The organism is Bifidobacterium sp. ESL1118 (assembly GCF_058505595.1).
Genome location: NZ_CP196371.1, coordinates 748,218 through 805,888 on the forward strand (window position 1 = coordinate 748,218; position 57,671 = coordinate 805,888).

Below are 57,671 nucleotides of genomic sequence, written 5' to 3' on the forward strand. Positions count from 1 at the left end.
AAGATGGTGAGCAGGACTCATCCAAGCGGCCTGAACTTCGCGTCGTTAGGGGCGGCAGGAAATCCAGCGCTCGCAACACCCGGGGGTGGAACGGCTTTTTGGAGTGGACTCGTGGGCGTGGCGCCATGGTTGTTTGCGCAGCGATAGCTGTGACGTTCCTCGTTGCTTCGTTGTTCTGTTCCCTGTTGTTGAGGGTTCAGATGGAGCAGGACTCATTCAGTCAGGCCAAAAGCTCACAACATATTTCCGTGTTGTCTCAGGATGTTCAGGATGATCAGGCCCAGCTCGATGCCTTGGAATCGACGCTGCCTCAAAAGGCACAGGAAATGGGCATGGTGCCTCAGCAGGGATCTCTTTCGATTGACCTTCAAGGCTACCAGCCCCCTAAGGAAGCTCAGTGATGGGAAGTACACAGGCTAGTCATAAATCCAAGAGTTTCGCGAACAAATGCGTGGCGATCATGGTCGTGCTCCTGCTTGCGGCGCTTTCCTGCTTTTGGCAGCTGACGAACGTGCAGCTGTTCAATGGAAGGGCCACGGCCAACGCCGCCACCGAAGGGCGTTTGCATAAATTCATCATCTCCAGCAAGCGGGGGAAAATTCTCGACACGAATGGGGCGGTTCTGGCACAAAGCGTGGAGCGCTACACCATTGTCGGTGACCCCGAACGGGCTCAGAATTTTAAACCGGTTACCTGCACGAAAGACAACGACACCACCTGCAATGCGGTCGACGGTAAACCTGTTGGCGTCAATGGCGTTACGGCTGTGGCCAGGATTCTGGGCCCCACCCTTGGCATGAGTCCCATGGAGTTAGGATCAAAACTCAGCGTCACAGGTCATTACCAGGTGTTGAAAACGAATGTGGACCCAAAGGTCAAGCGAGCGATTGACAAGCTGAATCTCGGTGACAGCGTCTATGCCGTACTCACCGCCGATAGGGTGTATAGCGACGGAACGTTGATGGGGTCGCTCCTGGGCGGCATGAAAACCGATGACAAAGGGAAAACCGTTGGTGCTGCGGGCATCGAGCAGATGAAGAACAGCGAGCTTTCCGGTCAAGACGGGTACACGGTCAATCAGTATGGGGAAGGCGGCCAGGAGATTCCCGGCACTGCAGGAGATTCGAAGACGCCGAAGAACGGCAGCGATGTGAAGCTCACCATCGACGCCGATGTTGATTGGTTCGTCAAGAAGGTGCTGACGGAAGGCAAGGCCCAGTACCATGCTGATTGGGCGTTGGCGTGCGTGGAGGACACACAGACCCATGAGATCATAGCGCTGGATGATTCCGACGATATTCAGGCCGGCTCTGCAGATGCGAAGCTCAACGCTTCCCGAGCTGTCAGTGAAACCTTCGAGCCTGGGTCCATAGGGAAGGTGTTTTCCGTGGCTGGAATGCTGCAAGACGGGGTTCACCAGCCCACCGATAAATTCTCTGTTCCGTATCAGATCGAAAAGAATGGTCAGACATTTCATGATGCGCTTTCACACGCGGTCTCGAATTGGACGCTGGCCGGCATTCTCAAAAATTCCTCGAATGTGGGAATGGTGATGGCAGGTCAGAACTATACCGCCCAGCAGCGTTATGACAATCTTGTGAAGTTCGGTATCGGCCAGTCCGGCGGCCTCAATCTGCCTGGGGAGTCACAAGGCACACTCAGCTCGCCAGATGCATGGGACGGTCGTACAAAAGACACCATTCTATTCGGGCAGGGCTATGCCACCAACGTACTGCAGCTCACCAATGCCATAACTACCGTAGCCAATGGTGGTGTGGCGCACAATCAGTCGATGTTCAAATCCATCATCGATGAGAATGGACATGTTACCTCCGAGCAGCCGGACCAGGGCAGGAGGGTGATCGACCAGCAGGTTGCCGCCCAGACCATGAACGCCATGGAGTCAGCAACAGATGAATATGCACGGTATGTGGCGATTAACGGCTATCGCATCGCATCCAAAACGGGCACCGCAGAGGTCAGCGGTGGCAACGGTGGTCTGGGATCCATCGTGGCCAGCCTATCAGGCGTCATTCCTGCCGACAATCCAAGATTTGTGATTACCACGGTCATCAAAAATCCCGATGGAAGCTATGGTGAGTCGACTGCCGGCCCCATGTTCAAGAGAATCGCGGAATTCCTTATGCAGAAGTATCAGGTTCCATTTTCGGCACCCCGTACGGATGCCATCCCTGTAAACTGGTGACGGTGGATTCCATGCGTGAGGAAGGGGCAAGCTGATGAGCGTGGTGAACGAGGCCATCTCTAAGCGGATGACGTTGGGAGGCATTGCAAGTCGATACGGGTTTGAGCTTGATCCGCCGTTTGCGCGTGCTGTAAGCGTGACGTCCCTTGCCGACGATCCGAAGGATGTTAAGCCGGGTGCTTTGTATGTGCCGAGGGGCGATTTCGACACCGCAAAGTTCGGGCAGGCGCAATTCGCCGGCGCATATGCCGCATTGGTTCCTTCACGGTTCCAGGGCCATCAGTGGGACATCCCTGTGCTGTTGGCTGATCCCAGTGCAGCTCAGATAGGTATGCTCGCCGGTGAGATGGCAGGAGAGCCTGGGTCCGTTCTGGCGGTATTCGTGGTGTGCGGCGAGGCGCCCGATGAGTCCCAGGCTCAGGCTGTTCGTCTCGCAGGATTCCTTCACACATTGGGCAATCCTGTGGGCCGTCTCAATGCTTCTGGGTCGTTTTCATTGGAGCGTCCTTTGGACCTTTCCTACCCGCTCGGCATCTTTGACGTGCAGCGTGCATTGTCGATATGCCTGGAAGACGGGGTGAACGCGGTGGTCATCTCCGCTGACGACAAGACGCTGAGCGCCGATGCCCTGCAGTCGGTGAACGTGGACGTGTTGGGTTGCGGTCGGGTGCTCAGTGACAGCGAGGCGGCTCGGGTCCGTGAATCGGCAAAGGCACGGTATGGATTCACGGCTAAGGACGATCTTAAATTGACAACTGTGAGTGCCAACATCAGCTGGCTGGCATCATCGATGCCTAACGGGCATGCCGTAGTCAACCCCAGTGCAGAGCGTCGTCTGGCCTTTGCGGTTTCCATGGCATCTGCCGCTGGGGTAAAGCGTAGCGCATTGCACAACGCCTTGCGTGTGGAGCAAGGAATCGTGTAGTGCAGTTGACTCCGGGCTCAAGAAGGGGCGAATTTGTTTTGCCTATTGCTTGGAGCCCAAATGGTTGGTCTGAACTGCTGAGTTTGTGGAAAGGAAACCGAACATGTTGCCTATGACCGTAGAGGAAGTGGCACATAGCGTTGCAGGGTCCGTTGTGCCGCCTCAAGGAGGGTGCGTTCCTGAGGGGGCTGTGGCCACATCGGTGGTCAGCGATTCTCGTCGTATTGTCGAAGGCACGGTATTCGTGGCCATTGCCGGGGAGAAAACCGATGGACACAACTATGTCAGTGATGCCGGCTCGCACGGTGCGGTCGCGGCCATAGTCGACCATGTGGTCGATCATGCGGATGTGACGCAGATCGTCGTGGATGGGGGCTTAGGGCCAAAAGTCCCCACGGATGGCATGGAGGCTCCAGGGACGGTCAAGGCGTTGGGTCTGCTGGCCAAGCACAATATCGAGCTTCGGCGGGCATTAGGCGACGATTTTTCCGTCGTGGGCATCACCGGTTCCGTTGGGAAGACCACCACCAAGGACCTGCTCAAGGCACTGCTTTCGACAATGGGCTCCACGGTGGCTCCGGTTGGTTCCTTCAACAACAATATCGGTTTGCCGCTCACGGTGCTTAAGGTCGATGCAGGCACCCGCTACCTCATAGCTGAAATGGGGGCCAACCACATAGGTGAAATCGCCCAGCTCACCAAAATCGTGCCGCCCGACCTTGCAGTGGTGCTTAAGGTCGGCACGGCTCATTTGGGTGAGTTCGGCTCGGTGGAAGGCATTGCACAAGCCAAGAGCGAGATCGTGAAAGGATTGGCGCCGGGGGGAGTGGCCGTGCTCAACGCAGCTGACTCGCGGGTGAGCGCTATGAGCAGATTGGCGCCGGGCAAGGTCCTCTGGTTTGCCGGCCAGGGCCATCCGGGGCAGTTGCAAGCCAGTGATATTGCAATCGATGGTTCCGACAGATCCTCGTTCACACTTGCAGATGAGTCTTCGTGGGCGCATGTGCAGCTGGGCATTCCTGGCGCTCATAACGTCGTGAACGCTCTCGCGGCGGCCACTGTTGCCCGTTACTACGGCATGTCCCTGCCTCAAATCGCCTCAGTGCTCTCTGATGTGAAGAGCATCAGTCCGCACCGCATGGCCATCAGTGAGGTGCACCGTGGCAATTCGACGTTCACGTTGATTGACGATTCGTTCAATGCAAACCCTGATTCGCTCAAGGCCGGGTTGGATGCGCTTAGCGGTTGGAGGCAAAATGCTCGGCGCAAGCCTTGGCGTGTGGCCGTCGTGGGAGCCATGTTGGAGCTTGGCCATGAGGAGACTAGGTTGCATCGCGAGCTTGGCCAGTACGCGGCCGGCTGCAGAATAGATGCGATCATAGCCGTGGGCAGCAGGGGCAATGCTCATCTGGAAAGCCTGGCTTCCAGCTTTGCCGAAGGTGCACGGCACGCCGCCTCCCATATGGTCGAGCGGCTCGATGGATCCGCGCGTACCCCTGTTGTGGTGAAATTGGTTCATGATATAGAAGAGACAGACCGATTGGTGACGGATATGGCGGCTGAACATTCAGACGCTGTGGTGTTGCTCAAGGGCTCTCACGCTTCCGGCCTGAGTGGTTTGGCTGAGTTGTGGGTCAACAACAGTCGGTGATGTGTTCGGATTCGTTTTTGGGTCCGTATGGAAGAATGGAGTTAGGCGTTGATTTCCTTGATCCTTGGCGTAGTGGTTTCGCTGGTGGTGGTCATCGTTGGCACGCCGTTGCTGATACGACTGGTGCACCGGCTGCATTATGGCCAGTACATCCGTAAGGACGGGCCCAAATCGCATCAGGTCAAGCGTGGCACGGCCACGATGGGCGGTTTGGTCATTATTCTGGCTGTGTTGTTGGGTTGGGGTGCTTCGGCGCTCTACCGTTACCTGACCCGTGGCACGTTGCCCTCCTGGTCGGCTGTCCTGGTGCTGTACGCCATGGTCTCGATGGGTCTGCTCGGCTTCATCGACGACTTCGCCAAGGTGCGTAAGAAGCAGAACCTCGGTCTCTCGGTGCATGCGAAGTTTATCGGTCAATTCATCTTTGCCACCATCTATGCGGTTTTGGCCCTAATTGTCCCCACCAAGTCTGGTTTTCCAAGTGCCCAGGCGGGTATGAGCTTTATCGAAAAGCCGTTCCTCAGCTTCGAATTTGCCGGGAGAACGGTGGCCATCATCATTTTCGTGGTCTGGGTCAATTTTCTGATGACCGCGTGGACGAATGCAGTCAACCTTACCGATGGGCTGGACGGTCTGGCAAGCGGATCCTCGATGATTTCCCTGGCGGGCTATGCCCTGATAGCGTTCTGGCAGACCTACCATGTCAAGGGTTCGGGCCACCCAGGCCTTTCATACGCCGTCTCCGATCCGATGGATCTGACCATCATCGCCGCCTGCGCTGCTGTGGCGTGCTTCGGCTTCCTTTGGTATAACTCCAACCCTGCCACAATCTTCATGGGAGATACGGGATCCTTGGCGTTGGGAGGCCTGTTTGCGGCGCTTTCCATAGCCACTCACACCGAGTTCCTCGCCGTCATTCTTGGTGGTCTTTATGTGGTTGAGGCAGCCAGCGACATCATTCAGGTCGGTTGCTTCAAACTCACCCACAGGCGTGTGTTCAAAATGGCGCCGATTCACCATCATTTCGAGCTTTTGGGCTGGGGCGAGTCCAAGGTGGTGGTTCGTTTCTGGATGATCGAGTTTCTCTTCATGCTTACGGCTGTGGTGATTTTTTACGGTAACTGGATCTTGAAGTCAGGTCCGCTGTTTTAGTGCAATCTCGGTTTTGCTCAGGCGGTGTGAGGCGCGTGGCAAGAAAGTTATGAGACTCTTGGAAACAAGTGAATCAAAGGTAGGAATATGGATCGTTCTGGATTGACGGCGGTGGTCGCAGGTCTTGGTGTCTCCGGTAAGGGGGCGGCAAGCGTGCTTGCCTCGGGTGTGGTGAGCCGAGTCGTCACTGTGGACGAGCGCAACCCCGAGGCCGATTGCTCCTCATTCGACGACGTTGATTGGGGGCATGTCGATTTTGTAGTGGTGTCGCCGGTCTTCAACCCTCGCACCCCGTTCATCGTTACAGCGCGGCGGCTCGGCATACCCGTCATCAGCGAGGTTGAGCTGGCATGGCGTCTGCGTGCCGCCAATCTTCGCACAGGTGTGCCGGCGCCGTGGATTGGCATCACCGGCACCAACGGCAAGACATCCACCACGCAGATGGTCTCCTCCATGCTCATGGCCTGTGGTCTGGACGCGCCTGCTGTGGGCAACATCGGCAGGTCCGTGAGTGTGGCGGCTAGCGAAGGCAGCCATGATGCGCTGTGCGTGGAGCTCAGCAGTTTCCAGATGCATTTCACCGATTCACTTGAATTGGATTGCGCGGCCATCACCAACATCGCCGCCGATCACCTCGACTGGCACGGTGGCATGGAGCGCTATGCGGCAGACAAGGCCAAGGTGTTCCATGGGGTGAAGAAGGCGTTGGTCTACAATGCGGACGATGTGCGTGTCTCACGTCTGGCGGGTGAGGCACAGGTGAAGCCGGCCTGTAGGAAGGTGGGCTTTACCCTTCGTGAACCGTTAAGCGGCCAGATTGGGGTCATCGATGGGGCGATTGTGGATATGAGCGGCTTGGCCGGCGCAGAGCCGGGGGAGCCGCTCGTTGTGGCGCAGGTTGCTGATTTTCCCCATCTGTGTGAGCCGGACGGCACACCGTATCCGCATCTGCTCGCTGATGCCATCACGGCTTTGGCGCTGGTGCTTGGACTGGGTGCGGATCTGCAGACATGCCTCAAGGCGCTACAGGAATTCAAACCCGGTGGTCATCGCATCGAAACCGTGGCGGTGGCGCAGGTCAGGCCACAGCCCATCCGTTTCGTGGATGATTCCAAGGCAACCAACGCCAGCGCCACTGGGGCTTCGATTTCCAGTTTCCCCGACCACAAGGTGATTTGGATAGCGGGTGGGCTGGCCAAAGGCGCCACATTTGAGGAACTGGTCAGGTCGCAGGCGCGCAAGATCAAGGCCGCTGTAATCATCGGTGTGGACGCGGAACCGATGTCGCAGGCGTTTGCGGCCAGTGCCCCTGAGATTCCCTTGACCCGCATCGATCCGGCGGACAACTCGAGCGTCATGCAACGAGCCGTCGAGGCTGCCGGAAGGTATGCTCAGGCAGGCGATGTGGTGCTTATGGCGCCGGCCTGCGCATCGATGGACCAGTTCAGGTCGTATGCCGACAGGGGTAGCCAGTTCGCCCAGTGTGCCCGGCGTTGGGCGGCCGAACATGCGTAAATATAGCGTCGGAGATTCGGGCAAGGATTCATCCTCGCACTCGGGGCGAAGAACGAAAAACCGTAAGCCAAACAGCCAAAGGGGCGTCAAAGCCTGGCTCGGGGGCGCGGGAAGGCGCAGAAGCGTTGCTTCAGGCGGCAATCGCGCGTCACAAGGCAAGGATGATTCTGCAAAAAACACCGTCAAGAGCACCCAGTACTCAGGCGTTTCAGGGTTCAGGGAGGCTCTTTCAAGCCCTATCTGGTGTTATTACGGCTTTATTCTTGCAGTCATGCTGCTCACAGGCATCGGCCTTGTCATGGTCTTTTCAAGTTCGTCCGTCAAAATGATCTCAAATGGGCAGTCTCCTTGGTCTCAGGCGGTTTCCCAGATGCTGTTTTGCCTTGTGGGTCTGGTGGCGTTTGCGGTGGCGAGCCATATTCATGTGTGGATATATGAGAAGTTCGGCTTTCTGTTGTGCTGGTGCGCCATTGGGCTTCAGTTGTTGACGTTTTCTCCTATCGGTTTGGAGGTCAATGGCAACAGAAGCTGGATCCACCTTGGTTCGTTCACGCTTCAGCCGGCCGAAGTCGTCAAACTTGCCTTGTGCATATGGCTTCCTTTCGGCCTCAACCGTGCCAGGCAACGCCTGGATGACAACGATTTCGCGCCGAGCTCGTTCTTCGATGGGTTGGACGAGAGGCTTTCGGGTTTTGGTGGCGATGCGCTCAACGCCGGTCTGCACAATGTGGTTCGTGGTGCCAGAGCCTATTTCTGGCCGATCTTCATGTTCCTCGTGCCGCTGTTGTTGGTGCTCAAAGGTGATGATTTGGGCACTGCCATGATCATCATCCTCATTGCCGGTGTGGCATTCTTCATCGGTGGGTTCCCCACCAAGACATGGGTGAGCGCGGCATTGATGATGCTTGCTGTGGTGGTGTATTTCGTGGTGAGCAAGAAAAACAGGTTGGACCGCGTTCTGGCTGCCTACAAGCCATGCAAAGTGGGGGACACCACCTGCTATCAGTCGTTGCATTCGAAGTATGCGATTGCGTCAGGTGGGCTGTTCGGCGTGGGGCTGGGCAACTCGCGTGAGAAATGGAACTACTTGCCCGAGGCCCATAATGATTTCATCTTTGCGATCATTTGTGAGGAGCTTGGTTTCGTAGGGGCCGTTTTGGTTATCGTGCTCTTCGTCGCCATCGCCTGGTGCCTCATCGTTGTGGCGTTGCATAACCAAAACCACTATGCCTCCATCGTTCTGGTGTGTGCGGCGGTGTGGATCGTCGGGCAGGCGCTTATCAACATCATGGTGGTGCTGGGATTGCTGCCGGTCATGGGTGTGCCATTGCCGTTCGTGTCGGCGGGGGGCTCGTCATTGGTGATGTGTCTGGCTCTTGCGGGGGTCGCCGTGAGCATGATGCGCACCCAGGTGCAGGTGGCTGCGAGCATTTCGTCCAAGAACGCCTAGATTCGCGGGTCCGTTGCAAACGGGAGTTGGCCTATGAATGGAAGATGTCGTTGTTGATCCGTTCGTCCTGCGTCTGCTCATCGACTGTCTCCGGTTGTTCAGGCGTAGGGAGCGTGGCGGTGGGTGGCAAGGGGCCGTGCGCTTCAGTTGGCTCAGACTGGTGTTCAAACGCTGCTGCGTTGTCGGCGTTCTTTGGCATGTGTTCATATTGTTTCAAAGTGTCGGTAAGCGAGTCCAGGAATGTGTCCACCTCGTTCATATTGTAGCCTTCACTGAAGTGGGTCATGTTAAAACCAGCATCATGGACCTCGCCTGCTGTCAGTGTCCTTTCGTCATTGGTGGGTGGCTCGATGTGGTTGGCAAGGCTCAGTTCGTACGCCTTGATTGTATATTGCGCACGGTCTAGAAAGTTGTCCACGTCTTTCTCGTTATAGCCTTTTGTGAATCGGACCTTGCCGAATTCGTGGTTTCCGATCTCCTTTGCACTGAGCAGTGGCATGACACATCCTCTCCTTGTAAGCCTGCATCTACAAGTATATTTAACACAGGGAAACAGCACGCAGGTGCGGTGGATGGGCGTACGTCGTGTTGTATCATAGAAAACCGTTGGATGTGGGCAAATGCCGGAAGGACATGATGAAGCATATTGTATTGGCCGGCGGTGGCACGGCCGGACATGTAAACCCGTTGTTGAGCGTTGGCACGGCCATCAGACGCATCGATTCCTCTGCGCAGGTCAGCGTCATCGGCACCTCAGTGGGTTTGGAGCATGACCTGGTGCCACAGGCCGGGTTTGAATTGGATGCCATCGAGAAGCTTCCCTTTCCCCGCCGGATCAATGCTGCGGCGTTCAGATTCCCTTTCAATTGGCACCGAGAGCAGACGCATGTACGCACGATTCTGCAAGAGCGTCAGGCTCAGGTGGTGGTCGGCTTCGGCGGCTACGCTTCGGCACCGGTTTACTCCGTAGCTCACAAGATGGGCATTCCCATCGTGATTCATGAGCAGAACGCCCGGGCTGGCATGGCCAACAAACTGGGTGCCCGCTGGGCTCAGTTCATTGGCACGGCCTATGACAATGAGGAATTGAGGGTGCGCGCCGGTGCGCACAGGAGGCGTGTGGGGCTCCCCCTGCGGCCCGCAATTGCGGATCTATGTGATTCGCTGGAACATGATTCGAAGGAAACCAGGGTGGCTGCTGCATCAGCGTTGGGCATTGACCCCGATAGGCCTGTGATCCTGGTCACCGGTGGCTCCTTGGGTGCCGTGAGCCTGAACGAAGCGGTTTCCAATGCCGCTGTTGAATTACTCAAGGTTTCGCAGGTGATTCATCTCACCGGCCGGGGAAAATCAGTGGACGTTCGCAAAGCGGTTGTGCAGCAGGCAGGCGAAGATGTATTGAACGACCTTGACCCTTCCCGTGTGGGAGCGGGAGACTATCACGTGGCGCAATACCTGGAACGTATTGACCTGGCGTTCGCCTGCGCCGACCTAGTGATATGCAGGGCCGGTGCCGGTTCCGTCAGCGAGCTTGCGGCCATAGGCTTGCCTGCGGTCTACGTGCCGCTGCCAATCGGGAACGGTGAGCAGCGGTTCAATGCCAAGCCGGTGGTGGATGCCGGCGGCGGTCTCATGGTTTCCGACAGTGATTTCACAGCAGATTGGGTGCGGCAGAACGTTCCTCAATTGCTTGCGGACACAGACCGCCTCAAGGAGATGGGCCACAAGGCCTATGCCTACGGCATTCGGGACGCTGCACAGACCATGGCCCAAGTCGTGCTGAGTATGGCCCGGTAGACACAGTCGGTTCGATGGCTCCAAGCTAAGCCGATGGTTGTGACGAAGGTAACGGTATGTGACTGTTGGGAAACAGGGTTCCAGACTTCTTTTTTCGATGTACGCCGGGAATTTGGCATGCTCACCTCCATTGCTTGCGGTACCGTTGACGGGTAAGGTTACTTGCGAGGAGAATACGCGATGCATGTTGATAATCGGCCCAGAGAGGCCTCCAAAGTGACGCTTGACCCACAACGAGCCGCGTTCGGCAACAGTGATTCGCTTGAAGCTTTGGGAAGAACGCATTTCATCGGCATCGGTGGGGCGGGCATGAGCGTGCTGGCCGAGATGCTGCACGAAAGCGGCGTTGAGGTCGATGGTTCCGATCGTGAGCCGAGTGTCAAAACCGATAGGCTTGTGGCATTGGGAATCGATGTGCAATTCGGGCAAAAGGCCGAAAACGTGGTCGGTGCGAAGACCGTGGTCTATTCCAGCGCCATCAAGCCGGACAATCCCGAAATCGTGGAAGCTGTGCGGCTTGGCCTGCGCATTGTGCATCGCAGTGACATTCTGGCGTTGCTGATGAGGACCAAGACTTCCGTCAGCGTGGCCGGTGCGCACGGAAAGACCACCACCAGCTCGTTGCTTGCGCATATCCTCGTCCATGCCGGCACAGGCGCATTGTCCGATCCGAGCTATGCCATCGGCGGCTCGATACAGAGTCCGCAGGGTGAGCCGCTCGACGGAGGGCATTCGGGCCGAGGGGAAGTGCTTGTGGCCGAGGCCGACGAATCGGACGGCAGCTTTGGCAAGTACCGGCCGCAGATCTGCATGATCGTCAATGCCGAGGCGGATCACCTTGACCATTACGGCGATGCCAGGCACTATCAGCAGGCGTTTGTGGAGTACGCCAGGCACGCCCAGGGCATTGTGGTGATGTCCGCCGACGACGAGGGGTCGAGGGCCATTCTTGCTGCGTTGCCGCAGGGTGTGGCCGCGCGAACCATCACCTATACCACCGATGCTTCGCTGACGGCAGGGGATCTGCGGGCTGGTGCTTTGGGTGATAATGCTGCCGCACGCAAGGTTGCCGATGGCACCATCGTTCCTGACGGTGCTGAAGGCGGGCAGGGTGCTACGCCGGGATTGCACGTGGTGCACATTCTTTCGGAGCATGAAGGCGCTGGCACTGGCGACGAAGGGTTCACCATCGACTTTTGCGCCAACGGTGCAGGCGGCCTTCATGCTGCCAACGACCGCGGCCACGGCCTTAAGATTCCAGTCCATCTGCAGATTCCCGGCGTTCACAATGCCCGCAATGCCACCGCTGCCATCATCTGCGCCGCGGCGCTCGGCGTCGATTCCACCCGCGCCGCCGAGGCTGCTTCCAGTTTCCTTGGCGCCTCCCGGCGTTTTGAAGTCAAAGGCAGTGTTTGTGGCGTGACCGTCGTGGACGATTATGCTCACCACCCCACGGAAATCACGGCCCTACTGAATGCTGCCAGAAGGCGATACCCCAAGGCGAAGTTGCATGTGTTGTTTCAGCCGCATCTGTTCTCGCGCACCAAATTCTTTATGAGGGATTTCGCCCAAGCGCTCTCACTGGCTGATGATGTCATCGTTACTTCGATTTATCCTGCCAGGGAGAAACAAAGCGACTTTCCGGGCATCACGGCGCAGGGCATCGTGGATGAGGCAAAACAGCTTGACCATATGCAGTCGGGTGAGCCTACCAATGGGCACGAGAGGGAACGTACATGGATACAAACGGTGCCGGACATGCGTGAAGCCGCCAAGATGCTGGCATTGCGGGCCGAACCCGGAGACGCCTTATTCACGGTCGGAGCCGGGGACGTCACTCAGATGGGAGGCGTTATGCTTGCCGCCGTTCAGGCAACGCTGAACAGTGCGGAGCAGCATGACGCCGCCAATGTTCGGCAGCATTCATCAAGCCCTAGCTCTGGGGCGGGTACTGGGTCTGGAGCCAGGTGATGGCGCGCAGAATCGTTGGCTCTTCAGGTGGCAATGCTGGCAGAGGAAAGAGGTCCATATCGTCTTCTCCGCATGATGGAGCAGGCAGGGCATCCACAAAACCAGGCACCGACGGCGGCAGCAGGGCAAAGAACGGTGGCGGGGCGAAAAGCAAGGATTCGAATCGTTTTGCCATCCATATGCCCGGAAGGTTGGGGGCTTCTGGTGGCACAGGTCGTGCCGGCAAACGGCGTAAATCCGGACGTGGCAACGCCAAGCCTCGTACCGTAGCCTCTTCACAGGTTGCGCAGAGTCGTAATTCGTTGAATTATTCAGGTTCCGAGCGATCGATAGACGTGCGTAAGCTCAGGAGCGAAGATTACGTGGCGCAGACGTTGGGGCAGACCACCAGCCCGTCGGGAGTGGCCTCAAGACCCAAGGTTGTTGATTTCAGCGCCAGGGTGAAAGAGCGCAGGCAGGCGGGGCGCAGGACGTTCGTTATACGGGCTTCGGTGGTGTTGGCCGGCATTGCTGCTGTTGCGGCACTTGTCTGGTTCCTTCTGTTTTCGCAGGTCTTCATATTGGACAATCAGCGAATCAGCGTCTCGGGCCAGAACGCCTGGGTGAGCCGTGAGACGGTGATGGGTATAGCCGGGCAGCAGAGCGGGAAATCACTGTTTTTGGTTTCTTCCGGGGAGATAAGGCAAAAGCTTGATAATATCCCCGGTGTTACAGAGTCGAAAGTGGAGAAGAAGTTTCCCAACAATCTGAATGTGACGGTGCATGCCCAAGAGCCGGCGGCCATGCTCAAGACGGCTGACGGCAAGCTTACGGCGGTCGATGGTAAGGGGCGCAAGCTCAATTCCGTTCATGGCGTTTCGGTGGAGGGGATTCCGGTCATCGAAGTGGACAACGTGGATGCCGCGCTTAGTGACAGGGCCGTGCAGCAGGCGTTGATCATCATGGACCATCTGCCAAAAGTCTTGAGGTCCAGGGTGTCCAAAGTGACGTCGAAAACGCAGGACTCGGTCACCTGTGAGCTTGACAAGGGCAATTACACTGTCATTTGGGGTGATTCATCGCAGCTCAAGCTGAAGGTGGCTGAGGTCGATAAAATTATCAACGATCCAAACGTCATAGGGGACAAACATCAGGTCGACGTATCGGCGCCTATGCGACCCATCATCAAATAATCGTTTGAGGGCAAACTGCCGCGAGTCAATTTCGTGCTTCTGCCGCGGGTTGTCGGAACGGGGTGTTTTGAGGCAGGAATCGTCACATTCTCCCGGCTGTTTTGCACCTGGCTGGCCAAGCCTGGTTCCGGTTGCACAGTGGAAGCACGTGCGATATAATGATAATTCGGCGCAGTTGAGGCGGGCTGTTTAGTTTCGGCTTCGTCGGGCTTGATAATTCAAGATTGGGGCTGATCGGTTTCGACGGTGACCTGTTCGTCGCAGGGAAGCGTGCCGAGGATGTAGAGTCCGCTCGTGATGATCTCTACAAAAAATCAAGTGCTAAATCTAATCGCACTGAGCTTGTACTCGCTGCCTGAACTTTAGTCAGGATTAACCAGCGAGCTACTGCTCCGCCCGCTCCCTTTCGTCTTCGGGGGGATGCCGGACGTCATAAGGAGAATTGCCCGAGTTGCCGCACCGCGGGGCGGCTCGGGGACTTTAACTGCGGATATGCTCGCCGTCCATTGTTCGCGAAACGGATGGGGGCAGAAAAACTGCCATACGGCCAGCGAACTACGCACGTAGAATTCTGAGGGTTCGGCCATCGGACCGGGGTTCAATCCCCCGCAGCTCCACTGATACATAGACGCCACTCCGGCAAGGGGTGGCGTTTTTCGTTGGTGCTGCAACGGTTTCGGATGAAAGTTCGGAGCCCTTTTTTCATGCCGTTTTCCGTTTCGATGGTGCGGTTTGAAGGTTTCCGTCTAGATTCCTATACTCAGTCTCAGCAGTCGTGCAGAAGTTGGTTACATTATTCGTGTGGGAGTGAGTATTTTTATGAAAATCGGTATGAGGAAGCCGAGTGTGCGCCGTTCCATCAGCGCCCGTACCGTGGGCAGGGCCAAGCGTGCCGTGAAGAAGGCTCTGATTCCCCGGCTATGGGAAGAAGGGGATGGGCTGGATTCGCAATCCCAAGAAGGCTTTATACAATAAGGTCTGCCGCAAGACCACATTCGGTTTTCGCGATCTGTTCAAGTGACTCCGGCGTTCGAGCTGCTTGCTTCTGGCGCTGTTGTGATATGCATCAATGACGAAAATCCTCAGCATGTATTATGTCTGACATGTCAAAGGCTATACGGTGTGGTGTGCCCTCGGTATCGTTGCTTGGCATTATCTGAAGTAATTCCAATGTAGGAATATTATTCGCACTGTATATGTGAAGCCTTGTATAAGTGGGAATGTATTAAAATTGGCAAACGGTAGGCATAAATTTTTCCTCGTATGGTTGAAACGGCCCATTTGGGGTGCAGAACTGCCGAGATTCCTCTTGTAATATAAAAATGATTGTTGGGCTCTTGTCGTAAAGAATGTATAAAATGATATATGTTGTATGACATTATTATGATTCTATGTAAGGGTACAATATGTTGACGAAGATTAAGAAGAGGAAAAATATATCTGGCTTCGCTCAAGGCGCATCTGCGGCCATCTCGCTGATGGCAATGATTCTCGGTTTGATCGCTTTGCCCTTTCAGGCCAGTGCTGATCAGGTGTCGGCAGCGGAGCAGACAGTCGTTGGGCAATCGGCATCGAACGGTATGGGCTCCGCTCGGACATCTATTGCCAAGAAGGCGCCTGTGGCGCTTGCGGCTCGAAACTCGGCGCCGGTGACCAGCGAGGCGGATCTCAACGCTGTCATAGCTGCTGCTGGCACCGCTCCAACACAAGTGGCGCTTGGTGACATGCCGTTGACAGGCGTTGTGGATATTCCCGCTTCAGCCGATATCACGTTGACAGGCACTGGCAAGGTGGCATTGGCCGCGTCCGCGGGATTGCGCGTGGCGGCTGGAGCCAAGCTGACGCTTGACGGCCCTACATTCGATGGCGGCAATCTGGTCCACAGCAGGCCGATGATTGCTTCCTCCGGCGATCTGACCATGAAGTCCGGTGTGGTCGAGAACTACAAGGCAGGTTCCAGTGAGAACTGGGAATGGGCCGGTGGCTCAGGTGCCGCCATTGGCATCATCGGTGGGGGCTTCACCGTCGATGGCGGTACCATCGAGCATAACGTCGGCCAAATGTTCGGCGGAGGAGTGCTGTGCGCAAACTTGGTTTTTAATGAATCTGGCACATATGTGACGATGACGATGAACGGCGGCGCAATAACCGATAATTCGGTGCCGAACGATGGTGGCATCGGTGGCGGTATCTCATTGGTGGGTGGTGTGGATTTAACCGTCAACGCTGGAACCATTGCTGATAACTCTGCCGGAGTGTCTTCTTCGCTCAGTGGGTCTGGAGGCGGCATCGGTGGATGGGGCTGGGGAAATCTCCCCGCAAAGGTCACCATGCATGGTGGTACGATCAGTGGCAACAACGTCATGGGTGGTGAAAATACGCCTGAGGGTACTGTGGCTAGCGTAGGCGGCGGTGGCATTGGTCTTGAGGGCATTACAGGTTTGGCCCAGCTCACGGTTGATGGTGGAAATATCGTCAATAACGAAAGTGCTGGTGTCGGTGGGGGGATTTGGACATCGAACACCGACGGGCCGACTCTTGCTGAGCCGAGTCGCATCTACAACGCCATCATTACCGACAACACCGCTTCCAATCTTGGAGGCGGTCTGTGGACCACAGTTGGAAGCTCCACTCAGACTCACGCCACCAACGGCGCTGCGATATTCGGCAACAAGGCTGTGTCTGCTGTCGGTTCAGCGGCAGGTGATGACGTGGTGGCCCATCAATCAGATAATCTGAGGCTTCAACTGGCAGGGCGACTTCTTGGAGGTGGGCAGAATAACTGGTACCGTGACGGCGGAATTCAGCCCAATGTTTTTTCTTCAGACACGCACCGCTACATTCCCAACCCGATTCCTGACCCCAATGTGCCTAGGTACGATGCTGCAAAAGATACTCCGATCGGATCGAGCGTAGACACCGCGGATCCCATTGCGCTGAAGAACGTCGTTAGTTCTGGAGAGGCGAGCATCGCCAAATCGTTTGCCAAGGCTGTGATCTCAGGAAACAAGGCCCGAACCGGCGGCGGCGTTGCAAGCTCCGGGCAGCTGGTGCTCGGCGGCCCGCTTGGAGGCAGCAATCCGGGAGGCGGTAATCCGGGCGGCAGCAATCAGGGCGATGTCAGTCTTTCGGTGCAGAAGCAATGGGCGTCGTCGGTGCCCAGCAGCAAGCAACAAGGTGTGACGGCCAGTCTGCGCGTCCAAGGCACATTGGCGGACCATACCGCCGTCGATCAGGAAATTGGATCGGCTACGCTTGACAAGTCCGATGGCTGGAAGGCCGATTTCACCGATTTGCCTTCTCCGGAGAGTCTGCTGCAAGGTGGCAACAACCTGACATACAAGGTCGTTGAGCCAAATGCGGCGGCTGATGGGTACGAGGTTTCCGGGGGTGAACTTTCGAAGGTGGACGACACCCACTACACGGCAACGCTGACCAACGCACTTGCCCAGGCCAAGCCCGCACCGGTGATTAGGCCCGTCATTCCAAGCAAGCCCGGTGGGCCTGTCGAGCCAAACGTTCCGGCCAAGCCCGGCCAGCCAGGCAAGCCTGTTGGCCAGAACCAGCCGAAAGCCACTGAGCTCGCCAAGACGGGTGGCAATACCGAGGTGTTGGCCTTATCCGCGTTTGCGTTTGCGTTGTTGGCGGTTTCGCTCATGCTGGCACGGGCCCGCAGGCAGCAAATGAATGAGTGCTGAGCCGGTTTGTCCGTAGTCTTCGAAAGTTCAGCAGTAATTCCGGTGGGCCTCCGTATGTTTTCTTCATCTTGGAAGGAGCGTGTGGAGGCCCGCTTTTTGTTACTTAACCCTTGTTGGATATGATGGAAGAAATGTGCTTTATGACTGGTTCATTTCAGACGTTTCTATGGCCTAGTGATTGCCGATTTATCTTTGTCTGAAGTATAGGCTGTCCTCGCCGTCGTCACACGCTCCAGGAACGCGTGGTCAGCTGGGTGGCGTGGGGTCTTGTCGGGTTCCGTGCGGCCGTTGTGCTCAACGCGCACACGGCGCATTTCCAATGCTGGTTTCCTGCGGCGGTTAGCCCTTTCCGCGCATGGGCTCTCTGCATGCCGGGTACAGCCTCGCCTTCGACGATTTCCTCTTGACCATAACGGCAAGGAACCACAGACACGGAACCCATGGAAGTCAAGTGAATCCCTGCGAACGGCTCGAATTAACGGCAAGACCATTAATCACACCACAGCACGCCCACTCGCACAAGGCCAAACCCCCAGCATAAAGCCTACGTTTTGCTATTTAACCCCGTTTTTCGTGGGTGAGGATTCCGATTTTCCCATATATCCTTGTTCTTGATTTCTATGCGCATGATGCGTATCATGAGACTATGAGGTTCAAGGATGTCGAGAAGAGGCTGCTGGCAGACGGGTGGCGGTTGTATGCGCAGGCGGGGAGCCACTGCCAATATGTGCACCCGACGAAGCCTGGCAAGGTGACCGTGCCCAAGCACAACGGCGACCTCGCGCCGTTCACGGTCAGGTCCATCTGGCGGCAGGCCGGCATCGATGAAAGGAGAATCAAATGAGGCTTGTATATCCCATCGTGCTCTATCCCTCCGGCAATCCAGGAGGCTACACCGTGCTCGCGCCGGATATGCCGGGGCTGGTCACCGAGGGTTCCGATCTGGCGGACGCGCTCACCATGGCGCAGGACGCGGCGAGCGGTTGGGTGCTCACTGAGCTTGAGGCTGGGCGTCCCGCGCCCAAGGCCACCGATGTGCATGAGGTCAGGCCGGAGGAGGCCGACGGCATCATCACGCTCGTCACCCTCGACATGGATGCGTACGCCGCGAAGTATGGTAAGAGAGCCGTACGCAAGAACGTCACTATCCCCGCCTGGCTCGACACCTATGCAGAGAAAAAGGGTATCAATTACTCGCAGGTGTTGCGCGACGGTCTCGAGTCCGATTATCGTCGCGAGCTGCAGGACGCATAGGAGGTCATTATGAAGTTTGGAATGAGGAAGCCGAGCGTGAAGCGCTCGATCAAGGCGCGCACCACCGGCAGAGCCAAGCGCGCGATAAAGAGGGCGCTGATACTTGGATATGGCAAGAAGGGCATGGGCTGGATTCGCAATCCCAAAAAGGCCGCGTACAACAAGGTCTACCACAAGACCACCTTCGGCCTGGGCGACCTGTTCAAGTGACTTGCGAGTGCAAGCTTGGTCAGTTTCATCGGGTGTGGAGCTTATTCTAAGTGGACAGATAAGTGGACAATGAATTTTAGAAAAACAGAATTGGACTTTACGCTAAGGAGAAGAGCAATATGAAGAGATACGAAGTCTTGCAAGTAGTGCTCAAGGAGAGGTTCTTGGGTGCAGATTCCAAGAACCTTAATGAGCTTGAAGATGTGCTCAATGGAGAAGCCGCCAAGGGATGGCGTCTACATACAATTTCCACAACGAGCGGTGGAAGCAAAGGTTTTGGCGGAGGCGATCGCATCCAAGCCACAATGGTCTTCGAACGGGATGAATAAGGATTTTCTGCACGGTTGCAGAGTTGGAATGGGGATGAAATAGCATTGCGACAACCTTTTAAATATATCGTCTAGAATGGCTTCATTCTGACCGGCAAGCTGGTTGAGCGTCTGGCATGGGAGACTCTTTGTGGTTTCCCGAACAGCAGCCTGAAGCTGGTTGAAGGCAGACAAGGGAAGTCTAGGGAAGAACCGAGGAGCCCTACGTCAGCCATGCCATCCACATGTCTGACTCCCAGTAGGTCCTCATTAAACGGGACAATGACCGGCAGAATGTTGGTTACCACTGGTTGGGCGTGGCGGATTTTCTCCAGTGTGCTAGTCAAATAGAAGATCATCATGAAGTTCGGAATGAGGAAGCCCAGTGTGCGCCGTTCCATCAGTGCTCGCACTACGGGCAGGGCCAAGCGCACGGTGAAGAGGGCGTTAATTTCCGGCTATGGGAAGATGAGCATGGGCTGGATTCGAAACCCTAAGAAGGCGTTATACAACAAGGTCTACCACAAAACCACATTTGGGCTTCGCAATCTGTTCAAGTAGCTGCGAGTTCCGTGCACATGGTTTTACCATTGGCTTTGTCTGCAAGATTGCGCGTCCAAAGCACATTGACGAACTACACCACCGTCGATCAGGAGATAGGATCGGCGATTTTGAACAAGTCAGATGGTTGGAAGGCCGATTTCGCCGACTTGCCTTCGCCTGAGAGCCTCAAGCAGAACGGCAACGATCTGACATACAAGGTCATCGAGCCCAACGCAGCAGCCGATGGATACGAGGTCTCCGGTGGCGAACTGTCGAAGGTGGACGATACCCACTACACGGCAACACTGACCAATGCCCTTGCTCCGGCCAAGCCTGCACCGGTGAAGCCCAGCATTCCTGCCGTGCCGGGGAAATCGGCCAAGTCGGTCAGTCAGCCGCAGCCTCAGCCGAAAGCCCCTGATCTGGCGGAGACAGGTGCTGATACTGAAGTGGTGGCTATATCGGCATTGACGCTGGCGCTGCTGGCGGCATCGCTGATTCTGGCACGGACACGCAGGCAGCGGATGAATGAGCGCTAAGCCGGTTCGTTCGTAGTCTTCGAAGTTCCAGTAATCCAGTGGGCCTCCGTACGTTTCCTTCATCTTGGAAGGGTGTGCGGAGGCCCACTGTTTGTGTGTGTAACTGAACATATTGTTTAGCGATTCGGTTATTAAAAGATAGGTTTGGTAAATCTTTGAATTTGTATAATGGTGATTTGTTTCAATTGACGCCAAATGGAATGATAAAAATAACGCGTATTCCGCAAGACAATGTTTTCTTAAGCGTATATGCAAAGGATGATGGGGCTAAGTTTACTCGACAAATTTGCTTTGATTTGAATGATGTGAGAGATACAGCAGCTTTAAATCTAAAAAAGCTAGACTATTTTGATCGTTTTCTTGGAAAACTGAAAAGAAAGAATTCTTGATACTCATGACGAATTTAGGTCGACAGCCATCTTTATTACGCTTGGGAGCAGCGTAAGTTATCGGATTATCTGTCTTTATTGAAAGATGGAACTCATGCTAGTCATAAAGAATCCGATGGACCTTATCTTTTAAGTGCGAAGAACATAAAACATAATACTATAATCATAGAATCCGATGAACGTCACATCTCAGAGATGGAATATAGGCAGATTTTTAAAAACTACGCATTAAAAGATGGAGATGTGCTCTTAACAATCGTTGGCTCAATTGGTCAAACAGCGCAATTCTCCCTATATCGGGGGAAACCCCCTATTATGGTGCAAATGGAATTCAAGATTACATCAAAGGATATACGCATAAGGGAGAATTTGTCTTAATTGCAGAAGATGGCGCATCCGATCTTTATAATTATCCTACCTTTTTTGTTGCCGGAACTATTTGGGTCAATAACCACGCACATGTTCTACAAGGTAGAGACAAAATTTTAAATAACCAGTATCTCGCTTATGCGCTAGAACAGTATAACTTTATTCCACTGTTAACTGGAGGTACTCGAGTAAAGCTCAACGCAAAGACTCTATTAGGAATTACTTTGTTGTTCCCCTCTTATGAGGAACAACAGCAAATCAGCAAATTACTCGTTTACTCTGATAATCTTATTACTTCGCAGCAAAAACAATTGAATCTGCTCAAACAAACTAAGCAATATTATCTTCAGCAACTCTTTGTCTGACGAGTTCCCGTATCCTTCGCTACGATATTGTTCGACAAAGGAACGAAGGACATAATGAACAAAAATCAAACATTTTCCGCCTACTTCCATGAGTGGATGGAGCTCTATAAACTCGGCGCAGTGCGAGATGTGACGTATCAAAAGTATGAACTCGCGTACCACAATCTGAAACGAATCTGCCCAAAACAACGGCTGTCAGGATTAACAAGGCTCAGATATCAGGAAATCATCAACGAATACGCCTGCAACCATGAACGTCAAACAGTGCTGGACTTTCACCATCTGCTCAAAGGGGCAATAGTCGATGCTGTTGAGGAAGGTATGATAGCCCATGATCCGACTCGAAAAGTTGTCATTAAAGGCGTAAAGACGCGCAGGCACAAACCAAAATATCTTAACGAGAACGAACTACGGATTTTGTTGAGTCACCTTGCGCTCGGTATGGAACCGAGTGTTGATTGGCTCTTGCTTTTGATCGCTAAAACGGGATTACGCTTTGCTGAAGCTCTGGGGGTAACTCCAGCCGATTTTGATTTCGAACGGCAGACTCTATCAATTTCAAAGACCTGGGATTATAAAACACCAAATGGAGAATTCGCTCCGACTAAGAATCCGTCATCGGTCAGGACAATAGCCATTGATTGGAAACTTGCCATGCAGTTTAGTCAATTGGTTCAGGGAAAGGACGAATCAATTCCGATTTTTGTCGGACCAAAGAAAATCTACAACGCTACAGTCAACAATCGATTGGAGAAGCTTTGCAAAGACAATGACTTACCGACAATTTCGGTGCACGGCCTCCGCCACACTCATGCCTCGCTTCTGTTATACACAGGAGTATCCATTGCTTCTGTCGCCAAACGACTTGGACATTCTAACATGTCCACAACGCAGAGCACGTACTTGCATATCATCAGAGAGCTTGAAGACAAGGACAATGATAAGGTGATGCAGGCGCTCTGCGTGCTGTGATTTTAAATAAACAATTCTTGAAGGTAGAACTGTTTTTTCTGTGACAGCAGGTTAAGTTCTGTTTTCTCTAGATTGATTGATCGCGTTAATAATTCACAAAAATCAGCAATGCTTTGTTGTTCTGATGCTTGGCCAGGGATATGCACTAATGTTTCACTAACCGATTTCCAACTAGAACGTGGCATCTTTGTGCCTGATGTAGTTAAAGCAGGTGCTAGAAAAATAGGTGATTGTATTAGTGCATACCCAAAGTTCTGTTCAATGTTACATGTTTGCAATGCCCATATCTCCCCAGATTTGACACCATCGCATGTGGCAAACCACCACTTTTTCAAGTATGGACGCAAACGTCCAAAGAGAATATCACCTTTACAAAATACGGAGATAGAAGAGCTATGTTGATGAATATCGCCTATTAATTGGCCTGTGTTTGATTCCAGATTTTCTAGTTCTATGTCAACTGAATACCGTTTAGATGCACTTTGGTTTCGGACAGTAAAAATATTGCCTAATTTTGTTTCCAGCCATGGTTCTGTGAAGCTTTTGAACCTGAGTTTCTGGGTGAAAACCTGTTGCAGATAGTAGGTTTTCTTCTGTTTAATGAGGTCGAGTTTACGCTCATGGGCAGCGATAAGGTCGTCTAGAGTCTTAAAGAACTCTAACTTACGCTGCTCCCAATTTCCAGTGAAGCCTTTGAACCTTAGTGCTGGAACGAGTTTCTTGTTATTGCTTTTCTCGGAATCACTCATTGTTCGGGTCCGTTTCTACGAGGTCAGCAACCATGCTGTCGAATTTGGCTTGGAGGTCTTCGATTTCTTTGTCGACTTCAGCGAGCTGGCGGTTCACTTTGTCGATGTCGACAGGTTCCTCTTCCTCGAATGTGTCTACGTATCGGGGGATGTTGAGGTTGTATTCGTTCTCTTTGATTTCGTCGAGCGAGGCGACGTGTGCGTATTTGTCGACATCGATACGTTGCTTGTAGGTCGAAATGATCTTGTCGATGTCCTCGTCTCGCAGGTGGTTCTGATTCTTGCCTTTCTCGAAGTCTTTGGAGGCGTCGATGAAGAGGATGTCGTTGCGTTTGCGTTGCTTGCTGAACACCAATATCACGGTTGGAATCGAGGTGGAGAAGAAGAGGTTCGCCGGCATGCCGATAACGGCATCAAGGTAGTTCTTGTCGATGATGGCTTTGCGGATGGTGCCTTCAGCGGCACCGCGGAAGAGTACGCCGTGGGGGAGAACGATTGCCATTCTTCCGGTGGGGTTCAAATGGTAGAGGCAATGCTCCACGAAGGCGAAGTCCGCTTTGGACTTAGGCGCGAGTTTTCCATAATCCTTGAAACGGGCATCCTTAAGTTTCGAATCGTTGTTGTCCCAATGCTGCGAGTATGGCGGATTGGCTACAACTGCATCGAACGAACGTGGGTGGTCAATGCCGTTGGCATCGGGGCCATCGGGCCAGTCGGATTCCAAAGTGTCGGCATTCCGCAGGTGCATATGATGGAACGGAACTCCGTGCATCATGAGATTCATGCGAGCCAGGTTGTAGGTGGTGCGGTTAAGTTCCTGGCCGTAGTATTGAATTCCGCCGAGATCGCGTCGTGTGGGAAGCTCATGGCCCACGGTGAGTAGTAGGGAACCGGAGCCCATGGTTGGGTCGTAGACTGAAAACTCATGTGCCTCATTATTATTGTGGTGCTTGTGGGCTTTGGTGCCGTCTTCATTCGCTTCCTTCAGTGTGACGAGTTTTGCCAGCACTTTGGATACCTCATGTGGTGTATAGAATTCTCCGGCCTTCTTACCTGAATTGCTGGCGAATTCAGAGATAAGATATTCGTATACGTCTCCCAGCAGATCGTGACCTGATTCGTCGATGAAATCCACTGAATCTATCTTCTCTGCGATGTTGGCTAGGCTCTTGGCTCGTGCGGCTGTTGAGTTTCCAAGGCTGGAATCGGAAAGGTTCATATCTGAGAAAATGTCTCGGAAGTCCTTTTCCGCATCTTGGTTGCCATTGTTCGAGGCAAGTTCTGCATTCTCCTTGAAGCTGTCGAACATTGCTTGGAAGTAATCGGGGCGAAGCGTGTTGTCATGAATTTTGGCGATAAGCATTGTCCAGGTGTAGTCCGGGTCGATGGCATAGCCAAGATATGAGGAAATGTCCTTGCGGTACTCCTCGATGCCGTCTTCCGCGGTCTGCCGTTTATATGCGGCATCGATGGTCTCGCCGGCTTGGATGTCGAGCAGGTTCTGGTTGCTGAGATATCGTTCCTGGCGTTCCGAAAGATAACGGTAAAAGATAAACCCTAGGATGTAATCGCGGAACTCGTCCGCAGACATCTTGCCGCGCAAATCGTTGGCCATCGACCAGAGTTGGCTGGTCAATTGTTTGGCTTCGGTTGTTTCACTCATTTTGTCTTCCTTTAGTAATTGGTGACGATGAAGTCTGCGAACTTGCGTAAGGCATCCCTAAACTGATTTCTGTACTTAACGGGGGTAAGATTTCGGATATTTTCGTCCTTTGCATCCTGTCTGTAGAGTCGATTCTTTACAGCATCGTTCATTAGCTCCGCAAGTTCGTCGCAGTCGTTCAAGTCATCGGCGTCCTTCGTGTGGCGGTCGATAAGGCGATCGATGAGAAGGCTTGCAGTTGCAATGTCGATAAGTCCCCACTTCTCCTTGAACCTGAGAATCTGTTTACGGCGTGTACTCTGCGCATGGTTCTGGACGATAGCGGCTACATCTCCTGCCTGTACCGGGTATTTATCTGTAATCGGTATGCCTTGCCGGGCATCGTCAGCTGTATTGCGCATCTGTGTGGCGAGATGGCGATCGTCAAGTTGGCCAACGGCATGGGAGAAATCTGAATAGGTGTCCTTCGTGTCTTTGCCTTGGTAGGCTTCGTTGAGTAGCTTGGCGAGCAGTTCGTCGATGTAGTCATAGTTGATGTGCACCTCGGCGATATGCTCCACCTCGAAATCAAGCATGGAAAGATCGAGATTGTTTTGTTTGTTGGTTTCGGACCAGCGCTGCAACTCATATCTGGCTGCATTGATCCACTGTTCCTGACCATTGGTGATGCCGAGCTCATTTCGTAGTTTTTCCGGTTGATCGTAGTCGTACTCAGTGCATTGCTTGAGCTCCGCTATTTTCCCGTTGAACCGGCTGATAAGGCCAGCCATCTCCTGTTTGGAGTTCTCACCGTCAGGAAGTTTGGAGAACGAGTCGGAGAATCTGCTGATTTGTTCGACGATTTCGTGGGTGTCCTCAACCATTTCCACGTAGGGCTTGGCAAGGATGTCATCGTCCACTAGATCATTGAATGGCTCTTGGGTGATGGCTGAATCCTTGTTTGCATAGACACTGAGTGCGTTGTCCATAAGTTTCTTTGAGGTCTCTGGCCAGCGGTAGTTGACGATGCGTCCCCAAGGCTTGCTGCGATTGTCCTCGATGCGGTTGGTTCGTGAATACGCCTGAATAAGGTTCGCCCCCGCCAGAGTCCTATCGACATACAATGTATTGAGTCGTGGTGCGTCGTAGCCGGTGAGCAGCTGGTCGATGACGATGACCAGATCAAGTTTCGGTCCTTCTGTTTCTCCTTTTAGCCGTTCCGTCACATCGTCGAAATATTCGTCAACGGTTGTGTCATCAAATGATGTGCCGAAAGTGTGATTGTATGCGTCTATGGCACGGCGCAATCCTTTGTTTTTAGCGAGTTGCCCTTCTGAGTTGTCAGTTGCCTGCGAGAAGGTGACGGCCACGTTCAATGGTTGCTTTCCTTCGGCTTCCAGCAAGTTGTTCTTACGTTGAAACTCATCGAAATATTGCAATGCCATGGGAGCGGAAGGCTTGCCTCCCCCTACATGTGTCGTGAGGATGGCGCTATACCGTCCTTCCTTGGAACGGTTGCGCCAATGGTCTGTGATGTCGTTGACTACTGCCTTGACATGTTCTGCATTATCATCATATATGCCAGAGTCAATGTAGCTGTCTGCCTCCTTTGGCTCCATACGCGCTATCTTTTGTTCGATGGTGTCATCGTTCCAATTCGGATGCCTCTGCTTAAGCAGTTCAGGCAGCAGGCGCTCCTTGATTTCGTCGTCCTTGAGTGTGTGCTCGAAATCGACCTTGAATCCAAGTACCGTTCCATCGGCAATGGCTTCGCGGATGGTGTAGGCATGAAGCAGGTTCCCGAACGCTTGTTGGGTGAGATCTCCATCGAAGACTGGGGTACCGGTGTAGCCCACCCAACCTGAGAAGGGAAATGCCTTTTTGATGCGTTTGAGCATATCGCCGTTCGTCGAGCGGTGGGCTTCGTCCACAATGAACAGGATGTTGCGTTTCGGTGCATTGAAACTTCTACGGCTGCAGAGTCTGTCGAGCTTCTGAATTGAGGTGACTACGATGGAGTCATTTTGGCTCGTGCTTGCAATTTTTCTCGCGAGTACGCCGGTGTTGGCTGTGTTGGAGACAATGCCGTTGTTGTTGTTCTCATCGCTGTTTGGATCATAGGCGGCGTACTTTTCGTAGGTCTGCTTGGTCAAAGCCTTACGATCTACGACGAACACCACTTTGTCGACGTTGGGGAGTCTCGAGGCAAGCCAAGCGGTTTTGAAGCTGCTGATAGTCTTACCTGAACCCGTGGTATGCCATACGTACCCGATTTCCTGTGAGTCCGTGCCGAAGACATGCTTGCGTACAGCCTCGATAACCCTTCGAGTGGCATATACCTGGTGTGGACGCATGACGATAAGATTCTTGTGTTTCGGTTCTCCATCGAGAATCATATAGCTTGTCGACATTTGGTGAGCCATCGGTATGGAAAGCATGAGGTTTGCGAATTCGCGCCAGTCCCATACTGGTTTGTTGTCATCCTCATGTTGCCAGTGGAACGCAAAATCTGTGTTGAATGACTGAGAATCTGTGTTCGCCATGTAGAGAGCTTGATGCGGTGTGATGCCGACTAGGATTTGCACCGTGGAGTAGATGCCGGTGAATGCACCTTCATCGATGTATTGGTGGATCTGATTAAGTGCTTCGCGGGCATCATGCTTATTGAATTTTTCCTCGATGTGGATTATCGGTAATCCATTGATAAGGAGCGTGGTGTCGAAGCGACGGTTTTTGTGCCCTGGCAGGACGTGCGGTCGTTCGATTTGGTTGACGATCTGATATACGGTGTTACCTGCGCCGACATTCGACTGGTCAAACACTGTCAAGTAAATGTGCTCACCAGCGCTACCATCCGGATTGTCGTCTCGATTGACCTCGACTTGAGTCACACCGTTCATGCCGTATATCCATCGTCCTGCCTCATATGGTGAGCTGAGGTTGGATATGACTGCCTGAACTTGAGAGAACTCAGCATCGCTAAGAGGCTTACCCTGCAACTTGTCGGCGTTGTTGGCCTCTAGGATGCTGCGAAAATTCGCCCAAAGTCCGTCGATGGTTTTGATGTCTGATTTATAGCTCCATTGCTTCGTCCCACCTATTGATTGGAGATATTCGATCAGATCATGTTCGAATTCCTGCTCGTTTTCCATAAGTCTCCCTTATTACAGCGCTGAACTAAGTTTACGCTGAGGTACCAGCGTAAACTTCTTTATTGATAGAAGTTATTACGCTGTCCTAGCCTTCGGCCATGATGCATAGGATTGAATTGAGCGGCCGGGGGAGTCAGAAGCCCGACTCAATAGCAAGAGGTAGGGAGTTCAACCGATGTTCGAAGTGTATGTGCATGTGCCGTTCTGCCTGCGCCGGTGTGGGTACTGCGACTTCAACACGTACACGGCCAAGGACCTCGGCGGCGGTGCCTCGCGCGGAAACTATGCCAACGTGGCCATCGGGGAGATGAGGATTATCAAGCGTTGGCAGCAGAAACACGGCATCAATGAGCCGCCAGCCTCCTCGGTGTTCTTTGGCGGAGGCACGCCTACGGTGCTGCCTGCGAAGGATCTTGGCAGCATGCTCGTCGCCATACGTGAGATCTGGGGCATCGAGCCCGGTGCGGAGATCACCACGGAGGCCAATCCCGACACCATCGACAAGCCTTACTTGCAGACGCTCAAGGACGCCGGTTTCACCCGCATCTCCATGGGCATGCAGTCCGCCGTTCCGCACGTGCTCAAAACTCTCGACCGCACGCACACCCCGCAGAACGTCACGGACAACGTCAAGGCCGCCAAGGAGGTCGGTCTCGATATCAGCGTCGACCTCATCTACGGTGCGCCGGGGGAGAGTATGGCCGACTGGCGCACGTCCGTAGAGACAGCGCTCGCGCTCGGTACCGACCATATTTCCGCGTATGCCCTGACGGTGGAGCCCACCACGAAAATGGGGCATCAGATCGCCCGCGGCGCCATCGCCAAGCCTGACGACGACGATGAAGCCGCCAAATACGAGCTGGCGGACGATCTCTTCACCAAGGCCGGCCTCAACTGGTATGAGATCTCGAACTGGGCCCGCCCCGGCCATGAGAGCCGCCACAACCTGGGTTATTGGCGCAACGTGGACTGGGCCGGCATCGGTCCGGGGGCTCACTCGCATTACCGCACCTCCAACGTGGGCGCTTGGCGTGAGATTGCTGGTGCGAGGGGAGCTGATGGGTTCCGCCGCACTGGTGAAACGGCAACGAATATTGACGCCATTACTGCTGAACCTGCCATCGACTCAGCCCAGTTCGGCATCCGCGCCTGGGACATCGCCCATCCGCACAAGTGGGCCGATGTCGTCAATACGAGTCGCGTTCCGTGGCAGGGCAGCGAGGCCATCAGTCATGCCGAGAACCTTGAGGAGACGGTGATGCTTGGCCTGCGCCTACACGAGGGCCTCGATATCACCCGAATCGATGAGGCTTCGGGGCATGTGCTTGATCGCAGGCAGCTGCGTCCACTGGTTGAGCAAGGTCTCTGCACGCTCGAAAATGACCATATAGTGGTTACGCGCCGTGGCAGGCTTCTCAACGATACGGTGATTTCAGAAGTTCTCGGTTTGTACGATATGTAACAATTGTGTTTTGTGCGGCGAATTTGGCGAGTTTCTGCGTGATTCCCTGGTAGAACGTCAAATCCCAGCATTTGGACACATGGCATATTCTGGACAAATCGCATGTTGATTAAGGCGGAAACGTTAGGCTTGTGTATCGCGTGAACAATGGTAGCGATTGTGAATCGTGAGATGAACCATAACAGAACATAACCGCATGGGCGCGTGGCTCATGCGGTCGCAGCCAATTGCAGAATTGTGGAACAGGTAAAGAGGCAACGTATGGGAAGCACCGGGTTGGATTTGACCGTTCATCGGGCTGATGGATTGTATGATCCTTCGGCAGAGCACGATGCGTGCGGTGTCGGCATGGTGGCCACGCTCAATGGGAGCGCCGAACGCAAGGTTGTGACCGATGCGCTCGAAGTCCTCGTCAACCTCAACCACCGAGGGGCCGTGGGTGCGGAGGAGAACACAGGCGATGGCGCCGGGATCCTGCTCTCCATGCCCGACGAGTTCCTGCGCTCCCAGATTGGCGAGTCCTTGCCGCCTGAAGGGCATTACGTCGCCGGCATCGCCTTTCTCAATCGTGACCTTGCCAAGGCCACCGAGGAGAAGCGTGACATTGCCGTCATCGTACAGGAGGAGGGGCTTCAGACTGTAGCCTGGCGGCCGGTGCCGATCAACCCTGACGGATTGGGGCTTCAGGCACTTTCGTCCATGCCCACGTTCCAGATGCTGGTCGTCGCGGCGCCCGACGCAGGGCTTTCCGGCATTGAGCTGGAACGCCAGGCCTACCGCGTGCGCAAGCGCGTGGAGCATGAGGTGGCTGTCTACTTCGCCTCGTTCTCGCCCAATACCATCACCTATAAGGGCATGCTCACCCCGCTGCAGCTCACGGGCTTCTTCCCGGACCTCACTGATGAGCGTATGAAGGCGCGCATTGCCGTCGTCCATTCGCGCTTCTCCACCAACACCTTCCCCAGCTGGCCGCTCGCCCAGCCATTCCGGCTCATCGCCCACAACGGCGAGATCAACACCATTCAGGCCAACCGCAACTGGCTCAAGGCCCGTGAAGGCAAGCTCAGTTCGAAGCTATTGGGAGACATGGCGCCGCTCCTGCCGGTTGATACACCCGGCTATTCGGATTCCGGCACGTTCGATGAGTGCCTGGAACTGCTGCACCTGGCCGGTCGCAGCCTGCCCCACGCCGTGCTCATGATGGTGCCGCCCGCCTGGGAGAACGACATCTCGATTGATGGGGACGTGCGCGCCTTCTATGAGTACAACAATTCGCTGATCGAGCCTTGGGACGGCCCGGCCCTCATCGTCTTCACCGACGGCACGCAGGTGGGCGCCCAACTGGACCGCAATGGCTTCCGCCCCGGTCGATGGCAGATGACGGATGACGGCTACGTGGTGCTCTCAAGCGAGGCCGGCGTGCTGCCGAACACGGATCCTGCCCATATCACACAAAAGGGTCGGATCGAACCGGGCAAGATGTTCCTCGTCGATACCGCCCAGCGGCGCATCATCCCGGATAGTGAGATCAAGCACGACCTGGCCGCGCTGCATCCATACCGTGAATGGATTGGCAACAACAGCGTGAAGCTGGATGAACTGCCGGTGCGTGAGCATGTGCGTCATTCCACGGTCTCCGTGGCGCGTCGCCAGCGCGCGTTTGGCTACACGGAGGAGGAGCTCAAGATGCTCCTGGCTCCCATGGCCAACACCGGCAAGGAGCCGCTAGGAGCCATGGGCAATGATGCCCCGCAGGCAGTGCTCTCCTCCCACAGCCGCCAGCTTTTCGACTACTTCACCCAGAAGTTCGCGCAAGTCACCAACCCTCCGCTCGACTACCAGCGCGAGTCCATCGTCACCTCCCTCAACTCCGCCATCGGCCCTGAGACCAACATCCTGGAAGACATCGAGCCTGGCGCCCGCAAGATCGTCATCGAGCAGCCGGTGGTGGATTCCGACGAGATGGCGCAGCTCAAGCGGCTTGACAAGGCGCCTATCCTCGGCGGCCATTACCGCCCGTTCGTGGTGCGTGGCCTCTATCAGGTGGCCGGCGGTGGTGCGGCGCTCGAAGCCAGGTTGGACGAGATCTTCGCGCAGGTGGATCAGGCCATCGCCGATGGCTACAATTTCATCATCCTCTCCGACCGCGATTCGAACCATACCTGGGCTCCGATCCCCTCGCTGCTGCTTACCAGCGCCGTGCAGCATCACCTGCTCGACACCCACACCCGTCCCGAGATCTCGATGGCGGTGGAGGCAGGCGACGTGCGCGAGATCCACCATGTGGCCCTGCTCATCGCCTACGGCGCGGCCTGCGTGAACCCATACCTCGCCTTCGAGTCCGTGGAGGACCTGGCCCGCACCGGCATGCTCGACGTGGACTCTTTCACCGCCGTCGACAACTTGAAGGAGGTGCTTTCCACCGGCGTTCTGAAGATCATGAGCAAGATGGGCGTCTCCACCATCATGAGCTACCGAGGTTCCCAGCTGTTCGAGGCGGTCGGCCTGAGCCAGGAGGTCATCGACAAGTACTTCACCGGCACCACCTCTCGCGTGGGCGGCATCGGCCTGAACGAAATCGCTGAGGAGGTGGCCATGCGCCACCGTGTGGCCTATCCAAACCAATGGACAGCCTCCACACCGTATAACAAGCTGCGCACCGGCGGTCAGTACAAGTGGCGGCGCACCGGCGAGGACCACCTGAACGATCCGGATGCCGTGTTCCTGCTCCAGCAGGCCACCCAGCGCGGTGACTACCAGCTGTTCAAGCGCTACAGCGCACACGTCAACGACACTTCGAACCGCATCATGACCCTGCGTGGGCTCATGAAGTTCAAGTCCGACCGCAAGCCGATCCCCATCGACGAGGTGGAGCCTGCGGGCGAGATCGTCAAGCGCTTCTCCACGGGTGCCATGAGCTACGGCTCCATCTCCAAGGAGGCCCACGAGACGCTCGCCATCGCTATGAACTCCATCGGTGCCCGCTCCAACTGCGGCGAAGGTGGTGAGGACGACGAACGGTTGACCGACCCGCTGCGGTGCAGTCGCATCAAGCAGATCGCCTCGGCGCGCTTCGGCGTGACGAGCAACTACCTGGTGCACGCCACCGACCTGCAGATCAAGCTCGCCCAAGGCGCCAAGCCCGGCGAAGGCGGCCACTTGCCCGGTGCCAAGGTGCCGCCGTGGATCGCCAAGGTGCGCCATTCCACGCCAGGCGTGGAGCTCATCAGCCCGCCGCCTCACCACGACATCTACTCCATTGAGGATCTGAAGCAGCTCATCAACGATGCGAAGATGGCCAACCCGAAGGCACGCATCCACGTCAAACTCGTCTCCGAGTTCGGCGTAGGTACTGTGGCCGCGGGCGTGGCCAAGTGCCATGCCGACGTGGTGCTCATCTCAGGCTCCGACGGTGGTACTGGCGCGGCGCCGCTCAACGCCATCAAACATGCCGGCACCCCTTGGGAGATCGGGCTTTCCGAGGCCCAGCAGACGCTGGTGTTGAACGGTCTGCGCTCGCGCGTGGTGCTCCAGTGCGACGGTGAGCTCAAGACCGGCCGCGACGTGGTCATCGCCGCGTTGCTCGGCGCCGAGGAGTTCGGTTTCGCCACAACGGCGCTTATGGCCGAAGGTTGCGTCATGATGCGTGCCTGCCACCTCAACACCTGCCCGCAGGGCATCGCCACTCAGGACCCTGAGCTGCGCGCTCGCTTCACCGGCAAGCCCGAATACGTCATCAACTTCTTTATGTACATCGCCCAGGAGGTGCGCGAGATTCTGGCGCAGCTCGGATTCCGCACGTTGGAGGACGCCGTGGGCCACGTGGAATGCCTCGAGACGGACGAGGCCATCCATCGTTGGAAGTCGGACGGCGTTGACCTGACCAACGTGCTGGCCCAGTCCGGCCCCACTCCGGGCACGGTGCTGCACCACACCACCGAGCAGAACCACGAGCTGGAGCATGTGCTCGACCGCCGCTTGATCGAACTGTGTGAACCGGCGCTGGAACGCCGTGAGCCGGTGCGCATCGACGTGCCCATCCGCAACGTGAACCGCACCGTGGGCACCATGGTGGGCTATGAGATCACCAAACGCTATGGTGGCGAAGGCCTGCCGGACGACACCATCGACATGACGCTCACCGGTTCGGGCGGCCAGTCCATCGGTGCATTCATTCCTCGCGGCGAGACCCTGCGCGTCTATGGCGAGGTCAATGACTACGCCGGCAAGGGGCTTTCCGGAGGCAGACTCATCGTGCGGCCGGACCTGAACGCCAAGTTCGACACGCATACCAACGTCATCGCAGGCAACGTCATCGGCTTCGGCGCCACTTCAGGTGAGATGTTCGTGGCCGGTCGCGCGGGGGAGCGGTTCGCCGTGCGCAACGGTGGCGCCACATTCGTGGCCGAGGGCGTGGGCGACCATGGCTGCGAGTACATGACCGGAGGCACGGTGGTGGTGCTCGGGCCAACGGGCCGCAATTTCGGCGCCGGATTCTCCGGAGGCCATGCCTACGTGCTCGACCTCGATGAGAAGGATGTCAATCCCGACGCGCTGGCCGACGGATCATTGCTTTTGGATCCGTTGACGGAAACCGAGAGCGAGATGCTGCACGATTTGGTCAAACGTCACGCCGAGGAGACCGGCTCCAAGTTTGCCGGGGAGTTGCTCAAGGACTGGGACGCGACCGCCGCAAGGTTCACCCACATTGTGCCCCGTCAATACGTGGCCATGACCGAGGCCATGGCGCAGGCGCAGACCGACGGTGTCGACTTCAACGAGCCCGGTGCGTGGGAGAGCACCTATGAACAGGTGATGATGGAAGGAGCGAACGCATGAGCGACCCCAGAGGATTTCTCAAAGTACGCACCCGCCACGAGTTGGCGGATAGACCGGTTGCCGAGCGTCTGCGCGATTGGGACAGCGTCCATGCCGAGGACGGATTTCAGCCCTGGACCGCCGAACAGGCGGCGCGTTGCATGGACTGTGGCACCCCGTTCTGCATGACCGGCTGCCCGCTGGGCAATCTCATCCCGGAGTTCAACGACTTGGTGAGCCGCGGTAAATGGGAAGAGGCCTACGAGCGCCTCTCGGCCACCAACAATTTCCCGGAGTTCACCGGACTGGTGTGCCCAGCGCCTTGCGAGCAGGCGTGCGTGCTTGGCATCCACCAGCCGGCCACCATGATCAAGAACGATGAGGAGACCATCATCACCGAGGCGTGGAAGCGTGGATACGTCAAGCCCATGCCACCTCAGCGCCTCACTGATATGACGGTTGCCGTGGTGGGTTCGGGCCCGGCTGGCCTGGCCTGCGCCCAGCAACTTACGCGGGCCGGGCATACCGTGGTGGTCTATGAACGTGATGAAAAAGTGGGTGGGTTGCTGCGCTATGGCATCCCGAACTTCAAGCTCGACAAGAAGCTTATCGACCGTCGCGTGGAGCAGATGGAGGCCGAGGGCACCGTGTTCCGCACTGGCATGGAGATCGGCCGTGACGTGAGTTGGAATGACTTGCGCAGCCGTTACGACGCGGTCGTGGTTGCCGTCGGCTCGCGTGTTCCAAGAGATGTGGCGGTGAAGGGCCGCAGTCTTCAAGGCATCAACTTTGCCATGGAGTACCTTCCCGACACCACCCGCCGGCTCGACGGCGAAGAGCCCAAGGTCGGCCTTGATGCAAAGGGCAAACGTGTGGTCATCATCGGAGGCGGCGACACCGGTTCCGACTGTCTGGGCACTGCTCTGCGGCAGGGGGCCAAGTCCGTCACGGTACTGCAGATCAACCCCGAGGAGCCGTCGAAACGTCCTAGCAGGGAGCCTTGGCCCACTTACGCCAGGCTGTACGAGAAAACGTCTTCCATGCAGGAAGGCGGCACGTATCTGTACAACACCGACACCATCGGTTTTGTGGAAGGTCAGGATGGGTGTGTCAGCGGCGTGCGCGTGGTGGAAGTGAGGCGGCTTGCCGACGGCTCGTTCTCACGCGTGGAAGGTACCGAGCGTGTGCTCGATGCGGACATGGTCATTATCTCCACCGGTTTTCTTCATCCTGACACCACCATGCTGATCGACCAAATGCCGGTGGATTTGGACGCTCGCGGCAATGTGGCCCGAGGTGCCGACTTCACCACCAGTCGTGACGGTGTGTTCGTCTGTGGGGATGCCGGACGAGGGCAGAGCCTCGTGGTTTGGGCCATCGCCGAAGGCCGCAGCTGCGCCTCGGCGGTTGACACGTTCCTGGGCAGGATGGCGCTCAACGGTGGTGAGACTGTTGCAGCGCAGTCTGTGAATGCCCACGGCGAGGGCGCGAGCTTGGACCTGCGCCTGGCAGACCTGCAGTCGGATTCGTTGCCGCTCCCCGCCGCTGCACGCTTCCAGAGCGAACTGCCGCAGCCCATCGCACCCACCCAGCGTCCGATGGCTCTGCCGAGGGTCTGAGCAGAGTGGAGCAGGAGCCTCCCCGGGTAGATGCCTGGGGAGGCTGCCGGTTAGCCGTTCCTCCTGTGGTCAGTCCACATCGCAACTGCTGCGTCTGACTGATGTGGTGGTGGCGCTGGGCGTTCCTGCGTTCTAGCCTGCTCGTTAGGCAGGCTGTCCGCCGCTGAAGCATTCACCGGTCTTTCGGGTGGGAGAATTCTCAAAGCTGTGCCTTTGTTGTTGGGTGGTTGGCGGGGCTTGGGCTAGACTATGACATATTGAACATGTGATATTTCATGGTAAGTATCGTGCTAGCCGCTCTCTTCGCGGGGTGCGGCTGAGAAGTTGAAAGGATGTCGGTATGCCGAATCGTGCTGAACGTAGGGCTCAGGCCAAGCGGAGCCGTAGGGGAATCGAGCCCGAGGAACGGGTTCGGGGTCGCAACGACGAGATCAATGAGTACGCACTTCAGGAACGTTCCCGCCATCTGCAGGAGTCGGGCGATGTGGAGTGGAAGCCTTCGGGTGGTTCGATTGTCAATCTCGATGATGTGGCCAGCGCGGCCAAGAAGCCGAAGTCGGTCGGTTCACCGCATTCGCTGCGTCAGTGGTTCCGCGTAGTCACATGGGCGCTCATTCTGATCTCCGCTATCGCCTTCCTCATTGTGATGTGGCTGCCCAAGCACCCGATGTGGCTCATCATGACGGTCTCCATCATCTTTGTGGTCGGTGTGCTGAGCCTCTTCTTCACCGCCGGCGATCCGAAGAACAACCCGAACCTGGATGCCAACGGCACCGCCGTGTGAGTGAGCCCAGTCGGTTCTGTAGGCCTGGGTTCAAGAACGATCTCTATTCAGAAATCCATGGTAACCGCAGTCTTACCACTGGCGTGGTTGGCAACGACTTCGTCGATGGCCTGTCTTACGTCGTGAATGGAGCAGACGCGCTCCACATAGGGCTTGACTTTGCCTTGCTTGGCGAGTTCTGCAATCTCGGGCATGTAACGTTCCTTGACGTTGCTTGCGTACAGCGTGGAGCCCAATGTCTTGCCTGACCCCAGTGCAGCCAATGGTCCCAGCAAACTCATCATGGCTTGCTTCGTACCTCCAATTGCCACATACGTCCCGTGCGGCTTCAGCAGGTGTTTGTAGACGTTCAATGGGTTATAGCCGTTCACCGCGATGATGGCGTCGTATGGACCGGTTTTAGTGAAATCATCACGTTTATAATCGATGACGCGAGCAGCGCCCATTGTTGAGGCCACATCGACGTTTCTGGTGCTACAAACGGCGGTGACATTTGCGCCGGTTGCCACGGCGAATTGCAGTGCGAACTGACCGACTCCTCCCGATGCGCCATACACAAGCACATCCTGGCCGGCACGGATATCGGCTTTTTTGACGGCACCCATCGCGGTGATACCGCCGACTGGTATAACCGCAGCCTCTTCGAACGACAGGTTCGCCGGTTTCCTGCACACGCTGACGGCGTCTGCCAATGCGAATTGTGCCCAGCCGCCGATCATGCCGGTCAAGGTCGGGGCGAAAACCTTGTCGCCTTTGCTGAAATTTTTGACATCAGGACCAACGGTTTCCACGATGCCTGCGATCTCGCCTCCTAGGGGCTGACCGATGGCTCCGGTCATCCTATCCATCAGTCTTGTTCCCAAACTGATCTTGCCATGTGCGGTGAACGATGCGAACCGGTTATAGTCGCCGATGTTGAGCGAGGATGCCGCCACTTTGATCAGCACTTGCCTTGCGGATGGGGTGGGTTTGTCTGTTTCATCTTCTCTAAGAACAGCGGTTGCGCCGGGTTGTGTATAAATCATCGCCTTCATCGGGTCTTCTCCTTTTTTTCTTTAGAACTGTCACAATTGTGACATAATATGATTTGCTAGTTTATTCAGAGGAGGCGCGCCCGGTCAATTTCCGTGACACGGTTCTAGGGGAAGTGTGACATATGAAAACCAGACGTACACGATTCTCGAGTGAGAGAAAACTGACAGCGGCATTATTTGCGTTGATGCAAGTGAAACCGTATTCGGATATCTCGATATCCGGATTGACTCAACAGGCGGGACTTTCGAGGCGAACCTTCTATCGTCATTTCTCCGGTATGGATGACGTGCTGGATCGAGCGTTTGTGGGTTTCGCCAGTGAATTTTGTAATTTTGCAATGGTGCGGCCTCATACCCATTTCGAAGATTTTGCGCTTTCTCTGTTCACGTTCTGGTCGTCAAAACTGCATGTGCTGGAACTGCTTAAACGCAATGGGTTGTTGACCCGTGAATTGCAGACGTTCATGACTGAGTTGTTCCGTCTGCTGCTGCCCGATGTGGGAGAGGGAAAGGAGGAAAACAAACGTAGTGAGGCTTATGAGTTTGGGGCGTATTTCACCGCGGGTGCCTTGGTCGGGTTGCTGACCAGGTGGGTGCAGGGTGGGGGAGTGCAGACAGCCGAGAGCATGGCCTCGCTGGTCAGGTTGATGGCGGTTCATCTCGCCACCGGTGCACGTCTGAACTGAGAATGCCGTAAAAGGTGGCGATGTAATCTCAACCTACCAAAATCGACATTTGGTGTCGCAAAAGGTAGGAGGAAGGGGCGACCGTCGTGTGACGGGACAGCTATGACCAGGGTTTGCGACACCATGGACTTCTGGAAATGTTCAGTGTGAGGATGGGAGAACATGGTCAGTCACGGTGTGCTCAAGGTGGGCGAGAAGGTGCAGTTCACGGACCGCAAGGGCAATAAGATCACGGCCCAGCTTGTCACTGGTGGCACCACGCAGACTTCGCGTGGCATCATCCTTCACGACGATGTGATCGGCAAGACCGAGGGGATTGTGGTCACCACAGTGCGCGCCAAGCGTGAGAACATAGGTGAGCGCGACCAAGCCAAGCCATGGAAGGCGGCCAAGGCCATCGGCGGATGGGATTTCGCCGTCATGAGGCCGCGGCTGGCGGACTATGTGCTTTCCATGCCACGCGGAGCCCAGATCATGTATCCCAAAGACATTGCACAGGTCGTTCAGCTTGGCGACATCCGTACAGGCATGCGAGTGCTTGAGTCCGGCGCGGGGTCGGGTGCGATGAGCATCAATCTGCTTGATGCGGTAGGCGAGGGTGGCAGCCTGACCACCATCGAGATGCGTCCGGAGTTCGCAAAAGTGGCCCAGGCCAATGCCACCTTGTATTTTGGCAAGGCTCCGGCTTGGTGGGATTTGCGTACCGGTGATTTCGACAGCGTAGCCGCAACATTGCCGGCGCATTCCTACGACCGCATTGTGCTCGACATGCTCGATCCTTGGAATCGACTTGACCAGGCTTGGCGCGTCATGGAGCCCGGCGGTGTGCTCACCGTCTACATCACCACCACCACGCAGATGAGCCGGTTGTGTGAGGCTCTGCGGTCGGCTGGAACCTGGACCGAACCGGACGTGCAGGAGACCTTCGAGCGTAACTGGAAGGCGCAGGGGTTGGCTGTGCGTCCGGACCACGAGATGATCGGGCATACCGGTTTTCTGATCATCTCGCGCGCCATGGCCGAGGGATTCGAGGCTCTGCGCAAACGGGACCACGCCACCAAGGACACGCAGACCGATATCGACTCGATGAGCGAGGAAGAGCGTGCCAAGCGCCTGAAGGACCTTGAGCTGCGTGACATCTCCGACCGCAAGCTGCGCCACGTCCTGCGCGACCTGGACGACCAGTTGGGTAATCTTCAGTAGATGCCGCTACCGATCGCGACACGTAATGACGCGATCGGTAGGGAGAGGGGGAAGGATGATGGGCGGTCGGTTTCCCTCACTCATATATTTTCCTCACCCATCTATATAACTTCAGGTTATAACGACACCTCAGCTTCTCTGATGCCGGTTTGGCGCAGTTGTTTGGTATCCTCGAAGCAGTGAATCGTCGGATTTGAAGGAAAAGGATAGAGGATATATGACCGTTACAACATCGGTATCGGGGTTCCCGCGCATCGGCCGCAACCGTGAGCTCAAGAAGTCAATCGAAGCCTATTGGAAGGGGAAGGCGACGCTTGACGACGTGCGAGCTACCGCCAAGGCCTTACGTGCCAGCCATTGGAAGATCCAGAAGGCCGCAGGCGTGGACCTTATTCCCAGTAACGATTTCAGCTATTACGACCAGATGCTCGACACAGCCATCATGCTTGGCGCGGTTCCTCAGCGCTACCAGCGTCTCGCCTTCGAGAACCCTGAGGAGACTCTGTTCGCCATGGGCCGTGGTTACCAGGGCAAGAAGGGTGATGTCACCGCACTGCCGATGAAGAAGTGGTTCACCACCAACTACCATTATCTTGTTCCCGAGATTGGGCCGGATACCCGGATCAAGCTTAATTCCACCAAACAGTTTGATGAGTTCAACGAGGCCAAGGCACTCGGCATCGTCACCAAGCCGGTGCTCATCGGACCGTACACATTCCTCAAGCTCGCGCGGAACCCTCAGGCCGAGGAACTTGAGATTGACCGTGGACTCATCAATTCCGTGGCGGCGGTCTACGCCGGAATCCTTGGCAAGTTTGCGGAGCTCGGAGCTCAATGGGTGCAATTCGACGAGCCATACCTGGTGCTTGACAAGCAAAACGGCGATGTGGAGCTCTTCAAGGCCCTCTATTCCGCCATTCTTCCTGCACGCAAGGGTGCCAACGGCAGTGTGAAGTTGCTGCTCAACACCTATTTTGGCCATATCGCCGACATCTACGAAACAGTCAACTTCCTCGGTTTCGACGGCATCGGCCTCGACTTTGTGGAGGGGCGCGACGAGAACCTGGCTGCGCTCAAGGAGTACGGTGTGGCCGAAAGCACCACCATCTTTGCCGGTGTGGTGAGTGGGCGCAACATCTGGCGCAACGACTACGCCGACAGTCTCGGCGTGCTCGACGCCATCCGCACCGTTACCCCCAATGTGGCCGTCTCCACCGCCTCCTCGCTGCTGCATGTGCCGTTCAGCACACAAGGCGAGGATGGGCTCGATTCCAAGGTGCTGCGTCACTTCGCCTTCGCCGTCGAGAAGTTGGGTGAGCTGGGTGAGATCGCCGCTCTGGCGGATGCCAATGACGGCGCTCGCAAGGCGTCGAAGGAACTCGCCGCCAACCAGGCGCTGTTTGATGGTACCCGCGTGGCCGCCGATCCCGCGGTCACGGAGCGCTTGAGCAAGCTCACCAAGGCTGATTTCACCCGCAAGCCCGCACGCGCCGAGCGCCGCAAGGCCCAGCACGAGGCACTTGGTCTGCCCGAGCTGCCGACCACCACGATTGGTTCCTTCCCTCAGACCCGGGAGATCCGTTCCGAGCGCGCCAAGCTGCGTCACGGCGAGATTTCGCAGGAGGAGTATGACAAGTTCATCGCCTCTCAGATTGACGAGGTCATCAAACACCAGGAGCAGATTGGCCTGGATGTGCTTGTCCACGGCGAGTTTGAGCGCAACGACATGGTCGAGTACTTTGGACAGCACTTGAACGGCTTCCTCTTCACCAAGAATGCATGGGTACAGTCCTATGGCACCCGTTGTGTCAAGCCCCCCATTGTCTGGGGTGACGTCTCCCGTGCCGAGCCCATCACCGTCCGCTGGAGCAAATACGCCCAGAGCCGCACGAAACATGTGGTCAAAGGCATGCTCACCGGCCCGGTGACCATTTTGAACTGGTCCTGGCCGCGCGAGGATGTGAGCCACGAGGTGCAGACCCAGCAACTGGCGCTCGCCATCCGCGACGAGGTGCTTGATCTGGAGGCAGCCGGCATCAAGGTCATCCAGATTGACGAGGCCGCGCTGCGTGAGAAGCTGCCGCTGCGCCGGTCCGACTGGCACAAGAAGTACCTCGACTGGGCCATTCCCGCCTTCCGTCTGGTGCACTCCGGCGTCAAGCCGACCACGCAGATTCACACCCACATGTGCTATTCGGAGTTCAACGACATCATCAAGGACATCGACAACATGGACGCGGACGTCATCTCGTTCGAGGCGTCCCGTGGCGATTTGGTGGTGCTTGATGCCATTCAGGAGACGCACTTCGAGACCGAGGTGGGCCCGGGTGTCTACGACATCCACTCGCCACGCATCCCCAGCACAGCCGAGCTGGTCGACCGCATTCACGCCATCCTCAAGAAGGCCGAGCCCAGCCGCGTCTGGATCAACCCCGACTGTGGGTTGAAGACCCGCGGCAACGAGGAGACCTGGCCAAGCCTGGAGCACATGGTGGAGGCCACCAAGCAGGTGCGTGCCGAACTGGCGAAGTAGCTGCGAAGACGGCTCGCGGTGCGCTGAGCTGAGCTTGCGGAACAGTTGCAAGCCGTGCCGTGCCAATAAAAATTGAACAAATGAGATAATTATTTGAGCAGCCCGATTAAACCGGGTTGCTCAAATGGTATAGGGGCCTTGGATGGCTTGATACAGTACAATGCAGACTGCTATTGTGATCCAGGCTGTAGAGCAATGGAAGTGAAGGAAGTTTACCAGCAATGCACTCGCCGATTTTTTCGCTTGAGGTCTTTCCGCCGAACACCAAGACCTCGGTCAACACCATCTACGACACGATGGACGGCCTGAAAGAGGTGAATCCCGACTTCGTCTCCGTGACGTACGGCCACGGCGCATTCAAAGACAGGACCCGCACCGCTCGCATCGCCGCAACCATTCATCGTGAGTATGGTCTGCCGGTGGTGGCGCATCTGACGGCGCTCTACAGTGATGAGGCCATTGTCGACCAAGCGCTTGAATACTTCCACGAGGCCAAGGTGGCCGGCATTCTGGCCCTGCGTGGTGACCCAGTGGAGGGCAATGAACCGTGCGGCGTGTTCGAGCACGCCAGTGATCTGGTTTCCTACATTCGGCGCACTGATCCGGATATGCCAGTCTTCGGTGCCTGCTACCCAGAGGGGCACATGGAGTGCTCATGCATCGAAGACGATATTGTGAACCTGAAGAAAAAGGTGAACGCAGGTGCCACGCATCTGCTGTCCCAATTGTTCTACAATAACGATGATTTCTATCATTTTCTGGATTTGGCTCGCGATGCTGGCATCACCGTGCCGATTGAAGCGGGCATCATGCCGGTGATCAATGCCCGCAACGTGGCCACTATGAACCAACGCAACGACACCACGGTGGCCCCTGCGTTGCAGCGCATGATCGACCGCTGGGGGAGCGACCCCAAGGCGCTGCGCCAGGCCGGCGTGGCCTATGCCTCCGAGCAGATCGCAGACCTCGTGGCCCACGGCGTGGACGGCATCCACCTCTACACCATGAACCGCCCGAGCGTGGCCCGTGGCATCTGGGAGAACGTGGAAGGGCTGTTCGAATACGAATAAAGTGCTTGCCTTCATATCTATCGACCGTTGGTGGTGCACAACAGGATGCCTTCTGACGGTATATCGGGTGTGGGGAAGCTGAGAGCTGAGGTTCGGTAGGCACAGACAGTTGCCTTTATATTAATGGTTTCGCCTGCAACGTTGGTGAGTAATGGCTATTGATATAGGGGTTATGATTAATAATCGTTATTGATTTATGATATATAGTTATCGAAAATATTTATACTATGATTGTTAATCATAAATTGATTATCGTTAAACGATATGTTATAGTCTTCTTGTTGTTGAAAATTATGTAAAGGAGACATTATGTATCGACCTTCTAAAATTGACCGATTCCTGCTCGGGCTGGCCCATGTACTTGAAATCATCAATTGGCTTGTAGCAGTGTTTGCTGTGCTTGCACTGGCTCCGACGGTTGTGCAGCGTGCATTCTTCACCGTGTTCGGTTTTCACGACTCTTGGTTTACTTCGATTTATGGATGGAGCTTGAACGCATCTGGTCTAGGTGCGGTCAATGAGGGGCAGCGTGTCGTATTCCTTCTCTGCTCGATGCTGGCAGGTGTTCTGTTTGCCATGGCCTGCCATTACACTGCGGTGCTGCTGTCGTACACTGGCCCATTGTTCAGACACGGCAGCGGCAGTAGCCCGGAGCATCACAATATCACACCGTTTACGCAGGCGAACGTACGCAATATCCGTCACATCGCCAACTATCTGTTGGCTGTTGGTATCACTCAGGCCGTATTGGAATTTTCCCTAGGTTTCTTTCAGGAGGCGATTGACGAGTCGGCACGCATTGCGCCTGCGGATGGTGCTCTTGAACTCACTCAGGACTACAATCCGTTCCCGGGCATCGAAGGAGGCAATCTGGCTATCGTATTGATTCTCGTTGCTGTGCTCGTCTTCTGCATTGCGCGTATGTTTGAATATGGTGTGAAGCTGCAGGAGGCCGACGATGAGCTTATCTGAAACGAATGAAACGGCGCCAGGGGCTTCGGAAGGTCGTATCGAGCTAAAGCTGGATCTCCTCATGGTGGAACGACATATCAGTCTGAAGGATTTGGCCGAACAAGTCGGCATCTCGAACGTCAATCTTTCCAAGATTAAGAACAACCGCGTTGCCGCCATACGTTTTTCCACCCTTGCCGGCATCTGCAAGGTGCTTGGCTGCCAGCCCGGTGACCTATTGGAATACGTGCCTGGAGAAGCTTCGGACAGCGGCGAGTATGGTACGGAGTAATTTGGGTATATGGAAGTAACGTCGGAGAAAGCACCTGCCCGTGAGCTCATACGGGCAGGTTTGCATGACTTGGACATGGCGCGCTCATGTTTTGCCCAATTGCGGCACATTGGATTTGTGGATGCCGATTTAGCGGTGCTGCTGGATGCATTGGAAGACTCATGTGAGCCTGACACAGCCCTGCGTAATCTGACAGGAATCATAGAGGCAGCACAACATGATTGCAAGTCGGCCGGGGAAGGCAAAACTCGTTCAGTGCATCTTACAGATGATGTCAACGCTGTCCGACGGCTGGTTCGTGTGCTTGGGGCATCCGATGCCATGGGCAGACTCATGGGTACTCGGCCGGAATTGGTTACCGCGGCCACGCGTGACCCTTGTGGCAGCGTACAGTGGAGTAAGCCGAAACGTATTGAGTGCCTGCTCGCTGCTATAGGTTTGTGCGGCGAGCATTCGCCTGATGGGCAAGACGATGATATGGGCATTAAACCCTTTGATGATGCGGTTTCGGCGCTAAGAAGCTCATATTATGATCAGTTGGCGGCGATCATGGCGTTCGATCTCGATGCCGATGACCAGTTGAAGGTTCAGCCGGACGTGAGCCGCAGGCTCTCCGACTTGGCCGATGCCACGCTCGAGGCGGCGCTCGCCATTGCGCGCTCGCAGGTCAAGGGCAGTGAGCATTGCCGGCTCGCCGTCATCGCGATGGGCAAGCTCGGGGCGCAGGAACTCAACTACGTCTCAGATGTTGATCTCATGTATGTGGTGGAGCCGACTGAATTGCCTGAACAATCCCAACAGGCTGGAGCAGAGCAGATTGAGCCATCGCAACGAGCCGATGCTCAATCGGGGAACGGACCCTCACTGAACGACTCTTCTTCCCTTGAAACGTCATTTTCTAGGCAGATCAGCACCGCCGAGCTCACGCGCATCGGCACGCAGATGGTCAAGTGCCTTCAGAATGTGTGCCAAGGTACCATCCCCGGTGTCACTGAACCTCCGCTGTGGCAGGTCGATGCCAACCTACGGCCTGAGGGCAAAGATGGAGTTCTGGTGCGTAGGCTCGACGGCTATCGTAGCTATTACGAGAAATGGGCGAAGAACTGGGAGTTCCAGGCGCTGCTCAAGGCCCGCGCTGCGGCTGGTGACGCGGAACTTGGCGCGCAGTTCGAGGCAATGACCCAGCCCATGGTATGGCAGGCCTCCAGGCGCAAGAACTTCGTATACGACTGCCAGAAAATGCGTATGCGTGTCGAGGCCAACATCGATCCGAACCTCAAAGACAGGGAGATCAAACTTGGTAAAGGCGGGCTGCGCGATGTGGAATTCACCGTGCAGATGCTCCAGTTGGTGCATGGCCGCGTCGACGGGACGCTGAGGAGGCGCGCCACGTTGGATGCGCTTGCCGCGCTCACGGATGGCGGTTACGTCTCGCGCAAGCAGGCCGAGCGGCTGGGCCAGGACTATCGTTTCGAGCGGGTCATGGAGCATCGTCAGCAGATGTGGCAGCTCAAGCGGACGCATCTGTTTCCTGACTTGGGTAACGAAAACGGTTTTGGCGGTCAAGGTTCGCGTCGTAAGGCCAGTGCGGAGCAGATAGCAGGCAATGCCGATCTGCGTCGCCTGGGACGTGCGTTCGGTCTGTTGCCGGACCAGATGCTGCAGCGCTACGACGAGGTGCGGCGTGAGGTGAGGCATCTGCACACTGACATCTACTACCGCCCGATGCTGCCCATCAGCGCCCAGCTCAGTGACGACGTGGTGAACCTTGACGAGCGTGCCACGCGTGAGCGTTTTGAGTCTATAGGTTTTCAGGATCCTGAGGCTGCCATGCGGCACGTTCGTGCGCTCACTGACGGGGTTTCACGGGCTGCTCGTATCAATCGCATCCTTTTGCCGGCAGTGCTCGGTTGGTTGGCGAACGGGCAGGATCCGGATATGGGTTTGCTTGGTTGGCGCAAACTTGAGGAGAACTTCGGTGATGGCAGTCCATACTTGGGCTTTCTGCGTGACTCGCCGCAGGCTGCGGAGCGGCTATGCCACGTGCTTTCGAATTCTCGGGTTTTGAGCGATGCGCTCTGCAAATCAGTGGAATCGGTGACCTGGCTGGGAGACGATGAGAAACTGAAGGCACAGAGCCGGGAAAGCCTCGATGTGCGTTGCCGGTCCGCTGCAGCACGGTATGCCGGAGCCGATCACATGGGAGACTTTGCCACGTCGATTCGTGCGATGCGGCGCCGGGAGATCGAACGCATCGGCTTGGGGTGGATGAGCGGTGTGATGACTGACGACGAGTGTCTTGAAGGCATGACTGATGTGGTCGATGCCATGGTGAATTCCGCACTCCAGTGGGCAATAGACAGGCAGGTTACTGAGCGCGGATTGGCTGGCGCTCCGGCTGATATCGCCGTCATTGCCATGGGTCGCTACGGCGGGCGAGAGGTCAACTTCTGCTCCGATGCGGACATGATACTGGTCTACCGGCCGAGCGAAGCATGCCGGATGGGTGGTGCCGCTGATGCTTCCGATGCCGCCAGTGTCGGTTCGGACGCTGCATCCTTCGCGAACGCCGTGGTCGCTGACTTCCGCACCATCCTAGAAGGGCCGGTCAGCCGCGAAACCGACGTTGAATTGGATTTCGATTTGCGTCCTGAAGGCAAGAACGGGCCGATCATCCGTTCCTACGACTCCTGCAAGACGTATTACACGCAGTGGTACAGCACGTGGGAGCGTCAGGCGTTGCTGCGGGCCCGTCGCGTTGCTGGCAGTCGGGCCTTGGGAGAGGACTTCCTCCATGAACTCGCCGACCCGCTGCGGTACCCGGAAAAACCGTTGAGTGCCGAGCAGGTGGCAGAGATCCGCAAGCTCAAGGCTCGTATGGAGGCTGAGCGTTTGCCTCGAGGAGTGAGTCGGGCAAGCCACATCAAGCTCGGCGCGGGAGGCTTGAGCGATGTGGAGTGGACGGTGCAGCTTTTGCAGTTGCAGCACGCCGCGGCAGATGCTGCATTGCGCACTACTTCCACGTTGCAGGCACTGGATGAGCTTGAGACGAGTGGTGTCATCGGGCGCGCCGATGCCGAAACATTGCGTAATGCGTGGCGCATGTGCACCGCCACCCGCAATGGAAACTATCTCTATAGTGGCCGTGTGACCCAGGCCGACATCATTGCCTCCAATCACAGTGCACTCGGTGCCGTGGCCGTGTTCCTTGGCTACGACGCGCACCGGGGGCAGCATTTCGAGAACGATTTGCGTTCTGTTATGCGGCATTGCCGCGTTGTCACCGAGCGCCTGTTCTATGGATTGTAAATGTATCGTAAGTGCCAACAGGTGTCTCGTAAGGTTGGATATCTAATTTGCACTGAATGGTTTCACAATGTTTGGCATTGTTCAACCGCTGTCGAACGATGTCGCTATCGTTATTTAGGTCACGCGAAGTGGCCGCCTTAAGCGAAAGGTGGGCCGTTGTCAGGCAATCAGCAGGCATCAATTCGTAATTCATTTATTTCTCAATCTTCAGTTGGTTCCGGGTCAGGTTCCAGCGGGGGAGCCGGTGATTCCTCCTCGGCTTCATTGATCGGGCACAGCGTGGTGACGTTGGACGACGTTTCCACCGGTCAGATATTGGAATTGATCCACAAAGCGCGATACATCGATTCCAATCGTAGGAAAGTGGCAGGCACCTGCAGTGGCAGAGTGCTTGCCACTTTGTTTTATGAGCCGAGCACTCGTACGCGCCTGAGCTTCGAGACCGCCATGCTGCGCCTGGGCGGGCACGTGGTCGGCTTCCCAAGTGACAAGCTCTCTTCGGCAAGCAAGGGCGAGACCGTCTACGACACGCTCAATGTGGTCTCCAACTATGCCGACGTGGTGGCCATGCGCCACCCGAAGGAAGGTGCGGCGCTGGTGGCTGCCGATGCGTCAAGCGTTCCTGTGATCAACGCAGGGGATGGCGGGCACATGCACCCCACACAGACACTGGCCGACCTTGCCACACTCGAATCGCGTCTTGGCCGTTTCACCGATATGACGGTTGGCTTGTGCGGAGATCTCAAGTTCGGCCGCACCGTGCACTCACTCATTGAGACCCTCTGCCGATTCGGCAATGTCCGGTTCGTGCTCATCAGTCCAAGTGAACTCAAGACTCCTCGCTATGTGCTTGACTTCATTGATGCCAGCCCGACTTGCTCATATGTCGAAACGGCAAGCCTGACAGACGCTATAGGTGATTTGGATGCGCTCTACATGACGCGTGTGCAGCAGGAACGCTTCGAAAACGAGTCTGACTATTTGCGCCTGCGCGACACGTATGTGCTTGATGCGGAGAAGATGGCGCTGGCCAAGCCGCAGATGGCGGTTCTGCACCCGTTGCCTCGAGTCAATGAGATTGCCAAGGAAGTGGATCGCGACCCTCGCGCCGCCTATTTCGAGCAGACCAAACAGGGCATGCTCATGCGCATGGCGCTGGAGAGCTCGGTGCTCGGCGACGAGTTGGAAGACTACGAACCGCTGGACGGCTCGAACGATAAGACGGTGCGTGACGACAACATTGGAATCGAGGAAGCTGAATTCCCTGGATATAGCGTCGAGAATTCGCAGATGCGATTGGCGAGGTCCAAGCCTCTGCAAGGGTCACACTGCCCCAACCCCCGCTGCATCACGACGATCGAGATTGGTTTGGAGCAACAGTATTATGTTGCCGCCACCGCGCATGGCGAGCGGCGTTGCGTCTACTGTGATACTCAGTTGGGCTAATCGAGGTCTTGGCAATGTCCATGTCGATATTGTGGAATGCCAACTCGCGCAATGTGTCTGAGTTGCAACTCGGCTGACGTATATGACGTATAGGAAGGCGAAAGGAGGGGCGAACATGCTCAAGTTATGTGGCGTCCACATCTGGGATACCGGTGAGGCAATCGACTGCATCATAGACGGTCCCGACGCAAAGCGTTCCCTCGTGGAGCCCGGCTCGGTGAGCGTCGGCGGCGTCGATGCTTCGGGCCTTACTCTTGCTCCAGGTTTGACTGACCCCCACGTCCACTTCCGTGACCCCGGGCAGACTGAGAAGGAAACGATGGTGACCGGTGCTCAGGCGGCGGCCTCGGGCGGATACACCGATGTGCTCATCATGCCCAACACCGAGCCGGCTGCGGACGGTGAACGTGTGTTGAAGGTCGAATCGCCTGGTGCATATGAGGTCAAGGCGGCTGGAGTCGGTTCGGTGCTGGAATACCTTGATGCCTATGAGGCTGAGCGCGGTGTGAAGCTTCCCGTTCGTTATGCCCTGTCGATTTGTGCAACGGTCGGCCGCAGGGGGAGACGAGCCACAAGTGCCGCAGATATTGCCGGGTTTGGTGGATTGCGGCACCGGCTTGCCGCCATCACGGATGATGGTTCCGCCATCTCTTCGGAAACACTGAGCCAAGTGCTGGCCACTTCGAAAGCCACAGGCCTGCCCGTCTTGGAGCATTGCGAACACCACGAAAACGGTGTGATGAACGAAGGCGCGGTGAACCGAGATCTAGGGGTTCCAGGGGTGCCGGCCTCCACCGAGTTGGCCATTGTGGAACGAGACATCGACGCGACAAGACGAACCGGCGTCCATATTCACTTCCAGCATGTGAGCACTGCTGCAGCGTTCGATGCCATACGCAAGGCCAAGGCTGCAGGGTTGCCGGTTACTTGTGAGACCGCGCCACACTATTTGGCGCTCTGCGACGAGGATGTGCAGCGCTATGGCGCGATGGCGAAGATGAATCCGCCGCTGCGCTCGCGGGCTGACCGTGAGGCCACGCTTCAAGCCGTGTCCGATGGCACGGTCGATATGATTGCCACTGATCATGCGCCGCACACTGATGCCGATAAGGCAGGAGGGCTGCTTGACGCCCCGAACGGCATCATCGGGCTGGAAACCGCCTATGGGGTGTGCCATGCGGCATTGGTCGATGCCGGAATCATCAGTGAGCGCCGGCTTGTTGAACTCATGTCCATTGCCCCTGTGCGGTTGATGGGCAGCGAACCTACGGATATCAGGGCTTTGCTTGATGAGGTGACCCGGCATTCGCCGGGTGGCGTCGACAGGAACGCCACCCGTGTACTTGACCTTCGAACAGTGGAACATCCCGAGGGTGTGAACTTAGTCCTCCTTGACAATTCCCGAAGCTGGACTATCGACCCGAGTCGCTTTCATTCGAAGGCGCGTAACACCCCGTTCGCCGGTTGGTCAGTAACTGGGCTGCCGTTGGCCACAGTTCTCGGCGGAAAGCTGTGCATGAGCCGTATTCCCTGCACACTGGTGGAAGCAGGATCTGGCTGAAAAATGTACCCACTAAGGAAAGTATTGATCAAACCGGGTACGTTTCAGTCGAAATTGAGCTGTTTCGTGACTGAACCGTACACGGTTGAGAGAGGAACCACTGTACTGGGTACGTTACAGTCGATGATGTTGAGCTTGCCTGCGACCGAAATGTGCATGACTCGAAGAAGGAAGGAACATCTTGGACAGACTGATTGAGGCCATCGCAGCCAAAGACAACCCCAGCATCGTGGGGCTAGACCCCACTGAATCCGTCGTGCCGCCGCAAGTCATCAGCGGGCTTGGCGAACAGATGGGTGAGTGCGAAACGAGTGCACTGGTTAAGAAGTCTGGTGCTCTTAAGGCTCATGGCGTTGATGTCCCACATGCTCCAGATGCCGGCGATGTGGACGATGCAGTGGGGCCAAGCCCCGCTTACCCCGTAGCCCAAGTGGTGTCCGCGTTCTATGACTTCAATCGTGCCATCATCGATGCGGTGAAGGATGTGGTCCCAGCCGTGAAACCTCAGATCGCCATGTATGAGGCTTATGGCTCGATTGGCATCGACATCTACCGCCTGACGTGTGAGTATGCGCGGAAGGCAGGCCTGTATGTCCTCGGTGACATCAAACGCGGCGACATCGGTTCCACTGCAGCTGCCTACGCCAAACACCTGACCGGCATCAACCATCGAAAAGACGACTATAACGGCCAGCCGTGGGCTGAGGATGCCGTCACCGTCAACCCATACTTCGGAACGGATGGCATCACGCCATTCATCGACGCAGCAGCCGAAGCGGACAAGGACGTGTTTGCGCTGGTGCGCACCTCGAACCCCTCCAGCAAGGAAATCCAGGAACTCGAGCTCGCGCGTGGTGGGCGATTGTACGAGCATGTGGCCGACCTAGTGGAAGGCTGGGGCTCTTCGAGCATCGGCTCGCATGGCTATTCGTGCCTGGCGGCGGTGGTGGGTGCCACGCACCCCAAGCAAGGGCGTGAACTCCGAAGGCGCATGCCGCACACGTTCTTCCTGGTTCCCGGCTATGGCGCTCAAGGCGGAACTGCAGCGGATGTTGCGGGCATGTTCGACTCGCATGCTTCCGGAGCAGTCGTCAATTCATCGCGCGGCATCATCGGCGCCTGGCGCAAGTCCGGAGAGTTCAGCCCCGATATGAACAGGGAAGAAGCCCTTGATCTGGCGGGTCGATCCGCTCGCGCAGCTGCCATTGCCATGCGAGATGCCCTCAATGAGACCTTGAGGGGGTAAGAATGTACATTAGCGAAGAGAAAACCAGCGAAAACGAGTTCAAATCATGTGTCTATGAAGATTGGAAGCGCAGTTTTTGACATAGTTGTGTGACTGAACAACAGGAATGGCGGAATTCCAACATTTCTAAACATGGGACTTAGGTTGGTGAAACAGCAATCTTCCTAAACAACAATCATGCAGTCCTTTTGAGAGCAAACAATGGAGGAAACAGTGGCGAATGCATCATTCACTCATACACGGAGCGCAGCGGTGATCGCGCGTGGCGGGTCGAGCGGTACGACGCAGGCCTCAAACCCTGCCGATGTGCAGACATTGCCGATCGGCAGAAAACCCGGCCGCCGCACGGTGCCCGTCGTCAGGCAACGGGTGCTTGAGCCTGTGCAGGGCATCTACGAGTTGATTGTTCGTGATGGCTACACAGCCAGCCACGCCAAGCCGGCCCAATTCGTCAACCTCTACCCGCATAGCGAGTTCAATCTGCTTCCCAGGCCCATGGGCGTTGCCGGAGTCGATGGTGATGATGTGACGCTGATCTACCAGATTGTGGGAGAAGGCACCCAGGAGTTTAGTGAGCTGCGTGCGGGCGATGCCATCGACATGCTTGGCCCCTTGGGCGGCAGTGTTTTCGATACCGGAGCGAACGCCAACTACGTACTGGTCGGTGGCGGCTTGGGCATCCCTCCGCTGCTTTACACCGCACAATGGCTGAGCGGGCTTTCAGGGGTGGAGGTCACTACTGCCTTCGGGTACCGTGACGAGCATTTCGCCGAGGGTTTAGCTGCACGATATATGCCGGAGAGCCGTATGCATGCCATCAGCAATTCGGAAGGCAATGTGGTCGATTTGCTGACCAGCATCGAGCCGAAGCTCAAAGATGATGCGCTGACATCCGTGATCCTCAGCTGTGGGCCCATGGCGATGATGCAAGCCGTGGCGAAATGGGCTGGGAGGCATGATATTCCTTGTCAGCTGAGTCTTGAGGCCCGCATGGGGTGTGGTTACGGCGCATGCGTGGCTTGCATCGTCGATACTCCAGAGGGCAGGCTCAAGGTATGCAAGGAAGGCCCAGTATTTACCGCCGGTCGGTTGGGCTGGGCACAATAGCCGCTTTGCGCTACCAACAGCGACATAATGTGACTGAATAGGTAGTGCGATCCTTGGTTGCTACCAAAAGCGACATGATACGTCCGAAAAGGTAGTGGAATTGATTGGTTGGGCAGTGTGAAGGAGTGCACAAGTGACAATGGGAGTGGAAATGAGCGAAATCCAAGATAGGAATGTACCAGAGTTACATACTTGGCGTCACCCCACGGTGGTGGCTGGCGTGCCGTGGAAGAACCCGGTGGGCACGGCCTCCGGCACCTTCCAGCTGGATGCTTGCGGCGATTTCTACGATGTCAGCCAGCTTGGCGCCATCTGTACCAAAGGGGTCTCCCCGGTGCCTTGGCAGGGAAACCCAGGCCCACGTACTGCAGAGTCTCCGGCAGGCATGGTCAACTCTGTGGGCTTGCAGAATCCTGGGGTCGATCATTACCTTGTCGATGAGCTGCCTCGCCTCAAGGGGCTTGGCGCCATGGTAGTCACCAATGTGGCGGGCCACAGTGACGACGACTACGCGCAGGTGGTGGAGCGATTGGCGGACAGTGATGCCGATATGCTCGAAATCAATGTGAGTTGCCCGAATGTGAGCCACGGCGGCATGAGCGTGGGCACCGATCCGGTGGCTCTGGGGCATCTGATAACTCGCTTGCGTAAGTTGACGGACAAACCGATGATCGTCAAGCTCACGCCGAACGTCACCGACATCGTGGCTCCGGCGCGGGCCGCGGTCGACGCTGGTGCCGATGCCCTGAGCCTCATTAACACGCTCGTCGGCATGCGCATCGACATCAATACGGGTGAGCCGATTCTGGCGAACAAGACTGGTGGTGTTTCTGGTCCGGCCATCTTTCCTATTGCACTGAGCTTCGTCTGGCGGGTACGGCAGGTGTTGCCACAGATTCCAATCATCGGCATCGGTGGCATCGACTCGGGCCAGAAGGCGTTGGAATACCTGTACGCCGGAGCGAACGCCGTGGAGGTGGGGGCCGCTGCGCTGTATGACCCAACGAAGCCGATGCAAGTGGCAAAGGAACTTGACGATTTGCTCGACTCCCGGCCAGAACTGGCAGATAACCTTGCCCAAGGCAAAACCTGGCGGTAAATACTGAGTCAATCAAGGCATTGAACCATAACTAATATATACAGAGGAAGACAATGAACAATCAAAAGCATGCCGGTACCATCCAGACCCCACTCGATCAGCGGTTCACCGAGTTCATGTTGCAGTCAGGAGGGCTGAAATTCGGTGATTTCACCTTGAAATCTGGTCGCAGGTCACCATACTTCATCAATGCCGGAGCATTTAATGACGGCCGCAAGATTGCTACGCTCGGTGCGTTCTATGCCGAGAAGATCGCGCAAGGCATCGCCGACGGTCAGCTTCCGCAGCGCATCGACACCGTGTTCGGCCCAGCATACAAGGGCATCCCGCTGGCAGTCTCCACGGCCATCGCCCTCACCAGTGCCCATAGGATGGAAGTGGGCTATACCTTCGACCGCAAGGAGCGCAAGGACCATGGTGACGGCGGCATTATGGTGGGCACGCCGCTCAAGGAAGGCATGAAGGTGCTCCTTGTCGACGATGTGATGACCGCTGGCACCGCGATTCATGAGGTGGTGCCGAAGATCAAGGCCGAAGCAGACGTGGAAATCGTTGGTCTAGTGCTGTCGGTCGATCGCATGGAGAAGACCAAGGATTCGGACGTGTCCGCGGTCGCTGCGGTGGAGCAGGAGTTTGGCTTCCCAGTGCTGGCCATCGCCAACGTTCGTGAGATCTTCGCCGCTGCCAAGCGTATGGTCACATTGAACGGCAAACCGCTGCTCACCGATGAGATTGTAGCGGCGGCCGACGATTACCTGGCGAAATACGGTGCCTGAGCGCATCAATATCACCTCGTTTTCATTCAGAGGGGACTTTTTTGCGCGTCAATGTTCGAGGGCTGAATCAGGAATGACGAAATTTCGGGGTTTGCAAATCAGTCTTGGAAAATTCGTATATAGAAGTCCCCTCTGAATGTGGGTTTCCCGTTCAGTGGGTACTTTTTTGGGGAAAATTCGGAAGACTAAAATCAGAAACCTTGAAATTCCGCCATTCTTGAAAATCGGTTTTTCTGGTTTCATGTCAAAAGTGCACACTGAATGAATTGCGCCGCATATATGGCTGATTTTGACTTCAAGTACTTTAAGTTCATAGACTATTCAGCTATATGTCTGCAACAGTGAAAGAGGCTTTGGGCATGACAGTGTATGACAATCAGTATTTCGAGGGCGAACGTCCGCTGTTCGCCGAGCATGACGCCGAACTCAGCGGCGTGACGTTCGGCCACGGCGAATCACCGCTCAAGGAAGGGCGCAACTTGAAGCTCGACCGTGTGGTGTTCAAATGGAAGTATCCGCTGTGGTACTGCAAACATGTGGATGCCACAAACATGATGTTCGAGGACATGTCACGCTCCGGCATCTGGTACACCGATGACATCAGCGTGACCGACAGCACCATCCAGGCGCCTAAGCAATTCCGCCGCTGTGACGGGGTGACGCTTAAAAACGACCACTTCTCAGATGCGGAGGAGACGCTGTGGACCTGTCGCAACGTCGACATTGAGAACGTCACCGTGCGTGGCGACTACTTCGGCAAGGACAGCAGCGACATCAAGGTGAGTCATCTCGACATCATCGGCAACTACGTGTTCGACGGAGGGCGCAACATCGAAGTCACGGATTCCAAGCTCATGAGCAAGGACGCCTTCTGGAACTGCGAAAACGTCGTGCTCCGCAACTGCTTGCTCGACGGCGAATACCTGGCTTGGAACACCAGGAACCTCACCATTGAGAACTGTGTGATCGAAAGCGATCAGGGGTTGTGCTACATCGATGGGTTGAAGATGCGAAACTGCAAGCTCATCCACACCGATCTGGCGTTTGAATACTGCTCGAACGTCGATGCGGACATCCGCTCAAATGTGGAAAGCATCAAGAATCCGATCAGCGGTGCCATTCGCGTGGACAGCGTGGATGAGCTCATCATGGACAAGACCAAGATTGACCCTGCGAAGACCGCCATTGAAATTCGCAATGGGAAGTGACTGCCATGGCAACGTATGATTTCGAAACTGCTCCGGATCGGCGTGGCACCGACTCGGTCAAATGGGACGTGAAGCCGGGGGAGTTGCCCATGTGGATCGCCGACATGGACTTCCGTACGGCGCCCGAAATCGTTGAGGCCATGCAGTGCAAGGTGGCCACCGGAGTCTTTGGGTATGAGGAGCCGCATCGGAATTATTTCGATACCGTCTCTGGATGGTATCGAACTATCCATCACGCCCAGGCGCAGGCCGACTGGATGGTGTTGTGCACCGGAGTGGTGCCGGCCATATCGTCGATTGTGCGGCGTGTGAGCCACGTGGGAGACAACGTGCTCATCCAGTCGCCGGTCTACAACATCTTCACCAATTCCATTGTCAACAACGGCCGGCACCTGCTCTCCAGCGATCTGTCCTACGACAGGGAGGCGCGCGAATATCACGTGGATTGGGAGGATTTGGAGCGAAAACTCGCCGACCCGCTCACCACCCTCATGATTCTGTGTAATCCGCACAACCCCACTGGTCATGTGTGGACACCGGATGAGTTGGGGCGTATCGCGCAGCTGTGCGTGGAGCATCATGTGGTGCTGTTGAGCGATGAGATCCATGGCGATCTGGTGTTGGATGGTCCGGACTACACCCCGGTGTTCAGCCTGCCCGAGCCGTTGAGGGACAATGTCATCGTCCTTGTCTCTCCAAGCAAGACCTTCAACTTGGCGGCTCTGCATTCAGCTACCGCCATTGTGCCGAATGAGAATCTGCGCGATTCCGTCTCCCGCGGCTTCAACAGCGAGGAACTTGCCGAGCCGAATCTGCTTGCCATCCCCGCCACCATCGCCGCCTACACTAAAGGTGAGCCATGGCTGATGGCACTCAAAGAGCAGCTGAGGAAGAACCGAGCCATGGTATCGAAGTTTTTGGAGCGAGAGCCCTTGGGTGTGAAGTTGGTGCCCGGCCACGCCACATATCTGCTGTGGCTTGACTGCTCTGAGGCCATTAAGCGTTCTGCCGGAGCTCTCGCTGATGCCGATGGACTTGCTGCATCGATACGAAACCGCACTGGCCTCTATTGTTCCTCCGGGTCCATCTACGGCGGCAACGGCTCTTCGTTCCTGCGTATGAACATCGCCTGTCCAGCGGCCATGGTCGAGGATGGGTTGCAACGGCTGAAGAAGGCATTATGTTCGTAGAGTCTGGTTGGTGATGGTATGCATGTCATCACCATTGCATATGACTGATGTCCGAGTCGGATTGCCGGTTGTCTGGAGCAGTGCTTCAGGCTCTGAAGTGAGTAAGCCATGCCTGCCTTTGCCGGTTTCCCGAATAGCAAGAGTTTTATCAACAATGAATTGAAAGGATCGAGAATTTTACTATGAATACGACTGTGTTATTGTTCCATCCAGATTCTGAGCATTCGCGCGTCAACCATGCATTGGCC

46 protein-coding genes, 1 other RNA gene and 2 pseudogenes (2 of these 49 cut by a window edge) are annotated in these 57,671 nt (G+C 56.0%); 43 read left to right on the forward strand and 6 right to left on the reverse strand.

Annotated features, from left to right (window positions below; all coding sequences use genetic code 11):
* The 7 genes from ftsL to ACSYSS_RS02920 form a co-directional block, all read left to right on the forward strand.
* Window positions 1-401, forward strand: the 3' portion of a protein-coding gene (gene ftsL / locus ACSYSS_RS02890) for a cell division protein FtsL (protein WP_491703983.1). The gene continues 55 nt to the left of window position 1, outside the view; only the last 401 of its 456 coding nucleotides appear in the window; its start codon lies beyond the left edge, outside the window; it ends in the stop codon at window positions 399-401.
* The gene (locus tag ACSYSS_RS02895) at window positions 401-2,206 is read left to right on the forward strand and encodes a peptidoglycan D,D-transpeptidase FtsI family protein (protein WP_491703984.1); all 1,806 of its coding nucleotides are present in this window, start codon (window positions 401-403) and stop codon (window positions 2,204-2,206) included. Before ftsL ends, ACSYSS_RS02895 begins: the two co-directional genes overlap by 1 nt.
* Window positions 2,207-2,240: 34 nt before the next feature.
* Entirely contained in the window at window positions 2,241-3,131 is an 891-nt protein-coding gene (locus ACSYSS_RS02900) for a UDP-N-acetylmuramyl peptide synthase (protein ID WP_491703985.1), read from the forward strand.
* A 103-nt stretch (window positions 3,132-3,234) separates the two neighbouring features.
* Window positions 3,235-4,782, forward strand: a complete 1,548-nt coding sequence (locus ACSYSS_RS02905; RefSeq protein ID WP_491703986.1) for a UDP-N-acetylmuramoyl-tripeptide--D-alanyl-D-alanine ligase — start codon at window positions 3,235-3,237, stop codon at window positions 4,780-4,782.
* A 48-nt stretch (window positions 4,783-4,830) separates the two neighbouring features.
* Window positions 4,831-5,934 carry a phospho-N-acetylmuramoyl-pentapeptide-transferase gene (gene mraY / locus ACSYSS_RS02910; protein WP_491703987.1) on the forward strand — a complete coding sequence of 368 codons (1,104 nt, stop codon included), beginning with the start codon at window positions 4,831-4,833 and terminating at the stop codon, window positions 5,932-5,934.
* An 87-nt stretch (window positions 5,935-6,021) separates the two neighbouring features.
* Complete coding sequence (murD, locus tag ACSYSS_RS02915; RefSeq protein WP_491703988.1) at window positions 6,022-7,449, forward strand: UDP-N-acetylmuramoyl-L-alanine--D-glutamate ligase; 1,428 nt, start codon at window positions 6,022-6,024, stop codon at window positions 7,447-7,449.
* Window positions 7,388-8,899, forward strand: coding sequence for an FtsW/RodA/SpoVE family cell cycle protein (locus tag ACSYSS_RS02920; RefSeq protein ID WP_491703989.1), 1,512 nt, complete (start codon window positions 7,388-7,390; stop codon window positions 8,897-8,899). The genes murD and ACSYSS_RS02920 overlap by 62 nt, the downstream gene beginning before the upstream one ends.
* Before the next feature lie 31 nt (window positions 8,900-8,930).
* Here ACSYSS_RS02920 and ACSYSS_RS02925 read toward each other — a convergent pair whose 3' ends face one another.
* Window positions 8,931-9,398 (reverse strand): DivIVA domain-containing protein, encoded by a 468-nt coding sequence (locus ACSYSS_RS02925; protein ID WP_491703990.1) that lies wholly within the window; start codon window positions 9,396-9,398, stop codon window positions 8,931-8,933.
* A gap of 137 nt (window positions 9,399-9,535) precedes the next feature.
* Between ACSYSS_RS02925 and ACSYSS_RS02930 the strand changes: the two genes are divergently transcribed.
* From ACSYSS_RS02930 to ACSYSS_RS02955, 6 genes are all read left to right on the forward strand, one after another.
* Entirely contained in the window at window positions 9,536-10,696 is a 1,161-nt protein-coding gene (locus ACSYSS_RS02930) for a UDP-N-acetylglucosamine--N-acetylmuramyl-(pentapeptide) pyrophosphoryl-undecaprenol N-acetylglucosamine transferase (protein ID WP_491704194.1), read from the forward strand.
* 180 nt (window positions 10,697-10,876) lie between these two features.
* Complete coding sequence (locus ACSYSS_RS02935; RefSeq protein WP_491703991.1) at window positions 10,877-12,667, forward strand: UDP-N-acetylmuramate--L-alanine ligase; 1,791 nt, start codon at window positions 10,877-10,879, stop codon at window positions 12,665-12,667.
* Window positions 12,667-13,839, forward strand: coding sequence for a cell division protein FtsQ/DivIB (locus ACSYSS_RS02940; RefSeq protein ID WP_491703992.1), 1,173 nt, complete (start codon window positions 12,667-12,669; stop codon window positions 13,837-13,839). Before ACSYSS_RS02935 ends, ACSYSS_RS02940 begins: the two co-directional genes overlap by 1 nt.
* A 226-nt stretch (window positions 13,840-14,065) precedes the next feature.
* Window positions 14,066-14,459: a transfer-messenger RNA gene (ssrA, locus tag ACSYSS_RS02945) on the forward strand.
* 211 nt (window positions 14,460-14,670) lie between these two features.
* Window positions 14,671-14,814 carry a hypothetical protein gene (locus ACSYSS_RS02950; protein WP_491703993.1) on the forward strand — a complete coding sequence of 48 codons (144 nt, stop codon included), beginning with the start codon at window positions 14,671-14,673 and terminating at the stop codon, window positions 14,812-14,814.
* A 431-nt stretch (window positions 14,815-15,245) separates the two neighbouring features.
* Window positions 15,246-17,537, forward strand: coding sequence for a Cna B-type domain-containing protein (locus tag ACSYSS_RS02955; RefSeq protein ID WP_491703994.1), 2,292 nt, complete (start codon window positions 15,246-15,248; stop codon window positions 17,535-17,537).
* A 223-nt stretch (window positions 17,538-17,760) separates the two neighbouring features.
* Here ACSYSS_RS02955 and ACSYSS_RS02960 read toward each other — a convergent pair whose 3' ends face one another.
* Complete coding sequence (locus ACSYSS_RS02960; RefSeq protein ID WP_491703995.1) at window positions 17,761-17,988, reverse strand: hypothetical protein; 228 nt, start codon at window positions 17,986-17,988, stop codon at window positions 17,761-17,763.
* Between the two features lie 195 nt (window positions 17,989-18,183).
* On the opposite strand from ACSYSS_RS02960, the gene ACSYSS_RS02965 reads away from it, so the two are divergent.
* From ACSYSS_RS02965 to ACSYSS_RS03005, 9 genes are all read left to right on the forward strand, one after another.
* The gene (locus ACSYSS_RS02965) at window positions 18,184-18,381 is read left to right on the forward strand and encodes a type II toxin-antitoxin system HicA family toxin (RefSeq protein WP_491703996.1); all 198 of its coding nucleotides are present in this window, start codon (window positions 18,184-18,186) and stop codon (window positions 18,379-18,381) included.
* Entirely contained in the window at window positions 18,378-18,791 is a 414-nt protein-coding gene (locus ACSYSS_RS02970) for a type II toxin-antitoxin system HicB family antitoxin (RefSeq protein ID WP_491703997.1), read from the forward strand. The genes ACSYSS_RS02965 and ACSYSS_RS02970 overlap by 4 nt, the downstream gene beginning before the upstream one ends.
* Before the next feature lie 9 nt (window positions 18,792-18,800).
* Complete coding sequence (locus ACSYSS_RS02975; RefSeq protein ID WP_491703998.1) at window positions 18,801-19,001, forward strand: hypothetical protein; 201 nt, start codon at window positions 18,801-18,803, stop codon at window positions 18,999-19,001.
* 119 nt (window positions 19,002-19,120) lie between these two features.
* Complete coding sequence (locus ACSYSS_RS02980; RefSeq protein WP_491703999.1) at window positions 19,121-19,330, forward strand: DUF4177 domain-containing protein; 210 nt, start codon at window positions 19,121-19,123, stop codon at window positions 19,328-19,330.
* Between the two features lie 339 nt (window positions 19,331-19,669).
* Complete coding sequence (locus ACSYSS_RS02985) at window positions 19,670-19,870, forward strand: hypothetical protein (RefSeq protein WP_491704000.1); 201 nt, start codon at window positions 19,670-19,672, stop codon at window positions 19,868-19,870.
* A gap of 35 nt (window positions 19,871-19,905) precedes the next feature.
* Entirely contained in the window at window positions 19,906-20,391 is a 486-nt protein-coding gene (locus ACSYSS_RS02990) for a hypothetical protein (protein WP_491704001.1), read from the forward strand.
* 176 nt (window positions 20,392-20,567) lie between these two features.
* Entirely contained in the window at window positions 20,568-20,780 is a 213-nt protein-coding gene (locus ACSYSS_RS02995; protein ID WP_491704002.1) for a hypothetical protein, read from the forward strand.
* 341 nt (window positions 20,781-21,121) lie between these two features.
* On the forward strand, window positions 21,122-21,514 hold the full coding sequence (locus ACSYSS_RS03000) for a restriction endonuclease subunit S (RefSeq protein WP_491704195.1): 393 nt from the start codon (window positions 21,122-21,124) through the stop codon (window positions 21,512-21,514).
* Window positions 21,515-21,568: 54 nt separating this feature from the next.
* A complete protein-coding gene (locus ACSYSS_RS03005) occupies window positions 21,569-22,486 on the forward strand; it encodes a site-specific integrase (protein WP_491704003.1) in 918 nt (305 codons plus the stop codon).
* A gap of 2 nt (window positions 22,487-22,488) precedes the next feature.
* Here the strand turns inward: ACSYSS_RS03005 and ACSYSS_RS03010 are convergent, their stop codons facing one another.
* The 3 genes from ACSYSS_RS03010 to ACSYSS_RS03020 are packed head-to-tail and all read right to left on the reverse strand — an operon-like array spanning window position 22,489 to window position 28,029.
* Window positions 22,489-23,235 (reverse strand): restriction endonuclease subunit S, encoded by a 747-nt coding sequence (locus ACSYSS_RS03010; protein WP_491704004.1) that lies wholly within the window; start codon window positions 23,233-23,235, stop codon window positions 22,489-22,491.
* On the reverse strand, window positions 23,228-24,898 hold the full coding sequence (locus tag ACSYSS_RS03015) for a type I restriction-modification system subunit M (RefSeq protein ID WP_491704005.1): 1,671 nt from the start codon (window positions 24,896-24,898) through the stop codon (window positions 23,228-23,230). Before ACSYSS_RS03015 ends, ACSYSS_RS03010 begins: the two co-directional genes overlap by 8 nt.
* An 11-nt stretch (window positions 24,899-24,909) precedes the next feature.
* A complete protein-coding gene (locus ACSYSS_RS03020; RefSeq protein WP_491704006.1) occupies window positions 24,910-28,029 on the reverse strand; it encodes a type I restriction endonuclease subunit R in 3,120 nt (1,039 codons plus the stop codon).
* Between the two features lie 175 nt (window positions 28,030-28,204).
* Between ACSYSS_RS03020 and hemW the strand changes: the two genes are divergently transcribed.
* From hemW to ACSYSS_RS03040, 4 genes and pseudogenes are all read left to right on the forward strand, one after another.
* Window positions 28,205-29,491: a radical SAM family heme chaperone HemW gene (gene hemW, locus ACSYSS_RS03025; RefSeq protein WP_491704007.1), complete on the forward strand. Its 1,287-nt coding sequence runs from the start codon at window positions 28,205-28,207 to the stop codon at window positions 29,489-29,491.
* 261 nt (window positions 29,492-29,752) lie between these two features.
* Window positions 29,753-34,330 carry a glutamate synthase large subunit gene (gltB, locus tag ACSYSS_RS03030; RefSeq protein WP_491704008.1) on the forward strand — a complete coding sequence of 1,526 codons (4,578 nt, stop codon included), beginning with the start codon at window positions 29,753-29,755 and terminating at the stop codon, window positions 34,328-34,330.
* A pseudogene (locus ACSYSS_RS03035) lies at window positions 34,327-35,730 on the forward strand (glutamate synthase subunit beta); the annotation flags it as partial. The gene gltB and the pseudogene ACSYSS_RS03035, both read left to right, overlap by 4 nt.
* Window positions 35,731-36,268: 538 nt before the next feature.
* Window positions 36,269-36,712: a tripartite tricarboxylate transporter TctB family protein gene (locus ACSYSS_RS03040; RefSeq protein ID WP_491704009.1), complete on the forward strand. Its 444-nt coding sequence runs from the start codon at window positions 36,269-36,271 to the stop codon at window positions 36,710-36,712.
* A gap of 47 nt (window positions 36,713-36,759) precedes the next feature.
* On the opposite strand, the gene ACSYSS_RS03045 is transcribed toward ACSYSS_RS03040, so the two are convergent.
* Entirely contained in the window at window positions 36,760-37,746 is a 987-nt protein-coding gene (locus tag ACSYSS_RS03045) for an NAD(P)-dependent alcohol dehydrogenase (protein ID WP_491704010.1), read from the reverse strand.
* A 185-nt stretch (window positions 37,747-37,931) separates the two neighbouring features.
* Between ACSYSS_RS03045 and ACSYSS_RS03050 the strand changes: the two are divergent.
* The 17 genes and pseudogenes from ACSYSS_RS03050 to ACSYSS_RS03130 all read left to right on the forward strand — a co-directional run.
* Window positions 37,932-37,985: pseudogene (locus ACSYSS_RS03050) on the forward strand (hypothetical protein); the annotation flags it as partial.
* A 99-nt stretch (window positions 37,986-38,084) separates the two neighbouring features.
* Complete coding sequence (locus ACSYSS_RS03055) at window positions 38,085-38,432, forward strand: TetR-like C-terminal domain-containing protein (protein WP_491704196.1); 348 nt, start codon at window positions 38,085-38,087, stop codon at window positions 38,430-38,432.
* A 162-nt stretch (window positions 38,433-38,594) separates the two neighbouring features.
* On the forward strand, window positions 38,595-39,635 hold the full coding sequence (locus ACSYSS_RS03060) for a tRNA (adenine-N1)-methyltransferase (protein WP_491704011.1): 1,041 nt from the start codon (window positions 38,595-38,597) through the stop codon (window positions 39,633-39,635).
* A 217-nt stretch (window positions 39,636-39,852) separates the two neighbouring features.
* Window positions 39,853-42,168, forward strand: a complete 2,316-nt coding sequence (gene metE, locus ACSYSS_RS03065) for a 5-methyltetrahydropteroyltriglutamate--homocysteine S-methyltransferase (RefSeq protein ID WP_491704012.1) — start codon at window positions 39,853-39,855, stop codon at window positions 42,166-42,168.
* Between the two features lie 221 nt (window positions 42,169-42,389).
* Entirely contained in the window at window positions 42,390-43,238 is an 849-nt protein-coding gene (locus tag ACSYSS_RS03070) for a methylenetetrahydrofolate reductase (RefSeq protein WP_491704013.1), read from the forward strand.
* Window positions 43,239-43,547: 309 nt separating this feature from the next.
* Entirely contained in the window at window positions 43,548-44,210 is a 663-nt protein-coding gene (locus ACSYSS_RS03075; protein ID WP_491704014.1) for a hypothetical protein, read from the forward strand.
* Window positions 44,197-44,481, forward strand: coding sequence for a helix-turn-helix domain-containing protein (locus tag ACSYSS_RS03080; protein WP_491704015.1), 285 nt, complete (start codon window positions 44,197-44,199; stop codon window positions 44,479-44,481). Before ACSYSS_RS03075 ends, ACSYSS_RS03080 begins: the two co-directional genes overlap by 14 nt.
* Window positions 44,482-44,490: 9 nt before the next feature.
* On the forward strand, window positions 44,491-47,790 hold the full coding sequence (locus ACSYSS_RS03085) for a bifunctional [glutamine synthetase] adenylyltransferase/[glutamine synthetase]-adenylyl-L-tyrosine phosphorylase (RefSeq protein ID WP_491704016.1): 3,300 nt from the start codon (window positions 44,491-44,493) through the stop codon (window positions 47,788-47,790).
* A gap of 156 nt (window positions 47,791-47,946) precedes the next feature.
* Window positions 47,947-49,236: an aspartate carbamoyltransferase gene (gene pyrB / locus ACSYSS_RS03090; protein WP_491704017.1), complete on the forward strand. Its 1,290-nt coding sequence runs from the start codon at window positions 47,947-47,949 to the stop codon at window positions 49,234-49,236.
* Between the two features lie 115 nt (window positions 49,237-49,351).
* Entirely contained in the window at window positions 49,352-50,797 is a 1,446-nt protein-coding gene (locus ACSYSS_RS03095) for a dihydroorotase (RefSeq protein ID WP_491704018.1), read from the forward strand.
* A 181-nt stretch (window positions 50,798-50,978) separates the two neighbouring features.
* Window positions 50,979-52,043 (forward strand): orotidine-5'-phosphate decarboxylase, encoded by a 1,065-nt coding sequence (gene pyrF, locus ACSYSS_RS03100; RefSeq protein WP_491704019.1) that lies wholly within the window; start codon window positions 50,979-50,981, stop codon window positions 52,041-52,043.
* Between the two features lie 213 nt (window positions 52,044-52,256).
* Complete coding sequence (locus tag ACSYSS_RS03105; RefSeq protein WP_491704020.1) at window positions 52,257-53,150, forward strand: dihydroorotate dehydrogenase electron transfer subunit; 894 nt, start codon at window positions 52,257-52,259, stop codon at window positions 53,148-53,150.
* Window positions 53,151-53,301: 151 nt separating this feature from the next.
* Complete coding sequence (locus ACSYSS_RS03110; RefSeq protein WP_491704021.1) at window positions 53,302-54,249, forward strand: dihydroorotate dehydrogenase; 948 nt, start codon at window positions 53,302-53,304, stop codon at window positions 54,247-54,249.
* A 53-nt stretch (window positions 54,250-54,302) separates the two neighbouring features.
* Window positions 54,303-55,025, forward strand: a complete 723-nt coding sequence (gene pyrE, locus ACSYSS_RS03115; RefSeq protein WP_491704022.1) for an orotate phosphoribosyltransferase — start codon at window positions 54,303-54,305, stop codon at window positions 55,023-55,025.
* A 329-nt stretch (window positions 55,026-55,354) separates the two neighbouring features.
* On the forward strand, window positions 55,355-56,233 hold the full coding sequence (locus tag ACSYSS_RS03120; RefSeq protein ID WP_491704023.1) for a DUF3737 family protein: 879 nt from the start codon (window positions 55,355-55,357) through the stop codon (window positions 56,231-56,233).
* Between the two features lie 5 nt (window positions 56,234-56,238).
* On the forward strand, window positions 56,239-57,423 hold the full coding sequence (locus ACSYSS_RS03125) for a MalY/PatB family protein (RefSeq protein ID WP_491704024.1): 1,185 nt from the start codon (window positions 56,239-56,241) through the stop codon (window positions 57,421-57,423).
* A gap of 182 nt (window positions 57,424-57,605) precedes the next feature.
* Window positions 57,606-57,671, forward strand: partial view of an NAD(P)H-dependent oxidoreductase gene (locus ACSYSS_RS03130; RefSeq protein ID WP_491704025.1) — the start only. 447 nt of this gene lie beyond the right edge of the window; only the first 66 of its 513 coding nucleotides appear in the window; its start codon is at window positions 57,606-57,608; its stop codon lies off the right edge, out of view.

Bases quoted from the DNA above. Each gene is read 5' to 3' on its own strand.
- gltB (WP_491704008.1), top strand. From the start codon at position 29,753: ATGGGAAGCACCGGGTTGGATTTGACCGTTCATCGGGCTGATGGATTG.
- ACSYSS_RS02920 (WP_491703989.1), top strand. From the start codon at position 7,388: ATGCCGACAGGGGTAGCCAGTTCGCCCAGTGTGCCCGGCGTTGGGCGG.
- ACSYSS_RS03125 (WP_491704024.1), top strand. From the start codon at position 56,239: ATGGCAACGTATGATTTCGAAACTGCTCCGGATCGGCGTGGCACCGAC.
- ACSYSS_RS02935 (WP_491703991.1), top strand. From the start codon at position 10,877: ATGCATGTTGATAATCGGCCCAGAGAGGCCTCCAAAGTGACGCTTGAC.
- ACSYSS_RS02925 (WP_491703990.1), bottom strand. From the start codon at position 9,398: ATGCCACTGCTCAGTGCAAAGGAGATCGGAAACCACGAATTCGGCAAG.
- ACSYSS_RS03085 (WP_491704016.1), top strand. From the start codon at position 44,491: ATGGAAGTAACGTCGGAGAAAGCACCTGCCCGTGAGCTCATACGGGCA.
- ACSYSS_RS02965 (WP_491703996.1), top strand. From the start codon at position 18,184: ATGAGGTTCAAGGATGTCGAGAAGAGGCTGCTGGCAGACGGGTGGCGG.
- ACSYSS_RS02950 (WP_491703993.1), top strand. From the start codon at position 14,671: ATGAGGAAGCCGAGTGTGCGCCGTTCCATCAGCGCCCGTACCGTGGGC.
- ACSYSS_RS03020 (WP_491704006.1), bottom strand. From the start codon at position 28,029: ATGGAAAACGAGCAGGAATTCGAACATGATCTGATCGAATATCTCCAA.
- ACSYSS_RS02900 (WP_491703985.1), top strand. From the start codon at position 2,241: ATGAGCGTGGTGAACGAGGCCATCTCTAAGCGGATGACGTTGGGAGGC.
- ACSYSS_RS03070 (WP_491704013.1), top strand. From the start codon at position 42,390: ATGCACTCGCCGATTTTTTCGCTTGAGGTCTTTCCGCCGAACACCAAG.
- ACSYSS_RS02930 (WP_491704194.1), top strand. From the start codon at position 9,536: ATGAAGCATATTGTATTGGCCGGCGGTGGCACGGCCGGACATGTAAAC.
- ACSYSS_RS02905 (WP_491703986.1), top strand. From the start codon at position 3,235: ATGTTGCCTATGACCGTAGAGGAAGTGGCACATAGCGTTGCAGGGTCC.
- ACSYSS_RS03010 (WP_491704004.1), bottom strand. From the start codon at position 23,235: ATGAGTGATTCCGAGAAAAGCAATAACAAGAAACTCGTTCCAGCACTA.
- ACSYSS_RS03055 (WP_491704196.1), top strand. From the start codon at position 38,085: ATGGTGCGGCCTCATACCCATTTCGAAGATTTTGCGCTTTCTCTGTTC.
- ACSYSS_RS02985 (WP_491704000.1), top strand. From the start codon at position 19,670: ATGAAGTTCGGAATGAGGAAGCCCAGTGTGCGCCGTTCCATCAGTGCT.
- ACSYSS_RS02975 (WP_491703998.1), top strand. From the start codon at position 18,801: ATGAAGTTTGGAATGAGGAAGCCGAGCGTGAAGCGCTCGATCAAGGCG.
- hemW (WP_491704007.1), top strand. From the start codon at position 28,205: ATGTTCGAAGTGTATGTGCATGTGCCGTTCTGCCTGCGCCGGTGTGGG.
- ACSYSS_RS02955 (WP_491703994.1), top strand. From the start codon at position 15,246: ATGTTGACGAAGATTAAGAAGAGGAAAAATATATCTGGCTTCGCTCAA.
- ACSYSS_RS03095 (WP_491704018.1), top strand. From the start codon at position 49,352: ATGCTCAAGTTATGTGGCGTCCACATCTGGGATACCGGTGAGGCAATC.
- ACSYSS_RS03120 (WP_491704023.1), top strand. From the start codon at position 55,355: ATGTCTGCAACAGTGAAAGAGGCTTTGGGCATGACAGTGTATGACAAT.
- ACSYSS_RS03005 (WP_491704003.1), top strand. From the start codon at position 21,569: ATGAACAAAAATCAAACATTTTCCGCCTACTTCCATGAGTGGATGGAG.
- ACSYSS_RS03015 (WP_491704005.1), bottom strand. From the start codon at position 24,898: ATGAGTGAAACAACCGAAGCCAAACAATTGACCAGCCAACTCTGGTCG.
- metE (WP_491704012.1), top strand. From the start codon at position 39,853: ATGACCGTTACAACATCGGTATCGGGGTTCCCGCGCATCGGCCGCAAC.
- ACSYSS_RS03075 (WP_491704014.1), top strand. From the start codon at position 43,548: ATGTATCGACCTTCTAAAATTGACCGATTCCTGCTCGGGCTGGCCCAT.
- ACSYSS_RS02940 (WP_491703992.1), top strand. From the start codon at position 12,667: ATGGCGCGCAGAATCGTTGGCTCTTCAGGTGGCAATGCTGGCAGAGGA.
- ACSYSS_RS02895 (WP_491703984.1), top strand. From the start codon at position 401: ATGGGAAGTACACAGGCTAGTCATAAATCCAAGAGTTTCGCGAACAAA.
- ACSYSS_RS03060 (WP_491704011.1), top strand. From the start codon at position 38,595: ATGGTCAGTCACGGTGTGCTCAAGGTGGGCGAGAAGGTGCAGTTCACG.
- ACSYSS_RS02970 (WP_491703997.1), top strand. From the start codon at position 18,378: ATGAGGCTTGTATATCCCATCGTGCTCTATCCCTCCGGCAATCCAGGA.
- pyrE (WP_491704022.1), top strand. From the start codon at position 54,303: ATGAACAATCAAAAGCATGCCGGTACCATCCAGACCCCACTCGATCAG.
- ACSYSS_RS03080 (WP_491704015.1), top strand. From the start codon at position 44,197: ATGAGCTTATCTGAAACGAATGAAACGGCGCCAGGGGCTTCGGAAGGT.
- ACSYSS_RS03040 (WP_491704009.1), top strand. From the start codon at position 36,269: ATGCCGAATCGTGCTGAACGTAGGGCTCAGGCCAAGCGGAGCCGTAGG.
- ACSYSS_RS02980 (WP_491703999.1), top strand. From the start codon at position 19,121: ATGAAGAGATACGAAGTCTTGCAAGTAGTGCTCAAGGAGAGGTTCTTG.
- murD (WP_491703988.1), top strand. From the start codon at position 6,022: ATGGATCGTTCTGGATTGACGGCGGTGGTCGCAGGTCTTGGTGTCTCC.
- ACSYSS_RS03110 (WP_491704021.1), top strand. From the start codon at position 53,302: ATGAGCGAAATCCAAGATAGGAATGTACCAGAGTTACATACTTGGCGT.
- ACSYSS_RS03045 (WP_491704010.1), bottom strand. From the start codon at position 37,746: ATGAAGGCGATGATTTATACACAACCCGGCGCAACCGCTGTTCTTAGA.